Here is a 50,483-nt window from a genome sequence, read left to right on the forward strand (position 1 = left end):
GCTGATGATGCGGCTGGACGAGGATCTGCTGCCGATCCTCCGTGCGGCGGCCACCGGAACGCTGGAGGACCGCCAGATCCGCTGGAAGGACGAGGCCGCGCTGACGGTGGTGATGGCGGCCGAGGGCTATCCGGAAGCGCCCAGGATCGGCGGCCTGATCCGGGGCATCGAGGGCGCAGAGGAAACGGGCGCGCGCATTTTCCACGCCGGCACCCGCAACGGCGCTTCGGGTCTGGAGTCGGCGGGCGGCCGCGTGCTGGCCGTCACCGCCTCGGCGCCGAGCGTGGCGGAGGCGCAGGCCGCCGCCTACCGCGCGGTCGACGCGATCGACTTCCCCACCGGCTTCTGCCGCCGCGATATCGGCTGGCGCGAGGTGGTGCGGGAGAGCGACGCGCGGTGAAATTGACAAGTCTGACACTCATCACCGCGAATTTCGCTCGGCCGACCGCCGATTTGTCCTGAGAAAGAGCCGGCCGACTCCGGCCGGGGCCACCCTCTCATGCGAAATCCTACATGGGAAGTGTCGTGACTCCGGCCTCGCTTGATCCTCCCCCGCCAGGGGGAGGTGGCACGCAAAGCGTGACGGAGAGGGAGGGCGGCGGGGCAGTAGTGGCGGCATCGCCGTCCGCCCCCTCCGACGCCCTGCGGGCGCCACCTCCCCCTGGCGGGGGAGGATCAGCGAGGACAACCGTCACTTAAATTGCAGACCCGTGCGGGGTGGCGCATAGTCTCTTACGGCACAGGGTGGGTGATGAACGAAGCAATCTATGGTCCCATTATAATGGGATGCGTGACAGCCCTGTTTGGCTGGTTTCTCGCTAGAGGTTTCCGCTCGGGCGTAATGGAATGGAGCTACTTCGGGGTTTCCATATCGGGCGCCCGGAGAACCGAACCGGGCAGGTTTTGGGCCGCTGCCATCCTGAACGGTGTTCCTTGCTGCCTTGGCCTCATCGGCACAATCGCGATGATTGTTTGGCCATACGGCATTAGCAGCTGATACCGTCCCGCCCTTGCGAGCGTAGCGAAGCAATCCATCGCGGTGGCCTGTGGATCGCCACGGCGCGTTCCGCGCCTCGCGATGACGATCCCTTGGGTCGCCCCCATCTCCCCGCCTTGCCTACCGCCCTCACCCGCGCCAATGTCAGCGCCGTCATCCGTCGGGGAGCATCATGTCCACCAGCACGATCGTCATCATCGCCGTCGCTCTCGTCCTGCTCGCCATCCTGCTGCTGGTGCTGGCGCGCACCGGGCGGCGGGGGCCGGAGGGGCCGGCGGATGCGGACGGCATCGCGATGGTGCGCCCCGCGACCGAACTGTCGCCGATGGCCGATCCCATGCCCGAGCCGACCGTGGCACCCGGTGTCCCCGTCTCCGAGATCGCGCCCGCGCCGATGCCGGTGGTGCCGGAGGGTCCGGCCGATCCGCTCACCCGGATGAAGGGCCTGGGGCCGAAGGCGGAAGCCGTGCTGAACGGCCTCGGCATCATCCAGTTCGCCCAGATCGCGGCGTGGCGCGAGGACGACGTCGCCCGATACGATGCGCAGATGGGCGCCTTCAAGGGCCGCATCGCGCGCGATCGCTGGGTGGAGCAGGCCGGCTTCCTCGCCGCCGGCGACACCGCCGGGTTCGAGGCGGTGTTTGGGAAACTGGGGTGACCTTCATCCTCCCCAAGATCGCTTGGGGAGGTGGAGGGGCGGCGGTGGCACACCGCCGTCTACGACGGCGGCCCCTCCACCAGCCTGCGGCTGGTCCCCCTCCCCATCTGCGATGGGGAGGATGTCAGAGCGAATATCCCATCCGCTCGCACCAGGGCGCGAGGATGGGCAGCACCGGGGCCATCTGATCGGCATAGCGCGTCCAGCGACCGGCGGCGCGCTTGTAGAGCGGCTCGGTGACCTGCGCATAGCTGGGCGAGCTGATATAGGCCCGCCGCGCCGCGCTGCCGCGATGATCGACCAGCCGCTCGTCCCACGACAGCCCGAGGAAATCGGCGAGCGGGCGCAGTTCCGCCTCCACGTCCGCCACCATCCGTTCGTAGCGGATCGTATGCACGGCCAACGGGAACACCGATCGTGCGTGCGCCCAGACATCCAGCGCCATGTCGTACAGCCGCGCGGCATCCGCCAGCCGCAGGCAGTTCGCCATCGCGTCGTTGAGCCGGAAGCGGGTGATGAAGCAGCTCAGCACGCAATCGCACGGATGCCGCTCGGCGAAGATATAGCGCGCGTCGGGAAACAGCCGGTGCACGAAGGCGACGCCGACGAGGCCCAGCGGGAATTTGTCCACCACCAGCTGGCCGGGCGCGTGCGGCACGATCGCGTCCACCTCGCGCCAGTAATGTGCGCGCAGATCGGCGATCTCGGCCTCGCTCAGCGTCGCGATGCGTTCGGCCGGCCCCATGCGCGCCATCGTGCGCTGCATCGCATGTTCTTCCTCCATCACCACCGCATCGGGATGGCCCATCAGCATGGTGTCGAGCAGGGTCGTGCCCGACCGGGGGAAGCCGTAGAGGAAGGCGGGGGCGCGCCGCCCGTCGTCGATCGCCAGTGGCGGAGTGCGCCAGCTCGCGAACCAATCGGGCGTGGTCAGCCGGCGGACGCTGCGGATCGTCTCGCGAAAGCCGAGCGCGCGGGCGTCGGCACCGGGATCGTCCTTCAGCAGCAGCGTGTTGAGCTGCTCGAAGGCGACGAAGGCCTTGGGCGCGTCGTTCAGCCGGTCGGCGATCTCGCCGATGGTCTGGAGGCGCAGCGCGTCGTCCTCCAGCGGGCAGGCCTCGGCGGCGGCGAGCGCCTCTTCCAGCCGGCCCTGCCGGCGCAGCGAACGGGCGCGCAGCAGCGCCAGCGCATCCTCGCCGACGCCGTCGCGTTCCGCCTCGCCGATCAGCCGGGCGAGATCGTCGAGCCGGTTGGTGCGCTCGTAGAGATCGCCGAGCGCGGCGACCGTTGCGCCCTGTCGCGGATCCAGCGCGCGGGCACGCAGCAGCGCTGCCTCGGCGCGCTCGAAACCCCAGCGCGCCATCTCGGCACGCCCCAGCTCGAACAGGATCGCGGCATTGTCGGGATCGAGCGCATCGGCCTCGGCAAAGGCCGCGCATGCCTCGGCCTCGCGATCGAGCCGGGCCAGCGCGCGGCCGAGCGCGAGCTGCGCGAGGGCCAAGCGCGGCTGCAACCGCACCGCGCGGCCGAGCGCGTCGGCGGCGCCTTCCACCTCGCCCAATGCGAGGCGGGCGAGGCCCAGCCCCTGCCAGCTCTCGAAATCGGCCGGATCGGCCTGCGTCAGCCGGGCGTAACGAGCGGCGCCATCCTCCGCCTCGCCCCGCTGCGCGGCGATATGGGCGGCCATGCGGGCGAATTCGCGCCCCTGCGGCGTCGCCAGATCCTCGCCCTCGCCGATCGCCGATGCCGCCGCGTCGAGATCGCCGGCGGCGAGCGAAGCGCGGGCCAGCTCGGCACGGATCATCCGGTCGCCCGGTGCCAGCGCGAGCGCTTCGCGGAAATGGCCGATGCCGCGCGCCAATGCTCCGCTGCGGCAGCACAACACGCCAACGAAGGTGCGCAGGCCGGGATCGCGCGGCGCCGCGATCAGTGCCGCCTCGCCCGCCTCGATCGCGCCCGCCAGATCGCCCGCCCGCGCGCGCTCCATCGCGCGCATCGCCTGCGGCGAGGGCTGGCTCAAGCGCCCGGTTTCGGGCTGGCCAGCAGTTTGTCGACCCGCCGCCCGTCCATGTCGACCACCTCGAAGCGCCAGCCCTCGACGTCGAAATGCTCGCCCGTCTCGGGAATGTGGCGCAGCACCGACAGCGCGAAGCCGGCGGCGGTGGCGTAATCGCGATCCTCGGGCAGGGTCAGGCCCAGCCGCTCCGCCATCGCATCCGCCGACAGCGAACCCGAGATCAGGTGACTGCCATCCTCGCGCTCGACGAAGGCCGGGTCATGCCCCTCCTCCTGATCCGACGCGAAGGCGCCGGCGATCGCGGTGAGCAGGCTGCCCGGCGTCACCAGCCCGTCAAGATGGCCATATTCGTCCACCACCAGCGCCAGCGGCACCTCGGCGTCGCGCAGCACCGCCAGCGCATCCATCGCGTCCATCCGGTCGGGGATGGTGGAGACCGGCTGCATCTTCTCGCGCAGGTCGATCGCGCGGCCTTCCAGCAGCGCCACCAGCAGATCGCGCAGGCGCACCACGCCGAGGATCGAATCGACCGAGCCTTCCGCCACCGGCAGGCGGCTGTGCGGCGTTTCGGCGACGATCTCGCGGACTTCGTCCAGCGTGGCGTCCGCATCGATCCAGTCGATGTCGGTGCGCGGCGTCATCACCTCGCGCACCGGGCGATCGGCGAGGCGGACCACGCCCGAGATGATCGCGCGCTCGCTCTCCTCGATCACACCCGCCGACGAAGCCTCGGCGACAACGAGGTGCAGTTCCTCCGCCGTGACATGATCCTCGCGCTCGCGCTTGAGGCCGAGCAGGGCGAACACCGTGAGGCTGGTCTTGTCGAGCAGCCAGACCACCGGCGCGGTGGCGCGCGCCAGCCACGCCATCGGCCGCGCCGCGATCGCCGCGATCGGCTCGGGCGTGCGCAGCGCCAGCTGCTTGGGAACCAGCTCGCCGATGATCAGCGAGACGTAGGTGGTGACGACGATCACCAGCGCGAAGCCGAGATGGCCGGCCGTCTCGTGGCTGAGGCCCAGCCGCTCCATCCGCTCGGACACCGGGCCGCCGAGCGCCTCGCCCGAATAGGCGCCCGACAGGATGGCGATCAGCGTGATGCCGATCTGCACGGTGGAGAGGAACTTGCCGGGGTCCTCGCGCAGCTTGATCGCGGCGCGCGCGCCCGAGCGACCGGTCCGCGCCATCGCCTCCAGCCGCGCGGCGCGCGACGAGACGATCGCCAGCTCGCTCATCGCGAACAGGCCGTTCAGCACGACCAGCGCGAGGATGATGACGACGTCGATCCAGGGGAAGGGGTCTAGGGGCGGCATGATCGCTTTGGCTTCATTGCCCAAAATCGGGCGCGCCGACAATGGCAGGAAATACTTTCACCCCGTTCGTCCTGAGCGAAGTCGAAGGACGGGCTGCAAATGCCGCGCCTGTGGCCCGCACTTCGACTACGCTCAGTGCGAACGGAGTGGGTGCGGCAATGACGCTAGAGTCGCCGTTGTGCGAAGAAAGCCTTTAGCAGCCCGGCGGATTCGGTTTCCCCGATGCCACCATAGATTTCGGGACGGTGGTGGCAGGTCGGCTGGCTGAAGAAGCGCGGGCCATGCGCGACAGCCCCGCCCTTCTCGTCCGCCGCGCCGTAATAGAGCCGGTCGATGCGGGCATGGGCGATGGCACCGGCGCACATCGCGCAGGGCTCCAGCGTCACCCACAGGTCGCAGCCATCGAGCCGACCGGTGCCGATCGCGGCCAGCGCGGTGCGGATCGCCTCCATCTCGGCGTGCGCGGTGGGATCGCCCCGCTCGCGCATCCGGTTGGCAACGACGGCGACCACCGCACCGTCGCGCGTCACGACGGCGCCGACCGGCACCTCGCCCGCCGCACCCGCGCGGGCGGCGGCGTCGAGCGCGAGGCGCATGGGTTCGGGCAAAGGAAACGCCATCGCTTGCGCCCTTAGCGCAAGCGATGGCGTTTCGTCAGCGGTTGCGCAGGCCGTTCATCAGATCGGGCCTGAGCACCGCGACCAGCGAGAAGACCATGCCCGGCACGTAGGCGAGGCAGGTGAGGATCAGCGAGACGAGGAGGACCAACCCGATTCCTTCCACCATCCACACCCCGATCGGCGGCAGGATCACCGCGAGGATGATCGCGAGGACGCTCGGCCGGCCGTTCATTGCGGCTTCTGCACGTTGACAGTGGGCGTCTCGACGACATGCTTTTCGGTGCCGACCGAGACGTTGGCGGTCTGCACGTTGAAGGCCGGCGCCGAGCCGCCTTGTACCGAGATGGACGGCAGCGAGGCCGTCTTGGTCTGGGTGACGTTCACATAGCCCAGAGCGATCGCGGCGATGCCGACGAGCACCACGATGACCAGCAATACCAGAATCGCGCGCACAAGCCTCACTCCCTCCAATTCGTGGGGGGTGAACGATTCGCTCCCGTACCGGTTGCATCCGATCGGTCAGGCGGCGGGCAACACCTTGCGGAAGGCGGTGACGGTCACGTCGGAGAACAGCCCGGCCTCGGCGTAGGGATCGGCCGCCGCGAACGCCTTGGCCGATTCGAGATCCGTCATGTCGACGATCACGATCGATCCGATCGGCGCGCCATCCTCGCCCAACTTCGGCCCGGCGAGGAACAGCGCGTCCCCGATTCGCTCCAGATGCGCGAGATGGCGCGGCCGGGTATCGGCGCGCAGGCTTCCGGCATCGGGGCGATCCTGGCAGACAATGGCGAAAAGCGGCATTTGCGGGCTCCGGCTGGCTTGCTATGGCGGGTTTCGGCGTGTCCGATAGCCCGGCGGAACCGGGTCGTCACGCCTTGGAATGGAGATGACGGGTGTCGAAACCGGCGCGGATAGTCCTTTGGATCGCGGTCATCATCCTCGGTTTCGGCGGCGGGGCCTTGCACATCAACAAGCTGCTTGTGGTGGCGCTGATCGCCGTCGTCATCGTCGGGGTGGGTGCGTTCGACCTGCGCTACAAAAGGATGCACGGCGACGACACGGATGGCGAGCACCAGGCGGAGGGCGGTTGACCCCACGGCGCTTCTCCACTAGGGACGCCGACTTTCCGATCAACAGATTCTTTTCAGGACGAAGATCATGTCGCGCATCTGCGAGCTGACCGGCAAGGGCCGCCAGGTGGGTCACAACGTGTCCCACGCCAACAACAAGACCAAGCGTACCTTCCTGCCCAACCTGCAGAACGTGACGCTGATCTCCGACGCGCTGGGCACGTCGGTGAAGCTGCGCGTGTCGACGCACGGCCTGCGCTCGGTCGAGCACAACGGCGGTCTCGACAACTGGCTGCTCAAGACCTCGGACGCGGACCTGAGCCTGCGCGCCCGTCGCCTGAAGCGCGACATCGCCAAGAAGAAGGCGGCCGTCGCCGCCTGATCCGGCCGGCCGGTTCTTCCGGCCGCACCGCATGACAGGGCCTGCCGGAGCGATCCGGCGGGCCCTTTCGCGTGTTAGAAATCCTTGGGCAGCGCGAATCGCATCAGCAGGGTGCGTTCGAGGAAGAAGTAATTGTCGTCGGACCCGATCCAGACGACCGGGCCGGCCGGCGTCGGCTCGATCGCCAGCGCCTCCATGTTGTCGACCGTCAGCGGCGGCGCGATCTTCGCCAGCAGCTTGCCCACCACCGGCGCCCCGCCCGGCACGATCGCCTTCGGATCGATCACCGTCAGCGCGGCCGAGAAACCGGCGGTGGGGCTGAAGCGGCGATGGAGGACCAGCACCCGCCCGTCGGGCAGCTGCGCGGCGTCCGTGGGCGCGAAACCGCCCGGCGGCCCCTTGTAGCAGAAGCTCGTCGCGTCGGGATGCTCCACCGGATCGCCGGAGAAGAGCAGGGCGAAGTGGCTGCCATCCTTGCACCTCTTCGTTTCGGCGAAGACGAGGAAGCGACCGTCCGCGAGCCGCACCATGGCTTCCGCGCCCTCATTGTTGGGCCAATCCGCCATCAGCTTCGGTGCGGCATGGCCGTCGGCAACCGCGAAGCCCCTAGTGTAGCGCCAGATCTGGTTGCGCGTCTCGAACCCCGCCCAGACATGGCCGGTGGCGGGATCGTAGGTGGAGGATTCGCTGTCGCGATCGACCTTTCCGCCATCGCCGGGTCCGTCCGGCAGTTCGCTCATCGCATAGTCGGCCTGGGCGCCGGCGCCGGAGAAGCGCAGCCGCGTCACCACCCCGCCATCGCTCAGCATCACGAAATGGCCGTCCTGGATGGTCATGGACGAGATGCCGCCGAATCGGCGATCCGTGCCCTTCAACACCCAGCCGCCGAGATAGCGGAGCGCCCCCACCGTCCTCAGCCCCGGATCGGCGGGATCGAGCGCGACGGGCGTCGCCGTCACCCCCTGCGGGGCGGAGCGGACGGCGAGCGGCAGCGGCAGGATCGCGACGAGCGCGGCGAGCAGGGCAAGGCGGTGCATCGCCTGCCGTCTTAGCGCGCGAGCGCCTGCGCGAAAGCCCCGCGATGCTGAACGGCGGCTAACGGCCACATTCAGGCCGCCGTCACGCGAGTCGCGCCATAAGGATCGGGTCATGCGGGAGGCATCGTGCCTCCCCTGAGGTCCGAAGGAGATTGGTCATGCAGCGCAAGGCGCTCACCATGGGTCTGATGGGCGGCCTGGCCGCTCTGTCGATGGCGGCGGTTCCGGCCGCGGCCGATGCCCATCGCTATCACGGCGATGGCTATTATGGCGGCGGCTACGGTGGCTACGGCTATGATCGCGGGTATCACGGCGGTCGCGGCTATTATGGCGACCGGGGCTATTACGGCCGCAGCGGCTATTACGGCCGGGGCTATTATGGCCGCCACCACCGCTGCAACGGCACGGGTGGCGCCATCGTCGGCGCGGTCGCGGGTGGCCTGCTCGGCAATGCCGTGGCCGGCCGGGGCGACCGGACCGCGGGCACGATCATCGGCGGCGGCCTCGGCGCGCTCGCCGGCAACGCCATCGGCCGCGATTGCTGATCGTTAACCTCTCGTTCGGGCGAGGTTCATCCAAGCAACGGTAACAGCGTTGTCATACCCCAGTGGCGTATCGGGGAACCTCGCGTAGCGTATCGAGGAACGGGGTCGGGATCTTCGGATTTCCGGCCCCGACCCGTTTTGGGCGGACCTGCCTAGGCCGCCTCGTCGAAAAGATCGGCCAACTGGCCGACCATCGTACCGCCGAGCTGCTCCGCATCCATGATCGTCACCGCGCGCTGGTAATAGCGCGTCACGTCGTGGCCGATGCCGATCGCCACCAGCTGTACCGGCGAGCGATTCTCGATCCAGTGGATCACCTGGCGCAGATGCTTCTCCAGATAGCTTCCGCTGTTCACGCTGAGCGTCGAATCGTCGACCGGCGCGCCGTCCGAGATGACCATCAGGATGCGCCGTTCCTCGGGCCGCGCGATCAGGCGGCTGTGCGCCCACAGCAGCGCCTCGCCGTCGATATTCTCCTTGAGCAGGCCCTCGCGCATCATCAGCCCGAGATTCTTGCGCGCACGCCGCCACGGATCGTCGGCCTGCTTGTAGACGATGTGGCGCAGGTCGTTGAGCCGGCCCGGCATCGGCGGGCGCCCCGCCTGCAGCCACGCCTCGCGGCTTTGCCCGCCCTTCCAGGCGCGCGTCGTGAAGCCGAGAATCTCGGTCTTGACCCCGCAGCGCTCCAGCGTGCGCGCCATGATGTCGGCGCTGATCGCCGCGATCGAGATCGGCCGCCCGCGCATCGACCCCGAATTGTCGATCAGCAGCGTCACCACCGTGTCGCGAAACTCGATGTCGCGCTCGATCTTGTAGGAGAGCGAGAGCGTCGGGTTGACCACCACGCGGGCGAGGCGCGCGGCATCGAGCAGCCCCTCTTCCTGATCGAAATCCCAGCTGCGGGACTGCTGCGCCATCAGGCGGCGCTGCAGCCGGTTGGCGAGCTTCGTCACGGCACCCTGCAAATGGGTGAGCTGCTGGTCGAGATAGGCGCGTAAGCGGGTCAGTTCCTCGTCGTCACACAGCTCGGCCGCCTCGACCACCTCGTCATATTTGGTGGTGTAGGCCTGATAGTCGAATTGCGGCGAAAGATCGGAGAAGGGCCGGTTGGGCCGCGCCGGAGCGGCACCCTCCTCGGCATCGTCGCCGAGGCCGCCTTCCTCCTCCGCCATGGAGTCGCGTTCGGCCTCGCCCTCGTCCTGTTCGTCGGATTCGCCCTGATCGGCCTCGGCGCGGACGTCCATCTGGTCCTGCGGGCCGGCGCCGTCGCCCTCGCGCTCGTCGTCGGTCTCGCCTTCGTTCTGGTCCTCGCCCTCATCCTCCTCGTCGCCCTCCTCGGGCTCATATTCGGGGGGCATGTCGGCGGACATCAGCTGCAGATCCTGCAGCATCTTGGTGGCGAGCTGGGCGAACGCCTTCTGGTCATCGAGCGCGAGGTTGAGGCCATCGAGATCGGCGCCGGCCTTTTCCTCGACCCACTCGCGCACCATCTCGAGGCCCGCCTTGGCGCGCTCCGGCACCTTCTGCCCGGTCAGCCGCTCGCGCACCATCAGGCCGATGGCGGTGGAGAGCGGAACTTCCTCGCGACTACGCGCCCGCGCGATCGGATCGGCGCGCATCCTTGCTTCCAGCGCGGTGGCGAGGTTGGCGGTGATGCCCTCCATGCCCTTCGATCCCAGCGCCTCGACCCGCGCCTGCTCCACCGCATCGAACACCGCGCGCGCCACCGGTTCGGACGGCGCGTTGCGGTTGTGGAGCGCGGCGTCGTGGAGCCTCAACCGCAGCGCGAACGCATCCGCCGCGCCGCGCGCCTCGGCGACCTGATCGGCGGGCAGCGTGCGCCCCGGCATCGGCACCTTGACCGTCTTGCCGGATTGCACCGCGGCATCGGCCGAATAGCCAAGCTCGACCTCCGGCTCATGCGAGATCGCCCGCGTGGCGCCGGCCAGCGCGAGGCGGAAGGCCTCGAGGGGGTTGTTCTCGGCCACTACCTCATCCTCCCTGCGCGAAGCGCGGGGAGGGGGGCCGCCGCCGAAGGCAGTGGTGGAGGGGGCATGCGCCGCGCATCTTCCCCTCCACCAACCGCTTCGCGGGCGGTCCCCCTCCCCATCTGACGATGGGGAGGATGAAAGAGGCTCATCCCTTCCTCACCACGCTCTCGGGCAGATCCTTGCCGAAGACGCGCTGGTAATATTCCGCCACCAGCGAGCGTTCGGCCTCGTCGCACTTGTTGAGGAAGCTCATCCGGAAGGCGGTGCCGACATCGCCGAAGATCAGCGCGTTCTGCGCCCAGCTGATCACCGTGCGCGGGCTCATCACCGTCGAGATGTCGCCGGCCATGAAGCCCTGCCGGGTCAGGTCGGCAACCTTCACCATGCGATCGACCGTCTCCTTGCCGCCGGCCTTGTCATATTCGCCCGACTTGGCGAGCACGATCTTGGCCTCGGTGGCGGCGGGCAGGTAGTTGAGCGTCACCACGATGTTCCAGCGGTCCATCTGGCCCTGGTTGATCTGCTGGGTGCCGTGATAGAGGCCGGTCGTGTCGCCGAGGCCCACCGTGTTGGCGGTGGCGAACAGGCGGAACCACGGATTGGCGCGGATCACCCGGTTCTGATCGAGCAGGGTCAGCTTGCCCTCCGCCTCCAGCACACGCTGGATCACGAACATCACGTCGGGCCGACCGGCGTCATATTCGTCGAACACCAGGGCGGTCGGCGTCTGGAGCGCCCAGGGCAGCAGGCCCTCGCGGAATTCCGTCACCTGCTGGCCGTCGCGCAGCACGATCGCGTCGCGGCCGATCAGATCGATCCGGCTGACATGCGCATCGAGGTTGATGCGGATGCACGGCCAGTTGAGCCGCGCCGCCACCTGCTCGATATGGCTCGACTTGCCGGTGCCGTGATAGCCCTGCACCATCACGCGGCGGTTGTGCGCGAAGCCGGCGAGGATCGCGGTCGTCGTCTCCGGATCGAAGACATAGGCCGGATCGAGATCGGGCACGCGCTCGTCGGCTTCGGAGAAAGCGGGCACCTCCATGTCCGAATCGAGGCCGAAGAGCTCGCGCACCTTCACCATCTTGTCAGGCGCGGAGAGCAACGTGTCGTTGCGCGCGTCGGGCTGGACGTTGGGGATGTCGGTCATTCCGGTCTCTCTTGTGACTCAGGCGAAGGCAGGGGCGGACTTGAGTTGCGTATAGGCCGCGATCACGTCCTGCAAAGCCTTCTCATGGGATCGATCCCCGCCATTTCTGTCAGGGTGGTACTTTCGGACGAGTTCCGCATAGCGGGCACGCAGCGCCCGGCGATCGGCATCGACGCCCAGGCCCAGCACCCTGAGCGAGGCGCGATCCTCGCGGCCCAGCGGCCGTCCGTCGGCGCGCGCGGCCTGTTCGGCGCGGGCCTCCTCCATGCGTTTGCGGAATCGCGCGCCGATCGCGTCGAGCGGATCGCCGAAATCGGCCCATTTGGGCGGCCGGTCGGCGCCGACATGGCTGAACGCGCGGGTCTCGCGCTCCCAGCCGGCATAAGGCCGCTGCGCCTCGGCGATCTCGTCGGGGTCCATGCCCTGGAAGAAATTGTAACCGGAATTGAATTCGCGGACATGATCGAGGCAGAGCCAGCGCCACGTCGGCGGCTCATCCGAACGCCGGCCACGGGCGGAGGGCGCACGGAACTCGCCCGGCCGATCGCAGCCGGGATGCTCGCACATCCGCCCTGAATCGACGCGGCCGTGAAATCTCGGCCCTGCCCGTCTTTCGTCACCGTCCGCCAAACCGGCTCCCCGCTTCGCCAAAGCCCCCTATATAGGCGCGATGACCGACACCACCACCGGCCCCGTCGCCGCCGAGATCACGCGACGCCTCGAAATCGCCCTGTCCCCGACACGTCTCGTCGTCACCGACGACAGCGAGAAGCATCGCGGCCATGCCGGCCATTCGGGCAGCGGCGAGAGCCATTTCACGGTCGAGGTGGAAAGCGCGGCCTTCGCCGGCCTCAACCGCGTGGCGCGCCAGCGGCGGGTCAACCAGGCGCTCGCCGAACTGCTGGTCGAGCGCGTCCACGCGCTCGCGATCAAGGCGACGGCGCCGGGGGAGTAACTCACTCTCCAACCCGTCGCTCCTGCGCAGGCAGGAGCCCATCTCCTGGGCTGCCGCGCATTTGGAACAGTGAGGAGATGGGCCCCTGCCTGCGCAGGGGCGACGGAAAGAAGCGCTTCCTTGCCGGAATCGGCCCGCGCCGCTATCCCGCGCGGCGCCATGGCCGATCCCGTCATCCTCGCCGTGCCCAAGGGGCGCATCCTCGAAGAGGTGCAGCCGCTGCTGGAGCGCGCCGGCATCCGCCCGGAGGCCGCCTTCTTCGACGAAGGATCGCGCGCCCTCCAGTTCAAGACCGACCGGCCGGATATCGAGCTGATCCGCGTCCGCGCCTTCGACGTCGCGACCTTCGTGGCGCATGGCGCGGCGCAGCTCGGCATCGTCGGATCGGACGTGCTGATGGAGTTCGACTATTCGGAGCTTTATGCCCCGGTCGATCTCGGCATCGGGCATTGCCGCATCTCGGTGGCGGAGCCCAAGGACATGGCGGCGGGCGACGATCCGCGCGAGTGGAGCCACGTGCGCGTCGCGACCAAATATCCGCACATCACCGCCCGCCATTTCGAGGCGCGCGGCGTGCAGGCCGAGTGCGTCAAGCTCAACGGCGCGATGGAGATCGCCCCGGTGCTGGGGCTGGCCGGGCGGATCGTCGATCTCGTCTCCTCGGGCAAGACGCTCAAGGAGAACGGCTTGGTCGAGGTGGAGGTGATCGCGCAGGTCTCCGCCCGCCTGATCGTTAACCGGGCGGCGTTCAAGACGCGGGCGGATACGCTGGGTCCGCTGGTGGCGGCGTTCCGTGCGGCGGCGGAGGAATTGCGCGATGCCGCTTAGGCTCGACGCCTCCGACGCCGGATTCGAAGCCGATTTCGCCGCGCTCGTCGACGCGCGGCGTGAAGCGGACGAGGATGTCTCGGCGGTGGTGCGCGAGATCCTCGCCGACGTGCGCAAGCGCGGCGATGCGGCGGTGGCCGAACGCACGCTGACGTTCGACGGCCACGATCTCGAGCAGACCGGCTGGCAGATCGACCGCGCCGCCCGCAAGGCCGCGCTCGAAGGCCTCGACACCAAGCTCCGCGACGCGATCGAGCTCGCCGCCGACCGCATCCGCACCTATCACGCCGCGCAGAAGCCCGAGAATCGCGACCACACGGACGCCACCGGTGTCCGCCTCGGCGCGCGGTGGAGCGCGGTGGATTCCGCCGGCCTCTATGTGCCCGGCGGCCGCGCGGCCTATCCCTCCTCGGTGCTGATGAACGCGCTGCCCGCCAAGGTGGCGGGCGTCGATCGCCTCGCCATGGTGGTGCCGACGCCGAAGGGCGAGACCAACCCGCTCGTCCTCGCCGCCGCCGAGATCGCCGGGGTGGACGAGGTGTGGCGCATCGGCGGCGCGCAGGCGGTCGCGGCGCTCGCTTATGGCACCGAGCGCATCGCGGGCGTCGACGTGATCGTCGGCCCCGGCAATGCCTGGGTGGCGGAGGCCAAGCGCCAGCTCTACGGCCGCGTCGGCATCGACATGGTCGCCGGGCCGAGCGAGATCGTGGTGGTCGCGGACGGCGACAACGATCCCGAATGGATCGCCGCCGATCTGCTCAGCCAGGCCGAGCACGATCCCACCAGCCAGTCGATCCTGTTCACCGACGACGCGGCCTTCGCGGACAAGGTGGCCGACGCGGTGACGCGCCAGCTCGGCACGCTGGCCACGTCAGTCGTCGCGACGCAGAGCTGGCAGGACAATGGCGCGATCGTGCTGGTGCACGACCTCGCCGCCGCCATCCCGCTCTGCGACCGCCTCGCGCCCGAGCATCTGGAACTGGCCGTCGCCGATCCCGAAGCCCTGTTCGCGCGCGTCCGCCATGCCGGATCGGTGTTCCTCGGCCGCCACACGCCCGAAGCCGTCGGCGACTATGTCGGCGGCCCCAACCACGTCCTCCCCACCGGCCGCCGCGCGCGCTTCGCCTCGGGCCTGTCAGTGCTGGACTTCATGAAGCGCACCAGCTTCCTCGCCTGCGACGCGGCCTCGATCGCCAGGATCGGCCCCGCCGCCGTAGCCCTTGCGGAAGCCGAGGGCCTGCCAGCCCACGGCCGCTCGGTGGCATTGAGATTAGGATCATGACCCAGAACAACCCGAAACGCTCCAAAGCGCGCTCGACCGCGCGCCTCGCCGCCGTGCAGGCGCTCTACCAGCAGGAGATGGAGGGCACGCCGCTGCCGCTGCTGCTCACCGAGTTCCACAACCACCGGCTCGGCGCGACGATCGACGACGTGCAATATGCCGAGGCCGAGGCGAGCTTCTTCGACGATATCGTCAAGGGCGTCGACGCGCGCCGCGAGGAGCTGGACGGGCTGATCGCCGAGCGCCTCTCGGCCGGCTGGACGATGGACCGGCTCGACAAGCCGATGCGCCAGATCCTGCGCTGCGGCGCCTACGAACTGGTCGCCCGCCCCGACGTGCCGGTGGCGACCGCCATCTCCGAATATGTCGACGTGGCCGACGCCTTCTACGACAAGCGCGAGAAGGGGTTCGTCAACGGCCTGCTGGATGCGGTGGCGAAGGTGGTGCGGGGGTAAGCGCTACGTGCTCCCCTCCCTGAAAGGGAGGGGTTGGGGGTGGGTTCGCCCAAGGCGGTCGGAGACGGCCGACACGATCGTTTCCGCGACGCCATCGACATTGTCGCGGACATCGTTGTTCCAGAAACGCAGAACCTGCCAACCGAGACTTTCGAGAAAATCCGTCCGCTCTTTATCGTAGGTCTTGGCCGCCAGATGCTGGCTGCCGTCGAGTTCGACGGCGACCTTCGCAGTCCTGCAGGCAAAATCGACGATGTAGGCGCCGATCGGCAGTTGCCGCGTGAAACGCGGGTGGATGTCGCGAAGACGTGCCCACAATAGTCTCTCCTCCGGCGTTGCGTCAGTACGCAGCGTCCGCGCTTTGGATTTCATATTCGGAGCGACGCGAGGCATCGCTGGAAACTGCCGTCGCGCGATACGGAGAGCAACCCACCCCTAACCCCTCCCTTTCAGGGAGGGGAATACCCTACCGATAATTGAAGCTGATGCTGATCCGCTCGGCCCTGGCGCGGCCGGCGGGGACTTCGTGGCGGAGCCAGCTTTCCCACAGGAAGATCGTGCCCGGCTTCGGCTCGGCGTAGACGAAGCTCCGCGCATCCTCCGGCGCATCGGCGCGGCGCAAGGGGGCGGCCATCATCAGCCCCAGCCGCGGATCCTCCAGCTTGAGCGCGCCCGCGCCCTCCGGCACGCGGATGTAGATCGTGCCCGAGACGATGCTGTGCGGGTGGATGTGGCCGCTGTGATGGCCGCCCGTCCCCTTCATCACGTTGACCCACAGGCTGTCGAGCTTCGGCTTGCGGCCGCCCAGATCGAGGAAGGCCTCGTCGCAGAAGCGGCGGACGTGCCTGTCCAGCACGCGGCGCAGATCGTCGAACACCGGGTTGCGGATCGGCAGGTCGTTCAAGGAGGCGTAGCTGGTATAGCCCGGATAGGCATGATCCCGGCACCAGGCGCGCCCCGCCTTGTCCTCCCGCGCGAGATCGAGCGCCGCATCGGCCAGCTCGTCGAGCAAAGCGTCGTCGGCGAGGTCGCCTTCGTAGAAGCGGGTGGCGAAGAGCGTGCGGGTCGGCATGGCCGAGGGGGAAGCATAGCGGCGGGGCGGGTGCAAGGGCTGCGATGGACCTACCGCTCTCCGCCATCGTCATCGCGAGGCGCGAGGCGCCGCGGCGATCCACAGGCCGCGCCATGGATTGCTTCGCTCCGCTCGCAATGACGATTTCCATTCCGGTCGCTCCTGCGTAGGCAGGAGCCCAGCTCCTGTGCTGTCTCGCGAGTGGCACCGTGAGGAGATAGGCCCCTGCCTCCGCAGGGGTGACGGAGGTTTTGGTGGCCGAGGCCGAGTTCATCGCAAGACTGCGCGCCATCGCCACCCACCCCGCCGCGCGCGGGCTGGCGGACGATGCCGCGGTGCTGGGCGATCTCGTGCTGACCCACGACATGATCGTCGAGGGCGTCCATTATCTCCCCACCGATCCGCCCGCCGATGTCGCGTGGAAGCTGCTGGCGGTGAATCTCTCCGATCTCGCCGCCAAGGGCGCGGAGCCGGAGGGCGTGCTGCTCGGCTATCCGCTGCGCGAGGCCGACTGGGATGCCGCCTTCGCCGACGGACTGAGCGAGGCGCTGCGCCATTTCGGCGTGCCCCTGCTCGGCGGCGATACCGTCTCCGCCCCGAATGGCGCGCCGCGCATGATCGGCCTCACCGCGCTCGGCCGATCCGCCCACGCGCCCGATCGACGCGGCGCGCGGGCCGGCGATGGACTGTGGCTGGTCGGCGCGATCGGTGAGGCGGGCGCGGGACTCGCCATCGCGCAGGGGGCAGAGGGACCGGCGGAGTTGCTGATGGCCTATCGCCGGCCGATGCCACTGCTGGCGGAGGGCCGGCTTCTGGCGCCTCACGCGCACGCCATGGCGGACGTGTCGGACGGACTGCTCATCGACGCCGCGCGCATCGCCGCCGCCTCCGGCCTCGCCGTGACGATCGACCTCGATGCCGTGCCGCGTTCGTCAACACTCACGGCGTTTGCGGGGGACGATCGCGTCGCGCGGCTGGCGGCGGTGACGGCGGGCGACGATTATGCGCTGATCTGCGCGGCGGAGTCCGGTGCTGCGACGGAGATTGAAGCGATCGGTGCCGTTCTCATCGGGCGGTTCGATGCGGGCGTCGGCCTTTCGGTCCGTGATCGCGACGGCGAGATCGCTCTGCCCGGCCGCCTCGGTTATGAGCATGCCTGTCTCTCCCCTCCCTGAAAGGGAGGGGCTGGGGGTGGGTCTTGGGTCGCGATACGATCGCCACGCGGACGAGAGGCAGAAGTCACGCGCGCCTCCACCCACCCCTGACCCCTCCCTTCCAGGGAGGGGGACTGAAGCCGCGATTGCCCAAACGGCGCTTGCCAAGCCGCGATATTGCCGTTCTACTCCGCCCCGGAAGGCCTTTGCGCCGGCCGACCCCGGCAAACGGGGCAGCGGCGACATAAACAGACGAAGGCCTGTCTAGGAGGACTTGCCTATGATCGTCGTCTATGTGGCCATCGCCTGCGGGGTACTGGCCGTGCTCTACGGCCTCGTCACCAGCCAGATGTTGTTGCGGCTTCCCGCGGGCAATCCCCGCATGGTCGAGATCGCCGGTGCCATCCAGGAAGGCGCCAAGGCCTATCTCGCACGTCAATACACCACCATCGCGATCGTTGGCGTGGTGATGGCGATCATCATCGCGCTTGCGCTCGGCGCCATTTCGGCGACGGGCTTCGTGATCGGCGCGATCCTGTCGGGCGTCACCGGCTTCATCGGGATGAACATCTCGGTGCGCGCCAACGTGCGGACCGCCGAGGCCGCGCGCGGATCGCTGCAGGGGGGCCTCACCGCCGCCTTCCAGTCGGGCGCGATCACCGGACTGCTCGTGGCGGGCCTCGGCCTGCTCGCGATCGCGACCTTCTTCTGGTATCTCGTCGGTCCCGCGCACCACGTGCCGGGCGACCCCAACGACCGTACCATCATCGACGCGCTGGTGGCGTTGAGCTTCGGCGCCTCGCTGATCTCGATCTTCGCGCGTCTCGGCGGCGGCATCTTCACCAAGGCGGCGGACGTCGGCGCGGACCTCGTCGGCAAGGTCGAAGCCGGCATTCCGGAGGACGATCCCCGCAACCCGGCCGTGATCGCCGATAACGTCGGCGACAATGTCGGCGACTGCGCCGGCATGGCCGCCGACCTGTTCGAGACCTATGTCGTGACTTTGGGCGTGACGATGGTGTCGATCGCGCTCTTCTGCGCGGGCGCCGGCAACGATCCGGAATCGACACTGCGGCTGATGTCGCTGCCGCTGCTGATCGGCGGCGTGTGCATCATCACCTCGATCGCCGGCACCTTCTTCGTGCGGCTCGGCGGCGGATCGATCATGGGCGCGCTCTACAAGGGCTTCCTGGTCTCCGCGATCCTCGCCGCGATCGTCTTCTACCCCGCGACCCAATGGGCGCTGGGCGACATCAACGCGCCGATCGCCGGCTCCACGCTCACCGGCATGAAACTGTTCTGGTGCATGATCCTCGGCCTCGGCGTCACCGGGCTGCTGGTGTGGATCACCGAATATTACACCGGCACCAACTATCGCCCGGTCAAATCGATCGCCTTCGCCTCGCAGACGGGCCATGGGACCAACGTCATCCAGGGCCTCGCGATCAGCCTCGAAGCGACCGCGTTGCCGACGCTCGTGATCGTCGTCGCGGTGGTGATCGCCTACCAGCTCGGCGGGCTGCTCGGCATCGCCTTCGCCGCGACCGCGATGCTGGCGCTCGCCGGCATGGTGGTGGCGCTGGATGCTTACGGCCCCGTCACCGATAACGCGGGCGGCATCGCCGAGATGGCGGGGCTGGAAGACGAGGTGCGCCATCGCACCGACGCGCTCGACGCGGTGGGCAACACCACCAAGGCGGTGACCAAGGGCTATGCGATCGGATCGGCCGGCCTCGCCGCTCTGGTGTTGTTCGGCGCCTATACGACCGATCTCAAGACCTTCTTCCCCGGCCTCACCGTCGATTTCTCGCTGGGCAATCCGTACGTGATCGTCGGGCTGTTGCTCGGCGCCCTGCTTCCCTATCTGTTCGGCGCGTTCGGCATGACCGCCGTCGGCCGCGCGGCGGGCGCGGTGGTGGAAGAGGTGCGCGCGCAGTTCCGCGACAATCCGGGCATCATGGAGGGAACGGCGCGCCCCAACTACGCCCGCACCGTCGATCTCGTGACCCGCGCCGCGATCCGCGAGATGATCGTGCCCTCGCTCCTGCCGGTGCTGGCGCCGATCGTGGTGTTCTTCGTCATCCGCCTCGTCGCGGGGCCGGAGAACGGCTTCGCGGCACTGGGCGCGCTGCTGCTCGGCGTGATCGTCTCGGGCCTGTTCGTGGCGCTCTCGATGACATCGGGCGGCGGCGCGTGGGACAACGCCAAGAAGTATATCGAGGACGGCAATTACGGCGGCAAGGGATCGGAGGCCCACAAGGCCGCCGTCACCGGCGACACGGTGGGCGATCCCTACAAGGACACCGCCGGTCCGGCGGTGAACCCGATGATCAAGATCACCAACATCGTGGCCCTGCTGCTGCTGGCGGCCCTCGCCAGCCACGCGGGCTAGGTGGCGAGGGGCGGCCTCCATCGCGCGGCCGCCCCGACCCACAGCAAGCCGAAGCCCCATCCGGCCAGGACGTCGCTCGGCCAGTGGACGCCGAGCGCGACCCGGCTCCAGCCGATCGCGCCCGCGACGAGCAAGGCCGCAATCCACCCCGCCGGGCGCCCCCACAGCATTGCCAGCGCGACGCAGGTCATCATCGTCCCCGCGCTGTGCGAGCTGGGGAAGCTCCACGAGGTGACCAGCTCCAGCCGGTCCGCGATCGGCGGGCGCGGGCGCTGGACGAGGAGCTTCACGCCCTCCACCACCAGCCGGCCGCTCGCGATGGTCAGGACCAGCCACATGGCTTCGTGCTTACGCCGCCGCCAGAACAGCCATCCCGCAGCGAGCAGCGCCACCGGCCCCATCACCAGCAGCCCGCCGAGCGCGGTGAACCACACGGCCTGCCGAGCTGCCCAGCCCTGCCGCGCCAGCCCCGCCGCGTGATGAATGGCGAGATCGACAGGTGCCGCCCACCACAACAGGAGACCGGCCAGCACCAGCAGCACACCGATGATGAGAAGACGACGATCCATCCGTCCCCGATGGCACGGATGCGGCCAAAGGAACAAGGATACGGGACGGAAACGAAACGCTATGCCCCGTCCATGACCATGCGCCGCTTCGTCCCGTTTCTCGTCGTCGGCCTCGCGATGCCCGCGTTCGCCCAGGCGCTGCCGCCGGAGATCGTCGTCACCGGGGCCAGTCTGCCGCAACCGGCGGGCGACGCAGCCTACGACGTCGCGACGATCGACCGCGACCGGCTGCAGGGGGTCGCCAGCGGGCGGCTGGAGGATGTGCTGCGCGACGTCGCCGGCTTCGCCCAGTTCCGCCGGTCGGACTCGCGCTCCGCCCAGCCGACCAGCCAGGGCGCGACGCTGCGCGGCCTCGGCGGCAACGCCTCGTCGCGCGCGCTCGTCACCCTCGACGGGGTGCCGTTCACCGATCCGTTCGGCGGCTGGCTGAGCTACGACGCGATCGATCCCGAGCGGCTCGGCCTCGTCCGCGTCACCCGCGGCGGCGGCACGGGGGCGTTCGGCCCCGGCGCGCTCGCCGGCACGATCGAGCTTTCCAGCGCCGGGCCGAACCAGCTTCCGCCGGTGTGGGCGGACGCCGCTTATGGCAGCCGCAACTCGGTCGACGCCCATGCCGGTGTCTCCGGCACGATGGGCGGCGGCTACGGCTTCCTCTCCGCCAGCTATGCGCGCGGCGACGGCTTCATTCCGATTGTGAAGGAGGATCGCGGACCGGTCGACGAGCCGGCGCCCTACCGCCAGTTCAGCCTGTCCGGCCGCGCCGTCTTCCCGGTCTGGGGATCGAGCGAGCTGCAGGCGTCCGGCCTGCTCTTCACCGATCACCGCACGCGCGGCACCCCGTTCCAGCCCAACGACACCAAGGGCGCCGACGCCAGCCTGCGCCTCGTCGGCCATGGCCCCTGGGGCTATGAGGCGCTGGCCTATGTGCAGATGCGCGGCTTCTCGGCGGGCTTCGCCTCGATCAACGCGACGCGCACGATCGCAACCCAGACCTTGGATCAATATAGCGTGCCCTCGACCGGCCTCGGTGGCCGCATCGAGGTGCGCCCGCCGACCGGTGAGCATCTCCAGCTCCGCCTCGGCGCCGACACGCGCTACGTCACCGGGGAGACCGACGAGCTCTACCAGTACGTTGCCGGCACCCCCTCCAACCATCGCGAGGCGGGCGGGCGTGAGCTGACCGTCGGCGGTTTCGCCGAGGCCAGCGCCGAGCCGGTCGACGGCGTGACGCTCACCGCCGGGGGTCGCATCGACCGCTGGCGGATCATGGACGGCTTCCTCCACCAGTCGAGCTTCGCCACCGGCCCGCTGGCGAGCAGCCGCCAATATCCGGATCGCTCCGGCTGGCGGCCGACGGGGCGCGGCGGCATCGCCTGGAAGCCGGGCGACGGCGCATTCACTCTGCGCGGCGCTGCCTATCTCGGCTGGCGCCTGCCGACGCTCAACGAACTTTACCGCCCCTATCGCGTCGGCAACGATTCGACCGTCGCCAACGCCGCACTCGCGCCCGAGCGGCTGAAGGGCGTGGATGCCGGCGTCGATTTCGATCCGCTGCCGACGCTGCATCTCGCCGCGACCGGGTTCGTCAACCGGCTGGACGATGCGATCGGCAACGTCACCATCACCGGCACGGCGCGCGCGACGCTCTGCCCCGGCCTCGCCGCGACGGGCCATTGCCTCCAGCGGCAGAATCTGAACGCAGTGAACTCGAAAGGCGTCGAGCTGGATGCGCGGCTGACGCTCGGCGCGTGGCGGCTCTCCGCCTCCTACGCCTACACCGACGCGCATGTCCGTTCGGACACACCGATCGACGGCCTGCGTCCGGCGCAGACGGCCAAGCACTCCGCCTCGGCGACGCTCGGCTGGGCGCAGCACTTCGCCGACCTCTCGGCGACGCTGCGCTATATCGGCCCGCAGTTCGAGGACGACCAGAATACCGAGACACTGAAGGGCGCGGTGACGCTCGACGCGACCGCCCTGGTGCCGATCACCCACGATTTCGCCATCGAGCTGCGCGGCGAGAACGTCACCAACACGCGGGTCGAGGCGGGGATTTCAGGTGCCGACATCATCGAGCGCGCGACGCCGCGCACCTTGTGGGTCGGCTTCCGCTTCGGGGAGACGCGCAAGGGCGCCTGACCCGGCTCAGCCGCCGGTATCGAGGTGGATCGCCGGCCCGGTATCCGGATCCTCGGGCCGCGTCAGCCGCACCTTGCGCCGCGCGAAATCGATCGAGACGCGGCTGAACGCCTGCATCATGTCCATGCCGAGCAGCATCGCCGGCTTCCTCGACAGGCCGAAGCGATCGAAGGCATGGGCATCGTCGAACGCGACGACGACGTTGCGCATGTGGAAATCGCCGAGCCTCAGGTCGTTGATCGGCGCGTAGCTGGCGACGATCTTGCGCCCGGTGACATCGGTGATCGTCACCTGCTGCGGCTCGGCGCGCTTGCGGCGGACCAGCTTGTCCCTGAGCGTCAGGTTGCCGAGCGTCACCATGCTGCCGGTATCGACGATCGCATACACTTTCTGCCCCGCCACATCGGCATCGGCGAGGACGAGCTGGCCCAGGCGGCTGCGCGCCGTCACGACGATCTCGTTGGGCTGGGCCGGCTGGACATATTTGTCGGCCGGCTCCACCGACATGGCGTGGTGGACCAGATCGATCACCACCTTCTTGCCCTTCAGCGTATCGATACCGAGGATACCGAGGCCGCCGAGATTGGCCTCGTCGAGCACCGGCGCGACCAGTTCCTTGGCGGGCAGCGCACCGACATAGAGCGAATCGATGTGGACGGCCGGCACATTGCTTTCGCCGCCGACGCTGTGCAGCGGGACGCTGCCCGCCGATGGCAGCCCGAGCTGCGCGGCGAGCGTACGGGAGATGACCGTCCGCGTCGCCCCGCTGTCCACGATGAAGCGATACGGCCCCTTGCCGTTGACCAGCACCGGCACGGTCATGCGCGTATCCACCTCGCGCAGCTTGACGGCGGTGCTGGCCGGCGTGCCGGGTACGGTGCTGGCATCGACCGGCAACGGCGAGGGCAGAGCGGCAGGATCGAGCGGCGAGGGTGCCGGGGGCGTCGCGGCGGGCGGCACGACCGTCGCGGCCTGAACCAAGGCCAACAACCCCACCATCGTCATCGATACCGCCACAGGACCCCTCCCGCTGTTTTAGGAGGATGCTACACCTGTTGCGGCGGCGATCAAGCGGGGCGGTCTATTCCGCCGCCAGTGCTTCGCCGGCTTCGCGCTCGGCCGCCTGGCGTGCCCACATCTCGGCATAGAGGCCATCCCGCGCCATCAGCTCGGCATGGGTGCCGCGCTCGGCGACGCGACCGGCGTCGAGCACCACGATCTGGTCGGCATCGACGATGGTCGAGAGGCGGTGCGCGATCGTGATCGTGGTGCGCCGTGCCGAAACCGCGCCCAGCGTGTCGAGGATCTCCGCCTCGGTGCGGCTGTCGAGCGCGCTGGTCGCCTCGTCGAGGATCAGCAACGGCGGATCCTTGAGCAGGGTCCGCGCGATCGCCACGCGCTGCTTCTCGCCGCCCGACAGCTTCAGGCCCCGCTCTCCGACCTCGGACTCGTAGCCTTGCGGCAGGCTGTCGATGAAGCGGTCGATCGCCGCCCCCCTCGCCGCCGCGCGGATCTCCTCCGCCGTCGCGCCGGCGCGGCCGTAGCCGATATTGTAGCCGATCGTGTCGTTGAACAGCACCGTATCCTGCGGGACGATGCCGATCGACGCGCGCAGCGACGCCTGCGTGACGCGGGCGATGTCCTGCCCGTCGATGGTGATCCGGCCGCCCGACAGATCGTAGAAGCGATAGAGCAATCGCGCGATCGTCGACTTGCCCGCACCCGACGGGCCGACGATGGCGAGCGTGCTGCCGGCGGCCACCTCGATGTCGATGCCCTTCAGGATCGGCCGCTCGCCCTCATAGCCGAAGCGCACGTCCTCGAAGCGGACATGGCCGCCGGAGACCGCCAGCGGCCGCGCATCGGGCGCATCCACCACCTCGGCATCGGTATCGATCAGATCGAACATCGCGGCCATGTCGATCAGGCCCTGCCGGATCGTCCGATAGACCATGCCCAGCATGTCGAGCGGACGGAACAGCTGGGACAGCAACGTGCTCACCAGCATCACGTCGCCCGGCGAGAATTGCCGCGCCTGCCAGCCGTAGATGACCAGCACCATGCCGCCCGCCATCATCGCGTTGGTGATCAGCGCCTGCCCGATGTTGAGCCACGCGAGCGACGTCTCGTTCTTTACCGCCGCATCGGAGTAAGCCGCGATCGCGCGGTCGTAGCGCGCCGCCTCGCGATCCTCGGCGGTGAAATACTTCACCGTCTCGAAATTCAGCAGCGAATCCACCGCATGCGCCATCGCGCCGGTATCGAGGTCGTTCATCCGCATCCGCAGCGCATTGCGCCAGTCGGTCACAACGCGGGTGAACCAGATGTAGACGGCCACCATCACCAAAGTGCCGGCGACCAGCCACAGGCCGAAATGGCTGCCGAACACCTGCAGGACCATCGCCAGTTCGAGTACGGTCGGCGCAATGTTGAACAACATGAAGTAGAGCATCGTGTCGATGCTCTTGGTGCCGCGCTCGATCACCTTGGTGACCGCGCCCGTCCGCCGCGTCAGGTGGAAGCGCAGCGACAGCTGGTGGAGGTGGCGGAAGACGGACGCCGCCAGCTGCAGCGTCGCGGTCTGGCCGACACGTTCGAAGATGGCGTTGCGCAGATTGTCGAACAGGGTGCCGCCGAAGCGCGCCGCCGCGTAGCCGGTCGCCATCAGCGCGATCAGGGTCGCCGTGCCGCGATCGCCGATCGCGATATGATCGATCACCGCCTTCAGCGCGAAGGCCGCGCCATAGACCTGCACCACCTTGGAGGCGACGACGAGCAGCAGCGAGGCGACGACGCGCGCACGCAGCATCGGCGCGGTCGCGGGCCAGAGATAGGGGAGGAAACGGCGGAGCAGGGCGAAGCCGGCCTCCCGGTTCACCTGCGCCCCGCCCGGCTGATCGGGTGGCATGGCGCGCAACATAGGTGGCGTGCGGGCTTTGGCCAATGGGCGGCATCCGCCTCTGCATGATCCGATCCGACGCCGGTTGGTTTCTGCCCAACCTTTCGCATTTTGCGCGCCAATATGGTGCGAATTTCGGATCCCTGACAGACCAATACATCAAACATGGCGCAAAACCGCCGTTTCTCAAACTTGGCACGCCCCCTGCAAACGTACCGGCATCCCGCCGATCACCGGCGAGACCGGAAAAACCAGGAGACAAACCATGTTCGATTTCACTTTCTCTTCCGTCCGCGAGACGCTCGTTTCGGCCGCCGGTGCGGTGTTCTGCTCGGCCGTGCTGGTCGCCGCCGCCGTCCTGCCCGCCACGTCGGCGAGCGCTGCCTTGTTCCACCTCTAAGCCCCGCGACACCGGAGACAGCCCATGTCCAACCGTTTCGTGATCGACCGCCGCCAGGGCCTGTGGCTCGGCGTGTGCCGGGGCTTCGCGGACTGGTCCGGCACCGATGTCGGCCTCGTCCGCGCGGCACTGGTGCTGCTGACCATCCTCGGCCTCGGCCTGCCGGGCATCATCGCCTACGTGCTGATCGGCTGGCTGGCGGGCGCGCGCTGACCGGCACGCCCCGCCCCCTTGCCCAAATCCTCCCGCCCGCCGACATTGCCGATATGGACGAAGCGCGGGCGATCATCGAGCGGCTGAAGCTCGAACCCCATCCCGAAGGCGGCTGGTATCGCGAGACCTGGCGGGCGGATGCCCCGCCGGGACGCCGCGCGAGCGCCACCGCCATCCACTTCCTGCTCGAAGCCGGCCAGCGATCGCACTGGCATAGGGTCGATGCGGCCGAACTGTGGCTCTGGCATGCCGGCGCCCCGCTGCGCGTGCTGACCGCGCCGGGCGAGGCCGGGCCGGTTGCGGAGCATGTGCTGGGCGGCGATGTGTTGGCTGACGAGCAGCCGCAGATCCTCGTCCCGCCGCATCACTGGCAGGCGACCGAAACCATCACCGGCTGGGCCTTGGTGTCCTGCATCGTCTCGCCCGGCTTCGACTTCGCCGGCTTCACCCTCGCCCCGCCCGGCTGGGCACCCGGCGCATGAGCGACGCCATCGCCGACGTGCCGCGCGTCCGCGCGCTGCTGATCGATGCCGCGCGGGCCGGCGAGGCGATCAGCTACTCCTCGATCCTCAACCTGCTCGGCCACCGCTTCACCCGGCCGAAGATGCGCGCGCTGTGCAAGACGCTGGACGCGATCGACGAGGCCGGCCGCGCCGCCGGAGAACCCGAGCTGGCCGTGCTGGTCGTGCGCGAATCCGATGGCTTGCCGGGGCAGGGCTGGTGGGCCGGCGCGCAGGCCTTCATCCGCGGCTATGACGGACCGTGGGAGGGACCGAAGGCGATGGCGTTCGTCCGGTCGGTGCAGGAACAGGCCTTCAGCTATTGGAAGGATCGCTGAGCGCACCCTTGCTCCCTCATGACGCCTGTTGTACGATCGTGCAGCAACTGGAGGGTGGGAATGGCCGAGGCGGCGACTCATATCGCGGACGACCCGGATGAAGGCTGGAGCCTGCCCGCCTGGACCTACTCCGATCCCGAATTCTTCGAGGTCGAGGTCGCCCGCGTCATCCGCCCCTCGTGGCAGATCGTCTGCCACGTCAGCGACGTGCCCAATCCCGGCGACTTCCACACGCTCGATTATGTCGGCGAGAGCGTCGTCGTGGTGCGGGGCAGGGACGGCGCGCTCAACGCCTTCACCAACGTCTGCCGCCATCGCGGCGCGCGGTTGCTCGACGGGCCTTCGGGCTGCGCGAGGAAGCTGGTCTGCCCCTATCACGCCTGGACCTACGATCTCGACGGCCGCCTGACCGGCGTGCCCATGCGCGAGACCTACGCCATGGACATGGCCGATCACGGGTTGAAGACCGTCGATCTGGAGATCTGGCGCGGCTTCGTCTTCGTGCGGCTGGAGGATGATGGCGGCCCGTCCGTCGCCCGCATGATGGCCCCCTACGAGGCCGAGGTGGAGCCTTACCGTTTCGAGGATCTGCGCGCCTTCGGCCGGGTGACGCTGCGGCCGCGCGTCGTGAACTGGAAGAATGTCGGCGACAATTATTCGGATGGCCTGCACATCGCCGTCGCGCATCCCGGCCTCAAGCGGCTGATGGGCAACGGTTACGGCGTCGAGGCCAGCGCCCATGTCGACAAGATGTGGGGGCCGATCGTCGACAAGCCGTCCGCCAACCCGTCCGAGCGCGCCTACCAGCATTTCCTGCCGAGCGTGCCGCACCTGCCGGCCGACCGGCAGCGGCTGTGGACCTATTTCAAGCTGTGGCCGAACATCGCCTTCGACATCTATCCCGATCAGGTCGATTTCATGCAGTGGCTGCCGGTCTCGCCGACCGAGTGCCTGATCCGCGAGATCGCCTATGCGCTCCCCGACGATCGGCGGGAGATGAAGGCCGCGCGCTACTGCAACTGGCGGATCAACCGGCAGGTCAATGCCGAGGATACGTTGCTGATCGGCCGCGTGCAGGACGGCATGGCGTCCAAGAGCTTCACCGTCGGCCCGCTTTCCGAACAGGAGGTCGCGCTGCGCAATTTCTGCCGCAAGATCCGCCACGCCATTCCCGAGGCGCGCCAGCATCGCGCGCCCGCACCCGGCTGGAGCCGGCGTCCCCATGGAGTCCAGTGAATGAGCGGCAAGCGTTATGACGCGGTGATCATCGGCGGCGGGCATAACGGCCTCGTCTGCGCCTTCTATCTCGCGCGCGCCGGCAAGTCCGTGCGGGTGCTGGAGCGCCGGCACATCGTCGGCGGTGCGGCGGTGACCGAGGAATTTCACCCCGGCTTCCGCAATTCGGTGGCGAGCTACACGGTCAGCCTGCTCCAGCCCAAGGTGATCCGCGACATGAAGCTCGCCGAGCGCGGCCTGCGCATCGTCGAGCGGCCGATCTCCAACTTCCTGCCGCAGGACGACGGCCGCTACCTCAAGCTCGGCGGCGGGCTGGAGCGGACGCAGGCCGAGTTCCGCAAGTTTTCGGCCCGCGATGCGGAGACACTGCCGGCCTATTATGAGACGCTTGACGTGGTAGCCGACGTGCTGCGCGATCTGGCGTTGAAGTCCCCGCCGAACATAGGCGACGGCATCGGCACGCTGATCGCGGCGGCGAAGCAGGGGCGTGGGCTTTCCAAGCTCAGCCTCGCGCAGCAGCGCGACGTGCTCGATCTCTTCACCAAGTCCGCGCGCACCTTCCTCGACGGCTGGTTCGAGAGCGAGGCGGTGAAGGCGGCGTTCGGCTTCGACGCGGTGGTCGGCAACTTCGCTTCGCCGGACACGCCGGGATCGGCCTACGTGCTGCTCCACCACGTCTTCGGCGAGGTGAACGGCAAGAAGGGCGCATGGGGCCACGCCATCGGCGGCATGGGCGCGATCACCACCGCGATGCGGGCGGCGTGCGAGGAAGCGGGCGTCGAGATCACCACCGACGCGGCGGTCGATCAGGTGCTGGTCGATGGCGAGCGCGCGGTCGGCGTGCGGCTGGAAGGCGGCGCGGAGGTGTTCGGCAAGGCCATCGTCTCGAACGTCGGCCCGCGCCTGCTCTACGACAAGCTGATCGCGGAGGGTGATCTCGCGCCCGAATTCCGCCGCCGGGTGAAGGGCTTCAAGGTCGGCTCCGGCACCTTCCGGATGAACGTCGCGCTCAGCGAGCTGCCGCGATTCACGAGCCTGCCCGAGCCCGGCGAGCACCACCAGTCGGGCATCATCATCGCGCCGACGCTCGATTACATGGACCGCGCCTATACCGACGCCAAGCAGACCGGCATGTCGAAGGCGCCGATCGTCGAGATGCTGATTCCCTCCACGGTGGACGACAGCCTCGCGCCCGCCGGAAGCCATGTGGCGAGCCTGTTCTGCCAGCAGTTCGCGCCGGAGCTTCCGGATGGTCGCTCGTGGGACGATGCGCGCGAGGAAGGAGCCGATCTGATCGTCGATACGGTCGAAAAATGGGCACCCGGCTTCAAGGCCTCGGTCATCGCGCGGCAGATCCATTCGCCGCTCGATCTGGAGCGCAAGTTCGGGCTGATGGGCGGCGACATCATGCACGGCAACATGAGCCTCGATCAACTGTGGTCGGCCCGCCCGATCCTCGGCAACGGCGCCTATCGCGGGCCGCTGAAGGGTCTCTACATGTGCGGGGCGGGCACCCATCCGGGTGGTGGTGTGACCGGTGCGCCGGGCCACAATGCGGCGCGCGAGATCCTCGCCGATGGCGGCCTCTGGCGCCGGATCACGCGCGCCGCCTGAACCGCGGCTTTCAGGCGCACTCACCGGCGGTTCAAGCCGGGCAGGGCAGTTCTTCTCCATCGCGGCGGGGCGATGGAGGAGTGCATCATGGTTCGTTTCCCGATTATCGCAGCGGCGCTGGCCGTGACGCTCGGCGCCGGCGCGGCGTCGGCCCAGGAACGCTGGGTGCCCGGTCATTGGGATTGGGCCGGCGGACGCCCCGGCGACGCGCGCGCCTACGATCTCGACGGACCGGGCCTGCGCATCCTGTTCCCCGAACTCCGCAACACGCCGCGCGGTCGCGCCTTCGTTCTGCGCAATTTCGACTGGAATCACGACGGCTTCATCACCCCGCGCGAGGCGCGCGCCGCCAACCGCGCCTTCGCCGAGGCCGTGCCCGATCGCGCTCGGTTCGACTGGCGGATGACCGACCGCGTCGTCGCCGTGCCGGTCGAGGCCGGGCGGCCGCCGCGCCCTGGCCGCTGGGATCGCGCCGCGATGCGCGCCTACCATTTCCGCGACACGCCCGAGGGCGCGCGGATGACGCTGCAGGAGGACGTGCTGTTCCAGACCGACAGCGCGGTGCTGCGTCCGCACGCGCTCGACAAGCTGCAGGCGCTCGCCGGTTATCTGCAGGACAATCCGGGGGTGCGCGTCGCGATCGACGGCTTCACCGATTCGCGCGGCACCGATCAGCATAACCAGCTCCTGTCTGAACGCCGCGCCGACAGCGTGCGCGACGCCTTCGATGGTATGGGGGTGACGCAGGCACGCTTCCGCGTGCGCGGCCATGGCGAAAACGATCCGGTCGCGACCAACGCGACGGCGGACGGGATGCGGCTCAACCGCCGGGTCGAGGTGACGTTGCTGGGGCGCCGCGCGAGCGAGTTCGAGTAAGCGGCCGTCCGATAAGCTCCCGTCGCTGACGTTCCGTTCGCACTGAGCGAAGTCGAAGTGCGTGCTGCAGGCGCCGCGTTTGTGGCACGTCCTTCGACTTCGCTCAGGACGAACGGAACGGTGCGGGGCTACCGTCTCAAGCCTACGCCGCATTCCTTGCCCGCCCCGGCAGCCGCCACCGGCCCAGTTCCTCGTGCCACGTCCGGCCATGCCAGCTGCGCACCAGCACCAGTTCGTCGACCAGCCAGCTGATCCCGTCGATCGGCTGCACGCCCGGCCCGCCATGTCCCTCGCGATAGCCGTAGCCGAGCGTCACGTGCGGCACGGGCGCCGCCCTGGCGGGCAGGTCCAGCCCGTACTGCCGCAGCATGTCGAGCACGTGCGCCTGCGCCTCCAGCGCGCCGAGCAGCGGCTGGCTCGCCTTGAGCAGCGTGCTGCGCGCACCGGCGACGAGCTGGTCGAACACGACGTGGAAGGCGAAGGGCGGCACGGTCGCCATCACCCATTGCGCGAGCTGGATACGGAAATCCTCCGGCACGTCCACCGCCGAGAGATTGGCGAGCGTGATGTGGCGACGCGCGGTGGAGACCAGCTTCAGGCCCGGCAGCGCCGGTTCGACATCGTTGGAAATGGCGAGACGATCCCCCACGCCGTCCGGCAGCATGGCGAACAGATAGAGGCGGGTATCCGGAGCAGCAGGCATCGCGTTTCCTCCACGATCCGTCCAGTCGCCAACAATGTTCTACATTTGTTCCTATTTGTCAAGACTGGATATTGGCGCTACCTCAGGGACGTTCCATCCTGTCGGAAGTTCCCATGCGCCAGCGCCATCTCTCGCCCGATCGCCGTCGCGCCGTCCGCCGCGACGTGCTGGCCTCGCTCGCGCTGGTGGGGGCGATCTTCGTGTCGATCCTCGCGCTGCCGATCGGCAAGGTGCACGAAAATGCCTGCGTCGCGGTGTCCCACGTCGTGGGCCGGCCGGTGCCGTGCGGCCTGTCGTCGCTGAACGTCACGCTCGGCTCGGACAGGCCCTTCGTCTCGATCTCGCTGACGCCGATCAAGCTGCCGCTGAAACTCTAAACCCCTCAGCCGGCGTAGAGCTTGATCAAGTCGAACAGATAGTCGCGGCCGGTGTAGACCGCCTTCACCGCCATATGCTCGTTCAGCCCATGGGTGCCGTTGCCGTCCGGATCGGAATAGAGGCCGGGCGGGCCGTAGACCGGGATGCCGATCTGTTCGAGGAACACGCCGTCGGTCGCGCCCGTCGACATGAAGGGGACGAGCGGCACGCCGGGATAATATTTCGCCAGCAGCTTTTCGGCGGGCGCGACGATCTTCGGGTCGAGCGGCGGCGGCTTGGCCACCACGCCGCCGCGATCGTCGGTGAGCTTCACCGTCATCCGCGGATCGGCGACCACCTTCTCCAGCTGGTCGCGCACCTGCTGCGGTGACGTGCCGGGGAAGATCCGGCAGTTGACGTTGGCGCCCGCCCGCTGCGGCAGCGCATTCTCGGCATGGCCGCCGTCCAGCAGGGTCGCGACGCAGGTCGTGCGCAGCATCGAATGATAGCTCTTGTCGGCGTCGAGCAGCGCCTCGGCCTGCTTGTCCTCGGGATTCTTCGCGAAGCCCATCATAGCCTTGCCGAGATCGTCGCCCCGCGCCGCGCCTGCCTTGGCGAAATAGGCGCGGGTGGTGTCGGAGAGCTGGGCGGGAAAGTCGAAATCGCGCAGCTTGGCCAGCGCGTCGGCCAGTTCGTAGATCGCATTGTCCTTCACCGGCGCCGAGCTGTGGCCGCCGGGATTGGTCGCCTCGATCCGGTAGTTCACCGCCAGCTTCTCGCCGACATGCAGGTTGGCGGTGAGCAGCTTGCCATGCCCGTCGGTCCGCCCACCGCCGCCCTCGTTGAGCGCGAACTGGGCGGCGATCAGGTCGGGCTTGTTCTTGCTGAGCCACTCGGCGCCGTTGAAGGCGGTGCTGGTCTCCTCGCCGCAGGTCAGCGCCAGCTTGATCGTGCGTTTCGGCTTGTATCCGCTTTCCTTCATGCGGATCAGGCTGTCGATCCAGATCGCGTCCATCGCCTTCATGTCGGCAGCGCCGCGACCCCAGAAATAGCCGTTCTCCTCGACCATTTTATAAGGATCGCGGGTCCAGTCGGCGCGCTTGGCGGTGACGACGTCGATATGGCCGAGCAGCAGCATCGGCTTCGCCGCCTTGTCCGTCCCCGGCAGCACCGCGACGAGGCCGCCCTCCCTGGGATGATCCGGCACAGAGAAGGGCGTGAGATCGGCGTCGGTGAAACCGGCCTGCTTCAGATGCCCCGCCACCTTGGCGGCGAGCGCGGTGCAGTCGCCGGTGGTGATGCTCGTGTCGGTCTCCACCAGTTCCTGGTAGAGCGCGCGGAAGCGGGCCTGATCCGGGCGGAGCTGGGCCTCCTGCGCGGCGAGCGGCGTCGCCAGCATGGAGGCGCCCAGCAGGATGCCGATGATGCGCGTCATGATGTCTCCCCTTGCCCCCCGGCGGGTGCCAGAATGCACAAGCGCAGCCCCCTCGGAAAGCCGCATTTCTCTTTAGTTTCGTGTTCGTGATGCCTATATGATGGGCATGAGCGATACCCCTGAGACGAACGACTACGGCGCCTCCTCGATCAAGGTGCTGAAGGGCCTCGATGCCGTGCGCAAGCGGCCGGGCATGTATATCGGCGACACCGACGACGGATCGGGCCTCCACCACATGGTGTTCGAGGTTTCGGACAATGCCATCGACGAGGCGCTGGCCGGCCATTGCGACCGGGTGATCATCCAGCTGAACCCGGACGGCTCGGTCTCTGTCGAGGACAATGGTCGCGGCATCCCGACCGGCATCCACCCCGAAGAGGGCGTGTCGGCGGCCGAGGTCATCATGACCCAGCTCCATGCCGGCGGTAAGTTCGACAACACCAGCGACAGCAACGCCTACAAGGTGTCCGGCGGCCTGCACGGCGTCGGCGTCTCGGTGGTGAACGCGCTCAGCGACTTCCTCGATCTCACCATCTGGCGCGACGGCGAGGAGCATTACATGCGCTTCGCGCGCGGCGATGCGGTCGCCCCGCTCAAGGTCGTCGGCGCCGCGCCGAACGGCAAGAAGGGCACGAAGGTCACCTTCCTGCCCTCCGCCGAAACCTTCAAGATCACCGAGTTCGATTTCGAGAAGCTCGAGCATCGCTATCGCGAGCTTGCCTTCCTGAACTCCGGCGTGCGCCTGTTCCTAGTCGATGCGCGCCACGCCGAGAAGAAGGAGGTCGAGCTTTACTACGAGGGTGGCATCGCGGCCTTCGTAAAGTATCTCGATCGCGCCAAGACGCCGCTCATGCCCGATCCGATCGCGATCGGCGGCCAGCGCGACGATGTCGGCATCGACGTCGCGCTGGAGTGGAACGACAGCTATTACGAGCAGGTCCTCTGCTTCACCAACAACATCCCGCAGCGCGACGGCGGCACGCACCTCGCCGCGTTCCGCGCGGCGCTGACCCGCACGCTCAACGCCTATGCCGACAAGAGCGGGATGATGAAGCGCGAGAAGGTCAGCCTCACCGGCGACGATATGCGCGAGGGGCTGACGGCGATCGTCTCGGTCAAGCTCCCCGATCCCAAGTTCAGTTCGCAGACCAAGGACAAGCTCGTCTCGTCCGAGGTGCGCCAGCCGCTGGAAGCGCTGATGGCGGACAAGCTGGCGGAGTGGCTGGAGGAAAATCCCGGCCACGCCAAGACGATCATCCAGAAGATCATCGACGCCGCCGCCGCCCGCGAGGCTGCCCGCAAGGCGCGCGAGGCGAGCCGCAAGTCGGTGATGGGCATCGCTTCGCTGCCCGGCAAGCTGGCCGATTGCCAGGAGCGCGATCCGTCCAAGTCTGAACTGTTCATCGTCGAGGGTGACTCGGCCGGCGGTTCGGCCAAGCAGGGCCGCAATCGCCACAACCAGGCGATCCTGCCGCTCAAGGGCAAGATCCTCAACGTCGAGCGTGCGCGCTTCGATCGGATGCTCTCCTCCAAGGAGGTCGGCACGCTGATCCAGGCGCTCGGCTGCGGCATCGGGCGCGACGATTTCAACGCCGACAAGCTGCGCTACCACAAGATCGTCATCATGACGGACGCCGACGTGGACGGCGCGCACATCCGCACGCTGCTGCTCACCTTCTTCTACCGGCAGATGCCCGAGCTGATCACGCGCGGGCACCTCTTCATTGCCCAGCCGCCGCTCTACAAGGTCGCGAAGGGCCGGTCGGAGGTCTACCTCAAGGACCAGGCGGCGCTCGATCAATATCTGGTCGACGCCGGCGTCGCGACGCTTGCGCTGGATACCGCCGAGGGCCGTCGCACCGGCGCCGACCTGCAGGCGCTGATCGACCACGCCCGCCGGATGCGCACGCTGATGACCTACGTGCCGCGTCGCTACGAAGGCGGCATCGTCGAGGCGCTGGCGCTGACCGGCGCCCTCGCCCCCGAGGCGGATCGCTCGGGCGTCGCGCCGAAGGTGGCGGAATGGCTCGGCCGGATCGATCCCGAGGCGGAGTGGAAGGGCGAGGCGTCCGAAGAGGGCGGCTATCACCTGACCCGCAAGTGGCGCGGCGTGTCCGATCACCATGTGATCGACGCGGCGTTCCTCGGCTCGGCCGAGGCGCGCAAGCTGCATGCCCTCGCCGCCGAACAGGCCGAAGCCTATGGTTCGCCCTCGCGGCTCGTTTCGATCAAGACCGCCGAGAAGATCGACGCTGCCGAGGACGAGGACGCACCCGCCGATCCCAAGGGGACCGTCGTCGGTCGCCCGTCCGAGCTGCTGGAGGCGGTATTCGCGTCCGGCCGCAAGGGCCTGTCGATCGCGCGCTACAAGGGCCTTGGCGAGATGAACGCGGAACAGCTGTGGGAGACCACGCTCGATCCGGCCAACCGCTCGCTGCTCAAGGTCGAGGTGTCGCAGGCGGATGTCGCCGATGAGATCTTCACCCGCCTGATGGGCGACGTGGTCGAGCCGCGCCGCGAGTTCATCCAGGAGAATGCGCTCTCGGTCGCCAATCTGGACGTCTGATCCGGTTGTCCGGAAAGGCAATTAGCTATCAAAAGAAGGCAATTCGCTAAAACGGACAACCAATTAAATAAAATCTGGCGGCCCGAGATTCGGTGCCGCCAGAGTCTCTATCCTGTTGTGTTTTCAGGCGCTCGGGGATCACGGCAGCATGTCTATCGGTGCATCGAATAGCGTCTGCCCCTCGTTTTCTCACAGCCCTGCCGCACCTAAATCCGCAAAGGCGTAATTCAGGCAAATTGGCCGTGGCGTTCAAGCAATCGCATGAGCACCGCGTTCGCCTTCGTAAAGTTTTCGCGCTGACCCTTGATTTGGTATGCCCATTTCGCACCGTGTGTGGATTTTAGGGGCGCCTCATCGACTTGAATGATGGGGTGAGTGCATCGCATAAACCTTGCGACGGGTCGGAATCCGATTTCGCTATCTTTGGGCGCTCGGCCGTTTGCCGGGCGCCCGAAACATTTCGCTATGCGGAGATGCGTTTGAGCGCGTGCCAGAGGATCGAGTTCTCATTCCTTAGGAGGCCCGGGACACCTCGCCTCCGTCGAAATTTTCGCCTGAGCGTAAGGTCTATGGGTCCGTTCGGTCAGAATCTAAGCCATTGTTGCGGTTAATCCCGGTTGATCCTGAAATTCCCTGACAAAGTGACCCAAAATGATTGAAGGATCTAACCCGCTCGCTATCAGGGGCCCGGGGGATCGATAAACGGGTGATCTAGCGTCGATCGCTCAATGTCGAGGGGGTCTGGTTGTCGGTTACGTCATTCCAGTTGCGCGTCGCAGAATGGCTGACCGCGTGCTTCCCGCCGTCTGTTCGGGGGGACCGGGCAGAGCGCACTCACCGTTTTCTCGAAGAAGCCTTGGAATTGGCGCAGGCGAACGGTTGCACCAAGGATGATGCGATCGCGCTCGTGAATTACGTATTCGACCGCCCAATCGGTGAGCCCGACCTCGAGGTTGGCGGGGTGATGGTAACCCTGGCCGGGCTGTGCGGCGCGTCCGGCATCAATATGGATGATGCAGGCGATCAGGAACTCAAGCGTAACTGGGATCGGATCGAGACGATACGAGCGAAGCAAGCCTCCAAGCCGCACGGGTCCCCGCTACCCCAGTGATCGGATCGTCGCTCTGGAGTAGGGCAGCGGTGAAAGCATGCCCCGTTTGGTGCCTCCTTTGGAAGGCGTCATGCTGAGCGTTTCATTCAAATCAGAAGCGCTCCGGGAGACCTGCACGAAGATCGAGGTTGCCCAGGGTCAGCTTGGCCCCCAGCCGGCGAATGAGCTTCTGCAGCTTTTGGCCGACGCTGAGTCATTGCCAAACGCGGGCGAGCTGATTGATTTTCGCGATGGTGAAATTGTTGGGGGGGATTCCCTTTTCATTGGCTTCGGTACAGACTACCGCGCAGCGTTCGTAGCGGGCGGTGACGCGCCACAGGGTGAAGATGGCGGGATCGCTTGGGGGCAGGTGCGACGGATTATGCTGGTCGAGGTATCGAGGTGCTAGAGGCTGAAATTCTGCCTCAGGAAAAAGACTGGTTTTCACGGCCTGGCGATAGCGTCCTGTCCGCGATGCGTCGCCGCCGTGTGTCGGCTGTCGACCTAGCCTCGAAGCTTCAGGGCGGCATGAGCCAGCTTCGCGACATCATAAGCGGAGCGGGTGCGATCGATTCTGCTGCGGCAGACGTGATCTCCAGCGCAGTTGGGGGATCTCCGACGTTCTGGAAAACCCGGCAGGAAAAGTACGAGGAGGCGCTCGCTCGTGCGGTCGCGTCGGTATCAGACGATGACGCCAATGTCTGGTTCGACCATATTCCGGCGCCGGATGCGAAGCCTAAGGGACGCGTCAACGCTGGCAATCGGTCAAGCGAACTCGAGAAGCGCTTGGCGTTTTTTGGCGTGAGCACGCTCGGCTCCTGGCATGCGCGCTATGGTCGCGATCGCCGCGAAACCCGTTTTCGCACGTCCTTCGCATACACGTCGCATGAGGGGGCGACGTCGATGTGGCTCCGGCAGGGGGAGGTGGAAGCTAGCCTCCGTGAGACGAGAGAATGGAACCCTGATCGCCTGCGTGAGCGCCTGAATGAGATCCGGAGCCTTTCGCGGATCAGCAAGCCAACGCGTTTTTTGAAGCTTCTGACCGCGCTGTTGGCCGAAGCGGGCGTTGCGTTGGTCGTGGTGCGAGCTCCCAGCGGATGCCGGGCGAGCGGCGCAAGCAGATTGATCGCGCCGGACAAGGCGATGGTGCTCGTTAGCTTTCGCTATCGGAAAGATGACCATTTCTGGTTCACCCTTTTCCACGAGCTTGGGCATTTGCTTCTGCATGGCGCGACGCCGTTCGTGGACGACGAGGAAACCAACCAGAAGGACGATCCTTGCGAGCGGGAGGCGAATGATTTCGCTCAATCCATGATCGTTCCCGAAAACCGGATCGCAGAACTCGAAAGTCTCCGCCCGGACGAAGATACGATCCGGCGATTTGCGGTTTCGCTCGGAGTCTCAACGGGATTGATTCTGGGGCAGTTGCAGCACCGTGGTCTGGTCCCGCATGGGAAGCTTGAGAAGCTTCGGCGGACATGGACTTGGGACCAGATTGAGGCCGCCGCCTAACCCTTGAAGTGCTCGAATTCGGTGGGCTTTTTCTGCCAGTTGCAGATCGAGTCTTCGAGCACCTCCATGCCGACGCCAAGATCACTGTCGAGGTCGTCGAGCCAGCCCTGTAAAATATCGGGGTCGGTCTTTGTCTCTGGGTTCCCGAGAAAGAGCAATTGAAGGCCAGAGCGCGGTCCCGTGGCTGTCTTCAGATACGCCGATCCGGCTTCAGCATGGATCAGCCGGTATCGCGAGAGCATCGCAACCCAATCGAACCGCCCAAGACGCCCGAAGCCCTTGATTGGGAGGGCATGATAGAAGGCGTCGAAAATTGAGTTGGGATCGTTGCCGGCCTCTCGGATGATGTCTGCGAAGAGACGTCGATGCCCCCCGCCGTCGAGAACCCAACGAACGTACTGGGCTATCGCGGCGCCCATCGGTCGGCGTGCATCCGGCTTGATGCTCTCATATTTTCTGTGGTTGCCGAATTTGCCGCCAATCTCCTGCCAATGCTCTGCCAGCCAGGCACCGAAAGCATCCGGATTTGCTGCGACGGCAGCCCAGTCCCATCGACCCTTTCCAAGCTTGCCGTAGATGTCGCGCAGACGGCGCCAACCGCTGTCGGCAGGCTTGGCAAGGTAGACCATCAGGAAGATGAGCCACGCCGCCTCATCGTGGGCACCATTCTGTAGAAGGTAGACCACACCAAGTTCAGCTTCAAACTTGTCCGAATGCGGGTCCGCACGTTCCGGCGCAATCGGCCCTCGATGCTGGATCGATCGAAAATAGTCATCGCGCCGGAGGCTCGCAACGATCTGCATCGCGAGTGTGTCTCGGGCCACCGGATTGGCGACGCCGGGAAGATGGCGGACGTTAGCCGAGTGATCCAGCAATGCCGCAGAAAGCGCGTCCTTACGCTCCTGCCATCGTGGCCATTTCATATTAGGCGGCCCCTGCTTCGGCCTGTTTCTGGGCCTTCCTTTTCTCGCCAGCTGCCTTGAGTGCCCGACGATCCTCGATGAAATTTTGGTAGAATGTGGTGCTCATCGAGCTGGAAATCTCCTGAATTTTCCCATCGTCGCTACCCGCGAAGATCACTTGCACCAAACGGGCAAGATCAGACCAGTAGGGGGCCGTCAGTTCGGCACCAGGGTCCAGATCCTCTCTGGCCCTGATCCTGGTTTCCAAAGCCAGCAGCTTTTCCATCTGAGCAAAGGGGGCATCTGTGGGCATAGGCGCCATCTCATCGATCCGCTGGAAACCTTCGCTGAGGTACCGCTTCGCGCGGTCGAGATCGCGAGCGTAGAGGTGCATGCTACCGACCATGTGGACATATTCCCCGAGCTCAAGCCCAAGCTCGGCGGCTACGAGTTCCTGGATCATCGTGAAGCAAAAAATGTCGTGCGGCACCCCCAGGTAGGCATCGTTTGATCGCATCATGGTGGACATATGCAAGGTGTCACCACGCCGATAGAACTGGAGTGACAGTGTGCAGGGTACGTCCAACTTGGTCAGGAAATCCTTGGCTTCGTAGAGTTGGATAACGGTCCGGCGGCTCCCGCCCTTCTCCCGCATAGCCTCGGTGACCGCGTGAAGTTGGTCAAATCCGTGCCGTGATCTGATGCGAGGACCATAAGCACCATTCACTTGCGGCAGGCCGTCGATATCGCCGTAAGATGGGATGTAGGGCTTCATAAATGCCACTTCATCGGAGCCAGCGAGATACCACAGCAACTCGCCGAGAGCGCTGAGCGGGCGCGATCGCGTCGCAGATCTGCTCAAGCGGGACCTGGGCTTGGTTAAGCGGAGCGTGACTCCAAGTAGCTCAATCGAGTCTCCCTGGTTGCTCCTGTTCTCCGATCCGTCTGCGATCAGCGCTTCGTAAAGATGATGCAAAAGATCGTCTAAACTGTCTTTTGTCAGCTCCACGAAGCACCCCCACGGACCCCAGTCTCGCCATGATAGAGGTCGAGCGGCCGGCTGCAAGCCCGTGAAATTTCCGGATTACTCGGCTTCGTTCAATCAGGTGCTTTTGGGGGCGGCACGGGCGCGAAAGCAAAGCGATGCTGCCACTCGCCGAACATCGGATTAGTGCCAGCGTCTGCACCGCGCCGCTCAAAGGCCACGGCATCATCGTCCATCATCGTTGCGTACTGCGCTTTCGGTTCAGTTTTATGCGCCGGGCCATTACCGGAGCTTTCTCATCGCGGCTGCGAGCTTCGAAGAGCTAGGAGCTAGGTGTCGCGCATATGCCAGCGGCTGCTTAGGGTTTCCGACGGTCGGAGCCGTTAGAATATGCAGCCTGGCATCGTGCGGCGTGGGATGTCCGGTCGGTCCGAACTTGTCCCGAGCATCGGATTGAGCTGGTGGAGCAGTGCCCATCTTGCGATCGCCAGATTGGATGGGATTACGGGTGTCTTGATCAATGCCGCTGTGGCTACCCGTTCTGGAAAATCGAGGCGGACCAGCTTCCAACCGGCGTGGGTATTGCCGATCAATGGATATGTGGGCGCTTGGGTCTACCGGGCGCCCGGGACCTGCCGCTACTAAAGGGCGAGGTTCTTCGCGATGCCATAGCGATCGTAGAAAGGATCGGGTGGGCAGTAACACTGGGGTATCGCTCGGTTAGGGTGCGAGCATCTGCGGCTGACAAAGCCCGGGCTCGCGACGCTGGTGTTGACGCGCTCGAGGATTGGCCAAACCGGTTTTCCCGAGCGCTTGATCGCGTTGCGACAAATCGCCTCGCCGAGGACCGCCCGTCCGGCCTTATCGGCTCTTATGGCTGGATTTACTCCGAACTGGCTGACGAGGCGCCACGAACGGCGGTGTCGAGGCAAATGCGAAAGGTCTTGCGAGAGCACGCGGTTCGCCATCAGATCGTTGCAGCCGATGAACCTGTGTTTGGCGAGGCTGTGCCTCGAACAATCTGCATGACGGTGGCGGCGGGCCTGCTTGGTATGGGCTACGATGGCGCTCGAGCACTGATGGACGGCATTGGCGCTATTCCAGCCGGTGTTCGAACGGGAGTGGCGTTCCCACTATTGCCGGATGATGTCTCACGGGCGCTTGTCAGGAAGGCCGCGTCGAAAGCTGCAACTGGACGGGCAATTGCTGCGCGCCTAGGCATCGGGCGTCGACAGGTTATGATGCTCAAGGCCATGTTCGATACGGGAGATGACGGACTGGCTATTCGCGACCCGGGAGATTGGGCTTCCGGTTTGATGGCGGCGATCAAGGCCAAGTGCGAAATAATCGAGACACAACCGAGCGGGGCAGCACGATTGCCCATCGCTTCCAAGTGCGTAGGCATTCCAACGGTCGAGGTTTGCCAGGCTATCCTCTCCGGGCAGCTGACGCCGCTAGGCATCCTGAGAGGATGGCCGAATCTTGGGGGTGTCGTCCTGTCGATCGCAGAGGTAAGCGCACTGAGACCTCAGCATTGTTTAAGCGTCGAGCAAGCAGCCCGCGCTCTAGGCCTGCATCCCGACTCAGTTCGTTACCTTCGTCGATCGGGCGTGATCGCTGGCGATCAGGCTAGGCTTTTAGCAACTGCTGTCCACACTTTCGGTCAAAACTATGTAGCCGCCAGCGCTCTTGCAGCAGCTGACGGGACTTCGAGCAGGGCAATCTGCCGGAGACTGGCTGCTGCCAGCATAATGCCATCATTTCAACCACCTGAGTGTCGGCAGTTCATATTCAGCAGGAAGGCAGTAACGAATCGTGGGCGCCGTGATGTGATTCGTGCGGTCTAAATGCCAAACTTCGCTCTGCCTCTTCGGGTTCAAGGTGCGGAAGGCGAGTCACCTTGGGGCCTATTAAATCGTCTGGCCCTCCGCAATAGGGCGTCGAGCCCGATCGAACTCATCAGTATGGTGGGGATACGTAATAGAGAGTTAGTCGAAAGAATTTACGCATCCTACGAGTTGGATCGCCTGTCTGATTTGTCGGGAATCCCAATCGATCAAATCAATAGACACGCCTTGATTCGCAACGATAAAGGCACGTTCATTAATTCAGTCCGAATTTCTATTTCGACTGGGATCAGGGTGATTAGGCGAGGCCCGGTCTGCCCAGCTTGCCTTGTTGAAGATATGGACCGTCGGACAGGTCCAGATTTATGTCGGCCATATCGGCGATTCTGGTGGGACGTGACTGGCGGATTGGTTTGTCCGAATCACGCAACCTACCTTCTTTTCCGCTGTCCGGTCTGTCAGGCCCCGCTAAGTCATCGGGATTTGAACCCATTGCTTTGTCCGTTCGGTCATCGGTTGGGGCCTTCAGGGCCGCCCTGTGCCTCCGAATTTGAACGGCGCTTTGTGGCCTCGCTGAAAGGAGAGCCGCTGGCGCATGGTTCGCCGCTCTCGGAAATGGCTCCAGTGCAAGCCGCCACTGCGTCGTTGCGGGTAGGTCTGACGGATCTATATGGTGGAAATCATCCTTTACTTCGTGATCTGGGTACGCCTGAGTTGGTTCGAGCCCGGGAGAGAGGTTTTGAGATTTTAGCTGACTGGCCGAACGGCTTCCGAAATTTTCTGGACAATCTTTATGATCAAAAGCCGTGCGGCGGTTTCTCAGTCAGATTTGTATATGGGGAGCATCTTTTTTACTGGTTGCGTAATGCAGATATATCGATTGAGCCACTGAGGCGCGAACTCAGGCAACATTTTCTACGGAACGCGCCCCGGCGTCTTGGACAATCTTCATTTGGAGGGGGCGCAAAGGTCGAGCCGAACTCAGTGACGCTCAGTTACCTCGCAACGGTATCCGGACGAGACGTTAAAACGATCATCAAAGTGGCTAAACATCGGAAGTTTGTAGATACCGACCACCCAACTCCCTCAACTCTTATCTCGAACAAGCACGCAAAAGAATTGATCGCTGATTTCGCAGACTCTGTCGGGGTAGCTGATGCAGTTAGCCTTATGGGTCTAACGAAAGTAGGTTTTTTGCGTTTGCGGCGGTCTGTGCAGGTGCCGGGGAGGTTGAGTTACAGGCACTATGTGCGCTCCGCGCTGATTGAATTCGTTGGGTTGGTCGGAAATGGGACCGGAGAGGTCGGTATCGCGCCGCCTAGGGCCGCTACCATTCCGGACGCAGCGAAGAGTACAAAAATTTCCACCGAGAAAATTGTAAAGGCGATTGTGGAGAGGCGGTTGCGCCCGCTTGGACGTCTCAAGCACACAAACGGGATATCATCGATCCTCGTTAACCTCGATGACGTTAGGAAGTTTGTCAGGAACTGAATTCCCGAACGAAGTTCCGCGCGATCTAAATTTAGGTAATTTTATTTTTATGATTGACTACGCAAGAATTTTTTAGGCAATTGGTTGATCGTTTTCGAGAATTGCTTTTCTACCGTTTGATAGAGCCCCAAAATGCAATAGGGTGATTTTATATATATGAATTCTCGGACACCGGTGTCGGGCGCGGAGCATCTGCCGCGCCCGCCCGAACGACCCGATCCGGAGATGTGTTGCGGCCGCGGCTGCTGCCCCTGCATCTTCGACTATTACGACGGTGCCCTCGCCCGCTGGCAGGCGCTGGTGCGCGAGCGCGGGCTGGACCCGACCGAGGTGATGGAACGGCTCGGCTAGAGCCGCGCCACCTCGCTCCGCCGGAAGCAATCGTGGGTGTGGTCGTTGACCAGGCCCGTCGCCTGCATCCACGCATAGACGATCGTCGGGCCGACGAACTTGAAGCCGCGCTTCTTGAGGTCTTTCGAGACGCGCTCGGACAGCGGCGTCGATGCGGGAAAGCTGTGGCCATCGCCCCGCAGCGGCGAGCCATCGACGAAGCCCCAGCAGTAATCGGCGAAATCCTCGCCGGCATCGCGCATCTTCAGATACGCCCGCGCGCCGCCGATCGTCGCCTCGATCTTGGCGCGTGAGCGGATGATACCCGGATCGGCGAGCAGGCGCGCGATCTCCGCTTCACCGAAGCGCGCGACCGTCTCGGGATCGAAGCCGGCGAAGCCCGCCCGGAACGCCTCGCGTTTCTTCAACACGGTGATCCAGGCGAGGCCCGCCTGGAAGCCGTCGAGCATCAGTTTCTCCCACAATGCGCGGCCGTCGCGCTCGGGCACGCCCCATTCCTCGTCATGATAGGCACGCATCAGCGGATCGCTGCCCGCCCAGCCGCAGCGCCGCTCGGTCACCGGCCGCCGCCCCGATAATCGAGCTTGAAAGCGATGATGCTCGATTCGTGGAGCGACACGGGCATGACGATCCTCTCCAAGGGGTTCTGGTGCATCGCCCTGCCCTGTACTTTAGGACAGGGCCGGACACTCGCCGACGCCGATTGACGCTACGGAAAGCGGCGTTTGCGTGTTGTGCACCCTCCAGTTGCTGACAACGCAATCAAAATTGAGCCGTTCGCACTTGCGAAAATCCATGATGCAGCGCACAAAGATCGGGCCTTTCAGGCATCCTCTCCTAAAACTTCAGGCCGTCCTTCGGGGCGGCCTTTTTTTTCATCCGGCGAGTTTCTTCTGGCGGCGACGCTGGACGGACGAGCCCAGCCCCAGCGCCTCGCGATATTTGGCGACCGTGCGCCGCGCGATATCGAAGCCGCGCTCCTTCAGCAGATCGACCAGCGTATCGTCGGAGAGAATGGCGTCGGCCGCCTCGTCGGCGATCAGCCTGGCGATATGGCTCTTCACCGCCTGCGCGGATGCCGCCTCGCCTCCGTCTGCCGACTGGATGGCACTGGTGAAGAAGAATTTCAGCTCGAACAGCCCGCGCGGGCAGGCGAGATATTTGTTGGAAGTGACGCGGCTCACCGTCGATTCGTGCATCCCGATCGCCTCGGCGATGGTGCGGAGCGTCAGCGGGCGGAGATGCTCGACACCCTGCCGGAAGAAGCCCTCCTGCTGCTTCACGATCTCGGTCGCGACCTTGACGATGGTGCGCGCCCGCTGGTCGAGCGCCTTCATCAGCCAGTTGGCGCTCTGCAGGCTGTCGTTGAGCCAGGCCTTGCTGCCCTTGTCCTGCGCGGCGCCGGAAAGCTCGGCATAATAGGACCGGTTGACGATCAGCCGGGGCAGCGTCGCGTTGTTGAGCTCCACCGCCCAGCCCTGCGCGGTCTGCGCGACGAAGATGTCGGGCACCACCGGCTGCGTCTCGGCCGCCGCGAACTGCAGGCCGGGTTTCGGATCGTAGGCGCGAAGCTCGCGGATCATGTCAGCCATGTCCTCGTCATCCACCCCGCAGATGCGCCTGAGGCGAGGCAGGTCGCCACGGGCAAGAATGTCGAGATTGGCGATCAGCTTCTGCATGCAGGGGTCGTAGCGATCGGCCTCCCTCGCCTGCAGCGCGAGACACTCGGCAAGGTCGCGCGCGCCGATGCCGGTGGGATCGAAGGTCTGCACCACTGCCAGCACATGCTCGACCAGCGACAGCGGCGCGCCCAGCCGGTCGGCGATGTCGAGCAGCGGGACGGTCAGGTAACCGGCTTCGTCCAGCGCATCGACGATGTGACCGGCGATCAGCAGCTGGTCGCCGGAAAGGACGGCGCCCGCCTGCGCGGTCAGGTGATCGGCGAGGCTTTCGGCGCCAACCAGCGTCTCCTGAAAGTCCCCGCCCTCACCACCGCCGGTCGACGTGCCCGCCATGCCGAGCGACCCATCCATGCCCTGCGCACCGGCCAGATCGGTCGGCGAATCGTGGTGGAAGGTTTCCTCCGCGTAATCGACATCGAGCGGCGCATCCTCGCCACCGCCGTTGAGGCCGGCGAGCGCGTCGGTCGGCTCAGGCGCTTCGCCGTCGAAGTCGGCTTCCGGCTCGCGCACCTCTTCCGAAGACCCCGCCTCCAGCAACGGGTTCTTCTCCAGTTCCTCGGCGATGAAAGCCTCGATCTCGAGATTGGAAAGCGCCAGCAGCTTGATCGCCTGCTGAAGCTGCGGCGTCATCACCAGCGACTGGGACTGTCGCAGGTCGAGGCGCGGACCCAGCCCCATCGGCGTTAGAGCGCGAAGCCCTCGCCGAGATAGAGGCGGCGCACGTCCGGATTCGCCACCAGCGCGGCGGGCGATCCCTGGAACAGCACCTTGCCGTCGTAGATGATGCAGGCGCGATCGACGATGTCGAGCGTCTCGCGGACGTTATGATCCGTGATCAGCACGCCGATGTCGCGGCGCTTCAGGTCCTTCACGAGATCGCGGATGTCGCTGATCGAGATCGGGTCGATGCCCGCGAACGGCTCGTCGAGCAGCATGATCGAGGGATCGCCCGCCAGCGCGCGGGCAATCTCGCAGCGGCGCCGCTCGCCGCCCGAAAGCGCGGTCGCCTTGGCGTCGCGCAGATGCTCGATGTGGAATTCGGCGAGCAACGTATCCAGCCGCTCGGCCCGGCGCGCCGGATCCGGCTCGGACAGTTCGAGCACGGCCGAGATGTTCTGCGCGACCGTCAGGCCTCGGAAAATCGATGTCTCCTGCGGCAGATAGCCCAGCCCCAGGATCGCGCGGCGATACATGGGCAGCGCGGTGATGTCCTCGCCGTCGAGCAGGATGCGGCCGGCATCCGGCTTCACCAGGCCCATCACCGAATAGAAGCAGGTCGTCTTGCCGGCGCCGTTGGGGCCGAGCAGGCCGACCACCTCGCCGCGCGCCACCTCCAGGCTGACGTCCTGCAGAACGGGCCGCGAATCATAGGATTTGGCGATCGAAACGATCGACAAGGCGCGCGTCGCCGGCGGCGTCGGGGATGCGCTGTCGCGCGACGAGAGGATCGTGTCGTTCATGAATGACCTTGTGCCCGCCGCATGTGGCAGGCTTCCTGCATGGCGATCAAGCCCCGGCGGGATTATTTGCCGGCGGGCTTGGCCGCGGGTGCGTTGTTGTCGTTATGCTGGGGCACGGTGAAGCGGCCCGAGACACGGCCGCCCTTGCCGGTCGTCCCGCTGCCGCCGACCGCGCCGCCGTCCATCGTCGCCTGGTTGGTGTCGAGGTTGATCACCAGCCGGCCACCGCGCACGGTGCTGGCATTGGGGCCGGTGCGATCGAGCGTCACCTTGCCGATCAGCGTGACCAGCCTTTTGTCGAGATCGTAAATGCCGTAATCGCCGTGCGCGATCTCGGTCGGCCGCGTGACGACGACATGGCCCGTCGCATCGAAACGGTGGACCTGCACGCTGCCGCCACCACCTTGGCCGCTGTTCGCCATGCTACCGGTATAGTTGGCAGTCATGCGGTCGGAGGTGAGCGTCATGTCCTGCTGCACAGCACGGACATTGCCGGTCAGGAAGGCGCGGTGTTCGAGATCGTGGACCTCCATATGATCCGCGTCGAAATCGACCGGCGCATTGCTGTTGTGTTTCGCCTGCTGCGCAGCCGCGGCACCGGCGATCAGGATGGCGAAAAGCGGCGCTGCGCGGCGGATGGTCATTTCGCGGATTTGGCGGTTCGCTGCGTGATATGCAAGCGGGCATGGCCGTTCAGCACGACGACCTTGTCGTCGAGGTCGGCGGTCATCCGGTCCGCGCTGAAATTGCCGAGCGGCATCGTGCCGGTCACCGGGTTGCGGCTGGCGAGCTTGCGCGTTTGCATATCGAGATCGACGTCATGCGTGTCGAGCCGGTAGCCGTCGGCGCTGCGGAAGGCGACCGGGCCATCCAGTCCGACCTGCTGGTTGTTCATGTTGTAGGTGCCCTTGGGCGCGGTCAGCGTCGCGGGGCCGCCCTGCAGCGCGATGTCCGCCGCGAGCGTGTCCAGCTTCACCACCGGATCGGCCGAGGTCTGCTGTACGGCGGATCTGGCGGTCAGCGAGAAGGGCTGGCCCTTGTCGTCCTCGCCGCGATAGCGCGCCTGGCTGACGCGCAGCCGCTCCTTGGCCATCGCCACGCGATCCTTGGCGAGCACGAACGAGATGTCGCGGCCCGAGGTCAGCGGCGCGAAGCCCAGCGCCAGCACGAGGACCAGCACCGAGGCCGGCAGCGTGACGCGCGCCACCGCGATGATGCGATCGTGATTCGAGCCCGGCCTCGCCCAGATGCGCCGCTTGCGCCGCTCGGCGCGCGCGACGTCGGACAGAGGCCCGGCGACCGCCTCAGGCATCTTTGTTCTCGGAGGAAGTCCGCACCGGCCCGCTCCCCCACCCGGCCTCCCACAGCGTATCCTGAATGGGAGGTAGGGTGGGGGAGCGGGCCGGTGCGGGATACGAATCACGCATGGGCAAAGATGTCGATCTCGGGCCAGCCGGCGAGATCCAGCTCGGCGCGCGCCGGCAGGAAATCGAAGCAGGCCTGCGCCAGATGCATGCGGCCCTCGCGGATCAGGCGCTCGTCCAGCTTCTCCTTCATCGCGTGAAGGAAGCGCACGTCGGAGGCGGCATAGTCCTTCTGCGCGTCGGACAGATCCGGCGCGCCCCAGTCGGAAGATTGCTGGACCTTGGAGACCTCCTGCCCGAGCAGTTCGCGCACCAGTTCCTTCAGGCCATGGCGATCGGTGTAGGTGCGGATCAGCCGGCTGGCGATCTTGGTGCAATAGACCGGTGCCGCCACCGTATCGAGATAATAGCGGATCGCCGCGAGATCGAAGCGCGCGAAGTGATAGAGCTTCAGCCGATCGGGATCGCCCAGCACCGCGCGCAGGTTCGGCGCGGCATAGTCGCTGCCCGGATTGAAGCGGACGAGATGCTCGTCGCCGCTCCCGTCCGAGATCTGGACGACGCACAGCCGGTCGCGGGGTGTGATCAGCCCCATCGTCTCGGTATCGACGGCAACGCTGGCGCCGGGCGCGAACACGCCGGCGGGCAGGTCCTCTTCGTGGAAATGAACGGTCATGCCCCGCGCATAGGCGTTTGGGGCTTTCCGCTCAATGCCGCTTCTTGCGCTTCCTCGCCGCCATGTTGAGCGCCTCGACACCGCCCGAGAAAGCCATCGCCGCGTAGATATAGCCCTTGGGGATGTGCACCCCGAAGGCATCCGCGATCAGCACCGCGCCGATCATCAGCAGGAAGCCCAGCGCCAGCATCACCACCGTCGGGTTCTTCGAGATAAAGCGCGCCAGCGGATCGGCGGCGATCAGCATCAGCCCGACCGCGATCACCACGGCGGCAATCATGATCGGCAGCTCGCCGGTCATGCCGACGGCGGTCAGGATCGAATCGATCGAGAAGACGATGTCGAGCGCGATGATCTGCGCGATCGCGGAGCCGAAGGAGAGGCCGCTCTTGGCGCCTTCACCGCCATGCCCCGCCTCGTCCTCGTCCATATTGTGGTGGATTTCCTTGGTGGCCTTCCAGATCAGGAACAGGCCGCCGCCGAGCAGGATCAGGTCGCGCAGCGAGAAGGCGGTCTCGAACGCCGGATGCCCGTCGACCGGCGGACCGTGCAGGCCAAGGTCGATCACCGGCGCGGTCAAGCCGACGAGCCAGCTGATCGTGGCAAGCAAAGCGAGGCGCATGATCAGCGCGAGGCCGATGCCGATTCGCCGCGCCCTGGTCTGCTGCTCGGGCGGCAGCCGATTCGACAGAATCGACACGAAGACGAGGTTGTCGACACCCAGCACCACCTCCATCACGATCAGCGTGGCGAGGGCGGCCCAGGCGCCGGGATCGGCGAGGAGCGAGAGGACGGACTGCATGACGCGCCCTAGCTGCCCGACTCGGCGCGTTCCGCCAAGCATTTTGCGCAGATGGCGTTGCATCTTTGCCACGGGGCGGCACGCCGGCCTGAACGCACGATGAAATGGCTCGCAGGCCTGTGGATAATCCGTTATGACTCGCAACAAGCGCGCGCATACTTTCGCGCTCGGAGGTTTGCGGCTGCGCCCGGTACGCGATCCTCCAAGAGATATTGGGCGACCCGGGAAAGATTATTCCAGCATGAGTTTTGATCGTGGGCGGCGCGGGCAGCGCGGCGGCAGGGACAAGCGCGACGGCTTCGGCGGCGACGATTTCGGTGGCGGCGGCGGCTTCGGCGGCGGTGATTTCGGCGGCGGTTACGGCGGCGGCGGTCGCGGCGGCTTCGGCGGCGGCGACCGTTTCGGTGGCGGCGGCGATCGCTTCGGCGGTGGCGGTGATCGCTTCGGCGGCGGCGGCGGCGGTGGTGGTCGCGGCGGCTACGGCGGTCGCGGCGGCTTCGGCGGCGGCCCGCGTGGTGGCGGCGGCGGCTTCGGCGGCCCGCGCGGCGGCGGCATGCC

At 66.5% G+C, this 50,483-nt stretch carries 53 protein-coding genes and 1 pseudogene (1 of these 54 cut by a window edge); 27 read left to right on the forward strand and 27 right to left on the reverse strand.

What is annotated here, in order from left to right; genetic code table 11:
- Together purD and QGN17_RS20330 are read left to right on the forward strand one after the other, a co-directional pair.
- On the forward strand, positions 1–400 hold the end of the coding sequence (gene purD, locus QGN17_RS20325) for a phosphoribosylamine--glycine ligase (protein ID WP_281046431.1). The gene continues 881 nt to the left of window position 1, outside the view; 400 of the gene's 1,281 nt are visible here — the last part of the coding sequence; its start codon lies off the left edge, out of view; its stop codon occupies positions 398–400.
- 769 nt (positions 401–1,169) lie between these two features.
- Complete coding sequence (locus QGN17_RS20330; protein WP_281046432.1) at positions 1,170–1,655, forward strand: hypothetical protein; 486 nt, start codon at positions 1,170–1,172, stop codon at positions 1,653–1,655.
- Between the two features lie 124 nt (positions 1,656–1,779).
- Here the strand turns inward: QGN17_RS20330 and QGN17_RS20335 are convergent, their stop codons facing one another.
- The 6 genes from QGN17_RS20335 to QGN17_RS20360 all read right to left on the reverse strand — a co-directional run bounded on the left by QGN17_RS20335 (position 1,780) and on the right by QGN17_RS20360 (position 6,406).
- Positions 1,780–3,675, reverse strand: coding sequence for a tetratricopeptide repeat-containing sulfotransferase family protein (locus tag QGN17_RS20335; RefSeq protein ID WP_281046433.1), 1,896 nt, complete (start codon positions 3,673–3,675; stop codon positions 1,780–1,782).
- A complete protein-coding gene (locus QGN17_RS20340) occupies positions 3,672–4,982 on the reverse strand; it encodes a hemolysin family protein (protein ID WP_281046434.1) in 1,311 nt (436 codons plus the stop codon). Before QGN17_RS20340 ends, QGN17_RS20335 begins: the two co-directional genes overlap by 4 nt.
- Positions 4,983–5,146: 164 nt before the next feature.
- Positions 5,147–5,578 (reverse strand): nucleoside deaminase, encoded by a 432-nt coding sequence (locus tag QGN17_RS20345; RefSeq protein WP_390902723.1) that lies wholly within the window; start codon positions 5,576–5,578, stop codon positions 5,147–5,149.
- 58 nt (positions 5,579–5,636) lie between these two features.
- Positions 5,637–5,834 carry a YqaE/Pmp3 family membrane protein gene (locus QGN17_RS20350; RefSeq protein WP_281046436.1) on the reverse strand — a complete coding sequence of 66 codons (198 nt, stop codon included), beginning with the start codon at positions 5,832–5,834 and terminating at the stop codon, positions 5,637–5,639.
- The gene (locus QGN17_RS20355; protein ID WP_281046437.1) at positions 5,831–6,055 is read right to left on the reverse strand and encodes a hypothetical protein; all 225 of its coding nucleotides are present in this window, start codon (positions 6,053–6,055) and stop codon (positions 5,831–5,833) included. The genes QGN17_RS20350 and QGN17_RS20355 overlap by 4 nt, the downstream gene beginning before the upstream one ends.
- A 66-nt stretch (positions 6,056–6,121) precedes the next feature.
- Positions 6,122–6,406, reverse strand: a complete 285-nt coding sequence (locus tag QGN17_RS20360; RefSeq protein WP_281046438.1) for a YciI family protein — start codon at positions 6,404–6,406, stop codon at positions 6,122–6,124.
- A gap of 92 nt (positions 6,407–6,498) precedes the next feature.
- Between QGN17_RS20360 and QGN17_RS20365 the strand changes: the two genes are divergently transcribed.
- Together QGN17_RS20365 and rpmB are read left to right on the forward strand one after the other, a co-directional pair.
- Entirely contained in the window at positions 6,499–6,696 is a 198-nt protein-coding gene (locus QGN17_RS20365; protein WP_281046439.1) for a hypothetical protein, read from the forward strand.
- Between the two features lie 67 nt (positions 6,697–6,763).
- Positions 6,764–7,057 (forward strand): 50S ribosomal protein L28, encoded by a 294-nt coding sequence (rpmB, locus tag QGN17_RS20370; RefSeq protein ID WP_160364796.1) that lies wholly within the window; start codon positions 6,764–6,766, stop codon positions 7,055–7,057.
- A 74-nt stretch (positions 7,058–7,131) separates the two neighbouring features.
- Here the strand turns inward: rpmB and QGN17_RS20375 are convergent, their stop codons facing one another.
- Positions 7,132–8,094, reverse strand: coding sequence for an esterase-like activity of phytase family protein (locus QGN17_RS20375; protein ID WP_281046440.1), 963 nt, complete (start codon positions 8,092–8,094; stop codon positions 7,132–7,134).
- Positions 8,095–8,252: 158 nt separating this feature from the next.
- Between QGN17_RS20375 and QGN17_RS20380 the strand changes: the two genes are divergently transcribed.
- Complete coding sequence (locus tag QGN17_RS20380) at positions 8,253–8,639, forward strand: glycine zipper 2TM domain-containing protein (RefSeq protein ID WP_281046441.1); 387 nt, start codon at positions 8,253–8,255, stop codon at positions 8,637–8,639.
- 152 nt (positions 8,640–8,791) lie between these two features.
- Here QGN17_RS20380 and cobT read toward each other — a convergent pair whose 3' ends face one another.
- From cobT to QGN17_RS20395, 3 genes are all read right to left on the reverse strand, one after another.
- Positions 8,792–10,627: a cobaltochelatase subunit CobT gene (gene cobT / locus QGN17_RS20385; RefSeq protein WP_281046442.1), complete on the reverse strand. Its 1,836-nt coding sequence runs from the start codon at positions 10,625–10,627 to the stop codon at positions 8,792–8,794.
- A 148-nt stretch (positions 10,628–10,775) separates the two neighbouring features.
- The gene (gene cobS / locus QGN17_RS20390; RefSeq protein WP_281046443.1) at positions 10,776–11,780 is read right to left on the reverse strand and encodes a cobaltochelatase subunit CobS; all 1,005 of its coding nucleotides are present in this window, start codon (positions 11,778–11,780) and stop codon (positions 10,776–10,778) included.
- A gap of 18 nt (positions 11,781–11,798) precedes the next feature.
- Complete coding sequence (locus QGN17_RS20395) at positions 11,799–12,347, reverse strand: J domain-containing protein (protein WP_281046444.1); 549 nt, start codon at positions 12,345–12,347, stop codon at positions 11,799–11,801.
- A gap of 103 nt (positions 12,348–12,450) precedes the next feature.
- Here QGN17_RS20395 and QGN17_RS20400 point away from each other — a divergent pair, with 103 nt between their 5' ends.
- The 4 genes from QGN17_RS20400 (at position 12,451) to nusB (ending at position 15,300) form a co-directional block, all read left to right on the forward strand.
- Positions 12,451–12,735 carry a BolA family protein gene (locus tag QGN17_RS20400; RefSeq protein WP_281046445.1) on the forward strand — a complete coding sequence of 95 codons (285 nt, stop codon included), beginning with the start codon at positions 12,451–12,453 and terminating at the stop codon, positions 12,733–12,735.
- Positions 12,736–12,894: 159 nt separating this feature from the next.
- The gene (gene hisG, locus QGN17_RS20405; RefSeq protein ID WP_026094594.1) at positions 12,895–13,563 is read left to right on the forward strand and encodes an ATP phosphoribosyltransferase; all 669 of its coding nucleotides are present in this window, start codon (positions 12,895–12,897) and stop codon (positions 13,561–13,563) included.
- Entirely contained in the window at positions 13,553–14,845 is a 1,293-nt protein-coding gene (gene hisD, locus QGN17_RS20410; protein ID WP_281046446.1) for a histidinol dehydrogenase, read from the forward strand. Before hisG ends, hisD begins: the two co-directional genes overlap by 11 nt.
- Positions 14,842–15,300, forward strand: coding sequence for a transcription antitermination factor NusB (gene nusB, locus QGN17_RS20415; protein ID WP_281046447.1), 459 nt, complete (start codon positions 14,842–14,844; stop codon positions 15,298–15,300). The genes hisD and nusB overlap by 4 nt, the downstream gene beginning before the upstream one ends.
- Before the next feature lie 3 nt (positions 15,301–15,303).
- Here the strand turns inward: nusB and QGN17_RS20420 are convergent, their stop codons facing one another.
- The gene (locus QGN17_RS20420) at positions 15,304–15,672 is read right to left on the reverse strand and encodes an endonuclease domain-containing protein (RefSeq protein ID WP_281046448.1); all 369 of its coding nucleotides are present in this window, start codon (positions 15,670–15,672) and stop codon (positions 15,304–15,306) included.
- A 94-nt stretch (positions 15,673–15,766) separates the two neighbouring features.
- On the reverse strand, positions 15,767–16,372 hold the full coding sequence (locus QGN17_RS20425) for a TIGR02466 family protein (RefSeq protein WP_281046449.1): 606 nt from the start codon (positions 16,370–16,372) through the stop codon (positions 15,767–15,769).
- Positions 16,373–16,626: 254 nt separating this feature from the next.
- On the opposite strand from QGN17_RS20425, the gene thiL reads away from it, so the two are divergent.
- Entirely contained in the window at positions 16,627–17,547 is a 921-nt protein-coding gene (gene thiL / locus QGN17_RS20430; protein ID WP_281046450.1) for a thiamine-phosphate kinase, read from the forward strand.
- Positions 17,548–17,806: 259 nt separating this feature from the next.
- Entirely contained in the window at positions 17,807–19,918 is a 2,112-nt protein-coding gene (locus QGN17_RS20435; protein WP_281046451.1) for a sodium-translocating pyrophosphatase, read from the forward strand.
- On the opposite strand, the gene QGN17_RS20440 is transcribed toward QGN17_RS20435, so the two are convergent.
- Entirely contained in the window at positions 19,915–20,487 is a 573-nt protein-coding gene (locus QGN17_RS20440) for a phosphatase PAP2 family protein (protein WP_281046452.1), read from the reverse strand. The two genes, QGN17_RS20435 and QGN17_RS20440, sit on opposite strands and share 4 nt — an antisense overlap.
- Positions 20,488–20,559: 72 nt before the next feature.
- Between QGN17_RS20440 and QGN17_RS20445 the strand changes: the two genes are divergently transcribed.
- Positions 20,560–22,626, forward strand: a complete 2,067-nt coding sequence (locus tag QGN17_RS20445; RefSeq protein WP_281046453.1) for a TonB-dependent receptor — start codon at positions 20,560–20,562, stop codon at positions 22,624–22,626.
- 6 nt (positions 22,627–22,632) lie between these two features.
- Here the strand turns inward: QGN17_RS20445 and QGN17_RS20450 are convergent, their stop codons facing one another.
- Together QGN17_RS20450 and QGN17_RS20455 are read right to left on the reverse strand one after the other, a co-directional pair.
- Positions 22,633–23,643 carry a retroviral-like aspartic protease family protein gene (locus QGN17_RS20450; protein ID WP_281046454.1) on the reverse strand — a complete coding sequence of 337 codons (1,011 nt, stop codon included), beginning with the start codon at positions 23,641–23,643 and terminating at the stop codon, positions 22,633–22,635.
- Between the two features lie 64 nt (positions 23,644–23,707).
- The gene (locus QGN17_RS20455) at positions 23,708–25,534 is read right to left on the reverse strand and encodes an ABCB family ABC transporter ATP-binding protein/permease (RefSeq protein ID WP_281046455.1); all 1,827 of its coding nucleotides are present in this window, start codon (positions 25,532–25,534) and stop codon (positions 23,708–23,710) included.
- Between the two features lie 256 nt (positions 25,535–25,790).
- Between QGN17_RS20455 and QGN17_RS20460 the strand changes: the two genes are divergently transcribed.
- From QGN17_RS20460 to QGN17_RS20490, 7 genes are all read left to right on the forward strand, one after another.
- Positions 25,791–25,925 carry a hypothetical protein gene (locus QGN17_RS20460; RefSeq protein ID WP_281046456.1) on the forward strand — a complete coding sequence of 45 codons (135 nt, stop codon included), beginning with the start codon at positions 25,791–25,793 and terminating at the stop codon, positions 25,923–25,925.
- A gap of 24 nt (positions 25,926–25,949) precedes the next feature.
- On the forward strand, positions 25,950–26,138 hold the full coding sequence (locus QGN17_RS20465; RefSeq protein ID WP_281046457.1) for a PspC domain-containing protein: 189 nt from the start codon (positions 25,950–25,952) through the stop codon (positions 26,136–26,138).
- Between the two features lie 53 nt (positions 26,139–26,191).
- Positions 26,192–26,620: a cupin domain-containing protein gene (locus QGN17_RS20470; protein WP_281046458.1), complete on the forward strand. Its 429-nt coding sequence runs from the start codon at positions 26,192–26,194 to the stop codon at positions 26,618–26,620.
- Positions 26,617–26,976 carry a ribose-phosphate pyrophosphokinase gene (locus tag QGN17_RS20475; RefSeq protein ID WP_281046459.1) on the forward strand — a complete coding sequence of 120 codons (360 nt, stop codon included), beginning with the start codon at positions 26,617–26,619 and terminating at the stop codon, positions 26,974–26,976. Before QGN17_RS20470 ends, QGN17_RS20475 begins: the two co-directional genes overlap by 4 nt.
- Before the next feature lie 60 nt (positions 26,977–27,036).
- Positions 27,037–28,212: an aromatic ring-hydroxylating oxygenase subunit alpha gene (locus QGN17_RS20480; RefSeq protein ID WP_281046460.1), complete on the forward strand. Its 1,176-nt coding sequence runs from the start codon at positions 27,037–27,039 to the stop codon at positions 28,210–28,212.
- A complete protein-coding gene (locus QGN17_RS20485) occupies positions 28,213–29,826 on the forward strand; it encodes a phytoene desaturase family protein (protein ID WP_281046461.1) in 1,614 nt (537 codons plus the stop codon).
- Positions 29,827–29,913: 87 nt separating this feature from the next.
- A complete protein-coding gene (locus QGN17_RS20490; protein ID WP_281046462.1) occupies positions 29,914–30,702 on the forward strand; it encodes an OmpA family protein in 789 nt (262 codons plus the stop codon).
- Between the two features lie 142 nt (positions 30,703–30,844).
- On the opposite strand, the gene QGN17_RS20495 is transcribed toward QGN17_RS20490, so the two are convergent.
- Positions 30,845–31,405: a 2'-5' RNA ligase family protein gene (locus QGN17_RS20495; RefSeq protein WP_281046463.1), complete on the reverse strand. Its 561-nt coding sequence runs from the start codon at positions 31,403–31,405 to the stop codon at positions 30,845–30,847.
- 113 nt (positions 31,406–31,518) lie between these two features.
- Here QGN17_RS20495 and QGN17_RS20500 point away from each other — a divergent pair, with 113 nt between their 5' ends.
- Positions 31,519–31,782, forward strand: a complete 264-nt coding sequence (locus tag QGN17_RS20500; RefSeq protein ID WP_281046464.1) for a hypothetical protein — start codon at positions 31,519–31,521, stop codon at positions 31,780–31,782.
- A 5-nt stretch (positions 31,783–31,787) separates the two neighbouring features.
- On the opposite strand, the gene QGN17_RS20505 is transcribed toward QGN17_RS20500, so the two are convergent.
- Positions 31,788–33,197 (reverse strand): M20/M25/M40 family metallo-hydrolase, encoded by a 1,410-nt coding sequence (locus QGN17_RS20505; protein ID WP_281046465.1) that lies wholly within the window; start codon positions 33,195–33,197, stop codon positions 31,788–31,790.
- A gap of 97 nt (positions 33,198–33,294) precedes the next feature.
- Between QGN17_RS20505 and gyrB the strand changes: the two genes are divergently transcribed.
- Both gyrB and QGN17_RS20515 read left to right on the forward strand, forming a co-directional pair.
- The gene (gene gyrB, locus QGN17_RS20510) at positions 33,295–35,763 is read left to right on the forward strand and encodes a DNA topoisomerase (ATP-hydrolyzing) subunit B (protein WP_281046466.1); all 2,469 of its coding nucleotides are present in this window, start codon (positions 33,295–33,297) and stop codon (positions 35,761–35,763) included.
- A gap of 766 nt (positions 35,764–36,529) precedes the next feature.
- Positions 36,530–36,874 carry a hypothetical protein gene (locus QGN17_RS20515; protein WP_281046467.1) on the forward strand — a complete coding sequence of 115 codons (345 nt, stop codon included), beginning with the start codon at positions 36,530–36,532 and terminating at the stop codon, positions 36,872–36,874.
- 193 nt (positions 36,875–37,067) lie between these two features.
- Here the strand turns inward: QGN17_RS20515 and QGN17_RS20520 are convergent, their stop codons facing one another.
- Positions 37,068–37,301, reverse strand: coding sequence for a hypothetical protein (locus QGN17_RS20520; protein WP_281046468.1), 234 nt, complete (start codon positions 37,299–37,301; stop codon positions 37,068–37,070).
- A gap of 80 nt (positions 37,302–37,381) precedes the next feature.
- Between QGN17_RS20520 and QGN17_RS20525 the strand changes: the two genes are divergently transcribed.
- Positions 37,382–38,365: an ImmA/IrrE family metallo-endopeptidase gene (locus QGN17_RS20525; protein WP_281046469.1), complete on the forward strand. Its 984-nt coding sequence runs from the start codon at positions 37,382–37,384 to the stop codon at positions 38,363–38,365.
- Here QGN17_RS20525 and QGN17_RS20530 read toward each other — a convergent pair.
- Positions 38,362–39,288: an alpha-glutamyl/putrescinyl thymine pyrophosphorylase clade 3 protein gene (locus tag QGN17_RS20530; RefSeq protein ID WP_281046470.1), complete on the reverse strand. Its 927-nt coding sequence runs from the start codon at positions 39,286–39,288 to the stop codon at positions 38,362–38,364. The two genes, QGN17_RS20525 and QGN17_RS20530, sit on opposite strands and share 4 nt — an antisense overlap.
- 1 nt (position 39,289) lies before the next feature.
- A complete protein-coding gene (locus QGN17_RS20535; RefSeq protein WP_281046471.1) occupies positions 39,290–40,276 on the reverse strand; it encodes a thymidylate synthase in 987 nt (328 codons plus the stop codon).
- Positions 40,277–42,099: 1,823 nt separating this feature from the next.
- Here QGN17_RS20535 and QGN17_RS20940 point away from each other — a divergent pair.
- The 3 genes and pseudogenes from QGN17_RS20940 to QGN17_RS20545 all read left to right on the forward strand — a co-directional run.
- A pseudogene (locus QGN17_RS20940) lies at positions 42,100–42,525 on the forward strand (TniQ family protein); the annotation flags it as partial.
- Between the two features lie 138 nt (positions 42,526–42,663).
- Positions 42,664–43,590, forward strand: coding sequence for a hypothetical protein (locus QGN17_RS20540; protein ID WP_281046472.1), 927 nt, complete (start codon positions 42,664–42,666; stop codon positions 43,588–43,590).
- A gap of 156 nt (positions 43,591–43,746) precedes the next feature.
- Complete coding sequence (locus tag QGN17_RS20545; RefSeq protein ID WP_281046473.1) at positions 43,747–43,941, forward strand: oxidoreductase-like domain-containing protein; 195 nt, start codon at positions 43,747–43,749, stop codon at positions 43,939–43,941.
- On the opposite strand, the gene QGN17_RS20550 is transcribed toward QGN17_RS20545, so the two are convergent.
- The 7 genes from QGN17_RS20550 to QGN17_RS20580 form a co-directional block, all read right to left on the reverse strand.
- Complete coding sequence (locus QGN17_RS20550; RefSeq protein WP_281046474.1) at positions 43,938–44,501, reverse strand: DNA-3-methyladenine glycosylase I; 564 nt, start codon at positions 44,499–44,501, stop codon at positions 43,938–43,940. The two genes, QGN17_RS20545 and QGN17_RS20550, sit on opposite strands and share 4 nt — an antisense overlap.
- Before the next feature lie 315 nt (positions 44,502–44,816).
- Entirely contained in the window at positions 44,817–46,301 is a 1,485-nt protein-coding gene (gene rpoN, locus QGN17_RS20555; RefSeq protein WP_281046475.1) for an RNA polymerase factor sigma-54, read from the reverse strand.
- Positions 46,302–46,306: 5 nt separating this feature from the next.
- Entirely contained in the window at positions 46,307–47,083 is a 777-nt protein-coding gene (gene lptB, locus QGN17_RS20560) for an LPS export ABC transporter ATP-binding protein (protein ID WP_281046476.1), read from the reverse strand.
- Positions 47,084–47,145: 62 nt separating this feature from the next.
- On the reverse strand, positions 47,146–47,727 hold the full coding sequence (locus QGN17_RS20565; protein ID WP_281046477.1) for an LptA/OstA family protein: 582 nt from the start codon (positions 47,725–47,727) through the stop codon (positions 47,146–47,148).
- Positions 47,724–48,395, reverse strand: coding sequence for an LPS export ABC transporter periplasmic protein LptC (gene lptC, locus QGN17_RS20570; RefSeq protein WP_281046478.1), 672 nt, complete (start codon positions 48,393–48,395; stop codon positions 47,724–47,726). The genes QGN17_RS20565 and lptC overlap by 4 nt, the downstream gene beginning before the upstream one ends.
- 107 nt (positions 48,396–48,502) lie before the next feature.
- Complete coding sequence (locus QGN17_RS20575; RefSeq protein ID WP_281046479.1) at positions 48,503–49,123, reverse strand: ribonuclease D; 621 nt, start codon at positions 49,121–49,123, stop codon at positions 48,503–48,505.
- Between the two features lie 31 nt (positions 49,124–49,154).
- Positions 49,155–49,925 carry a TerC family protein gene (locus QGN17_RS20580; protein ID WP_281046480.1) on the reverse strand — a complete coding sequence of 257 codons (771 nt, stop codon included), beginning with the start codon at positions 49,923–49,925 and terminating at the stop codon, positions 49,155–49,157.
- A 241-nt stretch (positions 49,926–50,166) separates the two neighbouring features.
- Here QGN17_RS20580 and QGN17_RS20585 point away from each other — a divergent pair.
- On the forward strand, positions 50,167–50,483 hold a 317-nt coding region (locus QGN17_RS20585), incomplete at its 3' end, for a hypothetical protein (protein WP_281046481.1).

The sequence above is a fragment of the Sphingomonas oryzagri genome, from assembly GCF_029906645.1.
Lineage (GTDB): Bacteria > Pseudomonadota > Alphaproteobacteria > Sphingomonadales > Sphingomonadaceae > Solisphingomonas > Solisphingomonas oryzagri.

What these genes read in the sequence shown, in the direction of transcription:
- QGN17_RS20330 (WP_281046432.1), top strand. Translation starts at nt 1,170, where the DNA reads ATGTCCACCAGCACGATCGTCATCATCGCCGTCGCTCTCGTCCTGCTC.
- QGN17_RS20340 (WP_281046434.1), bottom strand. Translation starts at nt 4,982, where the DNA reads ATGCCGCCCCTAGACCCCTTCCCCTGGATCGACGTCGTCATCATCCTC.
- QGN17_RS20345 (WP_390902723.1), bottom strand. Translation starts at nt 5,578, where the DNA reads ATGCGCCTCGCGCTCGACGCCGCCGCCCGCGCGGGTGCGGCGGGCGAG.
- QGN17_RS20350 (WP_281046436.1), bottom strand. Translation starts at nt 5,834, where the DNA reads ATGAACGGCCGGCCGAGCGTCCTCGCGATCATCCTCGCGGTGATCCTG.
- QGN17_RS20360 (WP_281046438.1), bottom strand. Translation starts at nt 6,406, where the DNA reads ATGCCGCTTTTCGCCATTGTCTGCCAGGATCGCCCCGATGCCGGAAGC.
- rpmB (WP_160364796.1), top strand. Translation starts at nt 6,764, where the DNA reads ATGTCGCGCATCTGCGAGCTGACCGGCAAGGGCCGCCAGGTGGGTCAC.
- QGN17_RS20375 (WP_281046440.1), bottom strand. Translation starts at nt 8,094, where the DNA reads ATGCACCGCCTTGCCCTGCTCGCCGCGCTCGTCGCGATCCTGCCGCTG.
- QGN17_RS20380 (WP_281046441.1), top strand. Translation starts at nt 8,253, where the DNA reads ATGCAGCGCAAGGCGCTCACCATGGGTCTGATGGGCGGCCTGGCCGCT.
- cobS (WP_281046443.1), bottom strand. Translation starts at nt 11,780, where the DNA reads ATGACCGACATCCCCAACGTCCAGCCCGACGCGCGCAACGACACGTTG.
- QGN17_RS20395 (WP_281046444.1), bottom strand. Translation starts at nt 12,347, where the DNA reads ATGTGCGAGCATCCCGGCTGCGATCGGCCGGGCGAGTTCCGTGCGCCC.
- QGN17_RS20400 (WP_281046445.1), top strand. Translation starts at nt 12,451, where the DNA reads ATGACCGACACCACCACCGGCCCCGTCGCCGCCGAGATCACGCGACGC.
- hisG (WP_026094594.1), top strand. Translation starts at nt 12,895, where the DNA reads ATGGCCGATCCCGTCATCCTCGCCGTGCCCAAGGGGCGCATCCTCGAA.
- hisD (WP_281046446.1), top strand. Translation starts at nt 13,553, where the DNA reads ATGCCGCTTAGGCTCGACGCCTCCGACGCCGGATTCGAAGCCGATTTC.
- nusB (WP_281046447.1), top strand. Translation starts at nt 14,842, where the DNA reads ATGACCCAGAACAACCCGAAACGCTCCAAAGCGCGCTCGACCGCGCGC.
- QGN17_RS20420 (WP_281046448.1), bottom strand. Translation starts at nt 15,672, where the DNA reads ATGAAATCCAAAGCGCGGACGCTGCGTACTGACGCAACGCCGGAGGAG.
- QGN17_RS20425 (WP_281046449.1), bottom strand. Translation starts at nt 16,372, where the DNA reads ATGCCGACCCGCACGCTCTTCGCCACCCGCTTCTACGAAGGCGACCTC.
- QGN17_RS20435 (WP_281046451.1), top strand. Translation starts at nt 17,807, where the DNA reads ATGATCGTCGTCTATGTGGCCATCGCCTGCGGGGTACTGGCCGTGCTC.
- QGN17_RS20440 (WP_281046452.1), bottom strand. Translation starts at nt 20,487, where the DNA reads ATGGATCGTCGTCTTCTCATCATCGGTGTGCTGCTGGTGCTGGCCGGT.
- QGN17_RS20445 (WP_281046453.1), top strand. Translation starts at nt 20,560, where the DNA reads ATGACCATGCGCCGCTTCGTCCCGTTTCTCGTCGTCGGCCTCGCGATG.
- QGN17_RS20455 (WP_281046455.1), bottom strand. Translation starts at nt 25,534, where the DNA reads ATGCCACCCGATCAGCCGGGCGGGGCGCAGGTGAACCGGGAGGCCGGC.
- QGN17_RS20460 (WP_281046456.1), top strand. Translation starts at nt 25,791, where the DNA reads ATGTTCGATTTCACTTTCTCTTCCGTCCGCGAGACGCTCGTTTCGGCC.
- QGN17_RS20465 (WP_281046457.1), top strand. Translation starts at nt 25,950, where the DNA reads ATGTCCAACCGTTTCGTGATCGACCGCCGCCAGGGCCTGTGGCTCGGC.
- QGN17_RS20470 (WP_281046458.1), top strand. Translation starts at nt 26,192, where the DNA reads ATGGACGAAGCGCGGGCGATCATCGAGCGGCTGAAGCTCGAACCCCAT.
- QGN17_RS20475 (WP_281046459.1), top strand. Translation starts at nt 26,617, where the DNA reads ATGAGCGACGCCATCGCCGACGTGCCGCGCGTCCGCGCGCTGCTGATC.
- QGN17_RS20480 (WP_281046460.1), top strand. Translation starts at nt 27,037, where the DNA reads ATGGCCGAGGCGGCGACTCATATCGCGGACGACCCGGATGAAGGCTGG.
- QGN17_RS20485 (WP_281046461.1), top strand. Translation starts at nt 28,213, where the DNA reads ATGAGCGGCAAGCGTTATGACGCGGTGATCATCGGCGGCGGGCATAAC.
- QGN17_RS20490 (WP_281046462.1), top strand. Translation starts at nt 29,914, where the DNA reads ATGGTTCGTTTCCCGATTATCGCAGCGGCGCTGGCCGTGACGCTCGGC.
- QGN17_RS20495 (WP_281046463.1), bottom strand. Translation starts at nt 31,405, where the DNA reads ATGCCTGCTGCTCCGGATACCCGCCTCTATCTGTTCGCCATGCTGCCG.
- QGN17_RS20500 (WP_281046464.1), top strand. Translation starts at nt 31,519, where the DNA reads ATGCGCCAGCGCCATCTCTCGCCCGATCGCCGTCGCGCCGTCCGCCGC.
- QGN17_RS20505 (WP_281046465.1), bottom strand. Translation starts at nt 33,197, where the DNA reads ATGACGCGCATCATCGGCATCCTGCTGGGCGCCTCCATGCTGGCGACG.
- gyrB (WP_281046466.1), top strand. Translation starts at nt 33,295, where the DNA reads ATGATGGGCATGAGCGATACCCCTGAGACGAACGACTACGGCGCCTCC.
- QGN17_RS20525 (WP_281046469.1), top strand. Translation starts at nt 37,382, where the DNA reads ATGAGCCAGCTTCGCGACATCATAAGCGGAGCGGGTGCGATCGATTCT.
- QGN17_RS20530 (WP_281046470.1), bottom strand. Translation starts at nt 39,288, where the DNA reads ATGAAATGGCCACGATGGCAGGAGCGTAAGGACGCGCTTTCTGCGGCA.
- QGN17_RS20545 (WP_281046473.1), top strand. Translation starts at nt 43,747, where the DNA reads ATGAATTCTCGGACACCGGTGTCGGGCGCGGAGCATCTGCCGCGCCCG.
- rpoN (WP_281046475.1), bottom strand. Translation starts at nt 46,301, where the DNA reads ATGGGGCTGGGTCCGCGCCTCGACCTGCGACAGTCCCAGTCGCTGGTG.
- lptB (WP_281046476.1), bottom strand. Translation starts at nt 47,083, where the DNA reads ATGAACGACACGATCCTCTCGTCGCGCGACAGCGCATCCCCGACGCCG.
- QGN17_RS20565 (WP_281046477.1), bottom strand. Translation starts at nt 47,727, where the DNA reads ATGACCATCCGCCGCGCAGCGCCGCTTTTCGCCATCCTGATCGCCGGT.
- lptC (WP_281046478.1), bottom strand. Translation starts at nt 48,395, where the DNA reads ATGCCTGAGGCGGTCGCCGGGCCTCTGTCCGACGTCGCGCGCGCCGAG.
- QGN17_RS20575 (WP_281046479.1), bottom strand. Translation starts at nt 49,123, where the DNA reads ATGACCGTTCATTTCCACGAAGAGGACCTGCCCGCCGGCGTGTTCGCG.
- QGN17_RS20580 (WP_281046480.1), bottom strand. Translation starts at nt 49,925, where the DNA reads ATGCAGTCCGTCCTCTCGCTCCTCGCCGATCCCGGCGCCTGGGCCGCC.